At 71.8% G+C, this 57,094-nt stretch carries 45 protein-coding genes, 1 tRNA gene and 2 pseudogenes (1 of these 48 only partly in view); 28 read left to right on the forward strand and 20 right to left on the reverse strand.

Translation table 11 applies throughout. From position 1 onward, the window contains the following. From ACFXPL_RS00250 to ACFXPL_RS00275, 6 genes are all read left to right on the forward strand, one after another. Nucleotides 1–365 carry the final stretch of a hypothetical protein gene (locus ACFXPL_RS00250; RefSeq protein ID WP_384909965.1) on the forward strand. Its footprint begins 655 nt before the window's first position, so 365 of the gene's 1,020 nt are visible here — the last part of the coding sequence; its start codon lies beyond the left edge, outside the window; it ends in the stop codon at nt 363–365. Further along, nucleotides 362–2,800: an MMPL family transporter gene (locus ACFXPL_RS00255; protein ID WP_384909968.1), complete on the forward strand. Its 2,439-nt coding sequence runs from the start codon at nt 362–364 to the stop codon at nt 2,798–2,800. Before ACFXPL_RS00250 ends, ACFXPL_RS00255 begins: the two co-directional genes overlap by 4 nt. Further along, on the forward strand, nt 2,797–3,324 hold the full coding sequence (locus ACFXPL_RS00260) for an SRPBCC family protein (RefSeq protein ID WP_384909971.1): 528 nt from the start codon (nt 2,797–2,799) through the stop codon (nt 3,322–3,324). The genes ACFXPL_RS00255 and ACFXPL_RS00260 overlap by 4 nt, the downstream gene beginning before the upstream one ends. Nucleotides 3,325–3,410: 86 nt before the next feature. Then, nucleotides 3,411–3,968 (forward strand): flavin reductase family protein, encoded by a 558-nt coding sequence (locus ACFXPL_RS00265; RefSeq protein ID WP_384909974.1) that lies wholly within the window; start codon nt 3,411–3,413, stop codon nt 3,966–3,968. Next, entirely contained in the window at nt 3,965–5,365 is a 1,401-nt protein-coding gene (locus ACFXPL_RS00270) for an NAD(P)/FAD-dependent oxidoreductase (protein WP_384909977.1), read from the forward strand. The genes ACFXPL_RS00265 and ACFXPL_RS00270 overlap by 4 nt, the downstream gene beginning before the upstream one ends. 151 nt (nt 5,366–5,516) lie before the next feature. Then, on the forward strand, nt 5,517–5,924 hold the full coding sequence (locus tag ACFXPL_RS00275) for a hypothetical protein (protein WP_384909979.1): 408 nt from the start codon (nt 5,517–5,519) through the stop codon (nt 5,922–5,924). Nucleotides 5,925–6,000: 76 nt separating this feature from the next. Here ACFXPL_RS00275 and ACFXPL_RS00280 read toward each other — a convergent pair. After that, a tRNA-OTHER gene (locus tag ACFXPL_RS00280) sits at nt 6,001–6,087 on the reverse strand. 180 nt (nt 6,088–6,267) lie between these two features. Here ACFXPL_RS00280 and ACFXPL_RS00285 point away from each other — a divergent pair. The 8 genes from ACFXPL_RS00285 to ACFXPL_RS00320 all read left to right on the forward strand — a co-directional run bounded on the left by ACFXPL_RS00285 (nt 6,268) and on the right by ACFXPL_RS00320 (nt 14,957). Continuing rightward, the gene (locus ACFXPL_RS00285) at nt 6,268–6,963 is read left to right on the forward strand and encodes a GDSL-type esterase/lipase family protein (protein ID WP_384909982.1); all 696 of its coding nucleotides are present in this window, start codon (nt 6,268–6,270) and stop codon (nt 6,961–6,963) included. A gap of 150 nt (nt 6,964–7,113) precedes the next feature. Then, complete coding sequence (locus tag ACFXPL_RS00290) at nt 7,114–7,620, forward strand: hypothetical protein (RefSeq protein ID WP_384909985.1); 507 nt, start codon at nt 7,114–7,116, stop codon at nt 7,618–7,620. A gap of 182 nt (nt 7,621–7,802) precedes the next feature. Next, entirely contained in the window at nt 7,803–9,725 is a 1,923-nt protein-coding gene (locus ACFXPL_RS00295) for a WD40 repeat domain-containing protein (RefSeq protein WP_384909988.1), read from the forward strand. A gap of 76 nt (nt 9,726–9,801) precedes the next feature. Next, the gene (locus ACFXPL_RS00300) at nt 9,802–11,739 is read left to right on the forward strand and encodes a WD40 repeat domain-containing protein (protein ID WP_384909991.1); all 1,938 of its coding nucleotides are present in this window, start codon (nt 9,802–9,804) and stop codon (nt 11,737–11,739) included. Next, on the forward strand, nt 11,736–12,074 hold the full coding sequence (locus tag ACFXPL_RS00305) for a hypothetical protein (RefSeq protein ID WP_384909994.1): 339 nt from the start codon (nt 11,736–11,738) through the stop codon (nt 12,072–12,074). The genes ACFXPL_RS00300 and ACFXPL_RS00305 overlap by 4 nt, the downstream gene beginning before the upstream one ends. Further along, the gene (locus ACFXPL_RS00310) at nt 12,071–13,144 is read left to right on the forward strand and encodes a formylglycine-generating enzyme family protein (protein WP_384909997.1); all 1,074 of its coding nucleotides are present in this window, start codon (nt 12,071–12,073) and stop codon (nt 13,142–13,144) included. The genes ACFXPL_RS00305 and ACFXPL_RS00310 overlap by 4 nt, the downstream gene beginning before the upstream one ends. Further along, nucleotides 13,141–14,079 (forward strand): flavin reductase family protein, encoded by a 939-nt coding sequence (locus tag ACFXPL_RS00315; protein ID WP_384910000.1) that lies wholly within the window; start codon nt 13,141–13,143, stop codon nt 14,077–14,079. Before ACFXPL_RS00310 ends, ACFXPL_RS00315 begins: the two co-directional genes overlap by 4 nt. Further along, nucleotides 14,076–14,957, forward strand: a complete 882-nt coding sequence (locus ACFXPL_RS00320) for a carbon-nitrogen hydrolase family protein (RefSeq protein ID WP_384910003.1) — start codon at nt 14,076–14,078, stop codon at nt 14,955–14,957. Before ACFXPL_RS00315 ends, ACFXPL_RS00320 begins: the two co-directional genes overlap by 4 nt. Before the next feature lie 18 nt (nt 14,958–14,975). Here the strand turns inward: ACFXPL_RS00320 and ACFXPL_RS00325 are convergent, their stop codons facing one another. Continuing rightward, a complete protein-coding gene (locus ACFXPL_RS00325; protein ID WP_384910006.1) occupies nt 14,976–15,866 on the reverse strand; it encodes a response regulator transcription factor in 891 nt (296 codons plus the stop codon). Between the two features lie 345 nt (nt 15,867–16,211). Here ACFXPL_RS00325 and ACFXPL_RS00330 point away from each other — a divergent pair, with 345 nt between their 5' ends. From ACFXPL_RS00330 to ACFXPL_RS00350, 5 genes are all read left to right on the forward strand, one after another. After that, nucleotides 16,212–17,714: a M14 family zinc carboxypeptidase gene (locus ACFXPL_RS00330; protein WP_384910009.1), complete on the forward strand. Its 1,503-nt coding sequence runs from the start codon at nt 16,212–16,214 to the stop codon at nt 17,712–17,714. Nucleotides 17,715–17,852: 138 nt separating this feature from the next. Beyond that, nucleotides 17,853–19,358: an amidohydrolase family protein gene (locus tag ACFXPL_RS00335; protein ID WP_384910012.1), complete on the forward strand. Its 1,506-nt coding sequence runs from the start codon at nt 17,853–17,855 to the stop codon at nt 19,356–19,358. Between the two features lie 120 nt (nt 19,359–19,478). Then, nucleotides 19,479–20,228 (forward strand): fasciclin domain-containing protein, encoded by a 750-nt coding sequence (locus tag ACFXPL_RS00340; protein ID WP_384910015.1) that lies wholly within the window; start codon nt 19,479–19,481, stop codon nt 20,226–20,228. 112 nt (nt 20,229–20,340) lie between these two features. Continuing rightward, the gene (locus tag ACFXPL_RS00345) at nt 20,341–20,781 is read left to right on the forward strand and encodes a protein phosphatase (RefSeq protein WP_384910018.1); all 441 of its coding nucleotides are present in this window, start codon (nt 20,341–20,343) and stop codon (nt 20,779–20,781) included. A gap of 210 nt (nt 20,782–20,991) precedes the next feature. Further along, complete coding sequence (locus ACFXPL_RS00350) at nt 20,992–21,717, forward strand: helix-turn-helix transcriptional regulator (RefSeq protein ID WP_384910020.1); 726 nt, start codon at nt 20,992–20,994, stop codon at nt 21,715–21,717. A 45-nt stretch (nt 21,718–21,762) separates the two neighbouring features. On the opposite strand, the gene ACFXPL_RS00355 is transcribed toward ACFXPL_RS00350, so the two are convergent. From ACFXPL_RS00355 to ACFXPL_RS00390, 8 genes and pseudogenes are all read right to left on the reverse strand, one after another. Further along, the gene (locus ACFXPL_RS00355; RefSeq protein ID WP_384910022.1) at nt 21,763–22,620 is read right to left on the reverse strand and encodes an ABC transporter permease; all 858 of its coding nucleotides are present in this window, start codon (nt 22,618–22,620) and stop codon (nt 21,763–21,765) included. Next, entirely contained in the window at nt 22,617–25,247 is a 2,631-nt protein-coding gene (locus ACFXPL_RS00360; protein WP_384910025.1) for an alpha/beta fold hydrolase, read from the reverse strand. Before ACFXPL_RS00360 ends, ACFXPL_RS00355 begins: the two co-directional genes overlap by 4 nt. Before the next feature lie 170 nt (nt 25,248–25,417). Further along, nucleotides 25,418–26,140, reverse strand: a complete 723-nt coding sequence (gene dhaL, locus ACFXPL_RS00365) for a dihydroxyacetone kinase subunit DhaL (protein WP_384910028.1) — start codon at nt 26,138–26,140, stop codon at nt 25,418–25,420. 52 nt (nt 26,141–26,192) lie between these two features. After that, a complete protein-coding gene (locus tag ACFXPL_RS00370) occupies nt 26,193–27,230 on the reverse strand; it encodes a dihydroxyacetone kinase subunit DhaK (protein WP_384910031.1) in 1,038 nt (345 codons plus the stop codon). Between the two features lie 115 nt (nt 27,231–27,345). Continuing rightward, nucleotides 27,346–29,193, reverse strand: coding sequence for an asparagine synthase (glutamine-hydrolyzing) (asnB, locus tag ACFXPL_RS00375; RefSeq protein ID WP_384910034.1), 1,848 nt, complete (start codon nt 29,191–29,193; stop codon nt 27,346–27,348). 209 nt (nt 29,194–29,402) lie between these two features. After that, a complete protein-coding gene (mmsA, locus tag ACFXPL_RS00380) occupies nt 29,403–30,902 on the reverse strand; it encodes a CoA-acylating methylmalonate-semialdehyde dehydrogenase (RefSeq protein ID WP_384910037.1) in 1,500 nt (499 codons plus the stop codon). Between the two features lie 13 nt (nt 30,903–30,915). Next, nucleotides 30,916–32,850: a 3D-(3,5/4)-trihydroxycyclohexane-1,2-dione acylhydrolase (decyclizing) gene (gene iolD / locus ACFXPL_RS00385; protein WP_384910040.1), complete on the reverse strand. Its 1,935-nt coding sequence runs from the start codon at nt 32,848–32,850 to the stop codon at nt 30,916–30,918. Between the two features lie 78 nt (nt 32,851–32,928). Further along, nucleotides 32,929–33,042: pseudogene (locus ACFXPL_RS00390) on the reverse strand (5-deoxy-glucuronate isomerase); the annotation flags it as partial. 109 nt (nt 33,043–33,151) lie between these two features. Between ACFXPL_RS00390 and ACFXPL_RS00395 the strand changes: the two are divergent. Continuing rightward, on the forward strand, nt 33,152–34,063 hold the full coding sequence (locus ACFXPL_RS00395; RefSeq protein ID WP_384910043.1) for a sugar phosphate isomerase/epimerase family protein: 912 nt from the start codon (nt 33,152–33,154) through the stop codon (nt 34,061–34,063). Nucleotides 34,064–34,159: 96 nt separating this feature from the next. On the opposite strand, the gene ACFXPL_RS00400 is transcribed toward ACFXPL_RS00395, so the two are convergent. Next, on the reverse strand, nt 34,160–36,391 hold the full coding sequence (locus ACFXPL_RS00400) for an MMPL family transporter (protein ID WP_384910046.1): 2,232 nt from the start codon (nt 36,389–36,391) through the stop codon (nt 34,160–34,162). A gap of 144 nt (nt 36,392–36,535) precedes the next feature. Between ACFXPL_RS00400 and ACFXPL_RS00405 the strand changes: the two genes are divergently transcribed. Beyond that, nucleotides 36,536–37,216, forward strand: coding sequence for a TetR/AcrR family transcriptional regulator (locus ACFXPL_RS00405; protein ID WP_384910048.1), 681 nt, complete (start codon nt 36,536–36,538; stop codon nt 37,214–37,216). Between the two features lie 138 nt (nt 37,217–37,354). Next, complete coding sequence (locus ACFXPL_RS00410) at nt 37,355–37,588, forward strand: heavy-metal-associated domain-containing protein (protein WP_384910622.1); 234 nt, start codon at nt 37,355–37,357, stop codon at nt 37,586–37,588. A 566-nt stretch (nt 37,589–38,154) separates the two neighbouring features. Here ACFXPL_RS00410 and ACFXPL_RS00415 read toward each other — a convergent pair. The 5 genes from ACFXPL_RS00415 to ACFXPL_RS00435 form a co-directional block, all read right to left on the reverse strand. Beyond that, the gene (locus ACFXPL_RS00415; RefSeq protein ID WP_384910051.1) at nt 38,155–39,453 is read right to left on the reverse strand and encodes a citrate synthase; all 1,299 of its coding nucleotides are present in this window, start codon (nt 39,451–39,453) and stop codon (nt 38,155–38,157) included. 204 nt (nt 39,454–39,657) lie between these two features. Next, nucleotides 39,658–41,868: an ATP-dependent RecD-like DNA helicase gene (locus tag ACFXPL_RS00420; RefSeq protein ID WP_384910054.1), complete on the reverse strand. Its 2,211-nt coding sequence runs from the start codon at nt 41,866–41,868 to the stop codon at nt 39,658–39,660. Nucleotides 41,869–42,131: 263 nt separating this feature from the next. After that, a complete protein-coding gene (locus tag ACFXPL_RS00425; protein ID WP_384910625.1) occupies nt 42,132–42,923 on the reverse strand; it encodes a sugar phosphate isomerase/epimerase family protein in 792 nt (263 codons plus the stop codon). A gap of 89 nt (nt 42,924–43,012) precedes the next feature. Next, on the reverse strand, nt 43,013–44,188 hold the full coding sequence (locus ACFXPL_RS00430; protein WP_384910057.1) for a dihydrodipicolinate synthase family protein: 1,176 nt from the start codon (nt 44,186–44,188) through the stop codon (nt 43,013–43,015). Continuing rightward, a complete protein-coding gene (locus ACFXPL_RS00435) occupies nt 44,185–45,336 on the reverse strand; it encodes a Gfo/Idh/MocA family protein (RefSeq protein WP_384910060.1) in 1,152 nt (383 codons plus the stop codon). The genes ACFXPL_RS00430 and ACFXPL_RS00435 overlap by 4 nt, the downstream gene beginning before the upstream one ends. A gap of 161 nt (nt 45,337–45,497) precedes the next feature. Here ACFXPL_RS00435 and ACFXPL_RS00440 point away from each other — a divergent pair, with 161 nt between their 5' ends. The 3 genes from ACFXPL_RS00440 to ACFXPL_RS00450 all read left to right on the forward strand — a co-directional run bounded on the left by ACFXPL_RS00440 (nt 45,498) and on the right by ACFXPL_RS00450 (nt 48,574). Continuing rightward, entirely contained in the window at nt 45,498–46,574 is a 1,077-nt protein-coding gene (locus tag ACFXPL_RS00440; RefSeq protein WP_384910063.1) for a LacI family DNA-binding transcriptional regulator, read from the forward strand. Nucleotides 46,575–46,793: 219 nt separating this feature from the next. Next, complete coding sequence (locus tag ACFXPL_RS00445) at nt 46,794–47,786, forward strand: GNAT family N-acetyltransferase (RefSeq protein WP_384910066.1); 993 nt, start codon at nt 46,794–46,796, stop codon at nt 47,784–47,786. Further along, nucleotides 47,783–48,574: a sugar phosphate isomerase/epimerase family protein gene (locus ACFXPL_RS00450; RefSeq protein ID WP_384910069.1), complete on the forward strand. Its 792-nt coding sequence runs from the start codon at nt 47,783–47,785 to the stop codon at nt 48,572–48,574. Before ACFXPL_RS00445 ends, ACFXPL_RS00450 begins: the two co-directional genes overlap by 4 nt. Before the next feature lie 185 nt (nt 48,575–48,759). On the opposite strand, the gene ACFXPL_RS00455 is transcribed toward ACFXPL_RS00450, so the two are convergent. Both ACFXPL_RS00455 and ACFXPL_RS00460 read right to left on the reverse strand, forming a co-directional pair. Further along, on the reverse strand, nt 48,760–49,299 hold the full coding sequence (locus ACFXPL_RS00455; protein WP_384910072.1) for a hypothetical protein: 540 nt from the start codon (nt 49,297–49,299) through the stop codon (nt 48,760–48,762). 12 nt (nt 49,300–49,311) lie between these two features. Beyond that, the gene (locus ACFXPL_RS00460; protein ID WP_384910075.1) at nt 49,312–50,103 is read right to left on the reverse strand and encodes a DJ-1/PfpI family protein; all 792 of its coding nucleotides are present in this window, start codon (nt 50,101–50,103) and stop codon (nt 49,312–49,314) included. 187 nt (nt 50,104–50,290) lie between these two features. On the opposite strand from ACFXPL_RS00460, the pseudogene ACFXPL_RS00465 reads away from it, so the two are divergent. Continuing rightward, nucleotides 50,291–51,224, forward strand: a pseudogene (locus ACFXPL_RS00465) (GlxA family transcriptional regulator); the annotation flags it as partial. Here the strand turns inward: ACFXPL_RS00465 and ACFXPL_RS00470 are convergent. Further along, a complete protein-coding gene (locus ACFXPL_RS00470) occupies nt 51,178–52,260 on the reverse strand; it encodes an EamA family transporter (RefSeq protein WP_384910078.1) in 1,083 nt (360 codons plus the stop codon). The pseudogene ACFXPL_RS00465 and the gene ACFXPL_RS00470 sit on opposite strands and share 47 nt — an antisense overlap. Nucleotides 52,261–52,484: 224 nt before the next feature. Between ACFXPL_RS00470 and ACFXPL_RS00475 the strand changes: the two genes are divergently transcribed. After that, nucleotides 52,485–53,429, forward strand: coding sequence for a LysR family transcriptional regulator (locus tag ACFXPL_RS00475; RefSeq protein WP_384910081.1), 945 nt, complete (start codon nt 52,485–52,487; stop codon nt 53,427–53,429). Nucleotides 53,430–53,657: 228 nt separating this feature from the next. Next, nucleotides 53,658–55,481, forward strand: coding sequence for a glycoside hydrolase family 3 protein (locus tag ACFXPL_RS00480; protein ID WP_384910084.1), 1,824 nt, complete (start codon nt 53,658–53,660; stop codon nt 55,479–55,481). A gap of 103 nt (nt 55,482–55,584) precedes the next feature. On the opposite strand, the gene ACFXPL_RS00485 is transcribed toward ACFXPL_RS00480, so the two are convergent. Beyond that, entirely contained in the window at nt 55,585–57,045 is a 1,461-nt protein-coding gene (locus tag ACFXPL_RS00485; protein WP_384910086.1) for a S28 family serine protease, read from the reverse strand. Between the last annotated feature and the right edge of the window lie 49 nt (nt 57,046–57,094).

The raw sequence follows: 57,094 nt of genomic DNA on the forward strand, positions 1-57,094 counted from the left end.
TCAAGACGCCGAAGATCACCTTCCTGGTGCTCCGCCACGACGACCGCGAGTACACCCTGTCGGCGCCCCGCCAGGCCCTCAAGGCCAAGGCCGACTTCGGGTACTTCTACTGGGACTTCTCCAGCTCCGACGAGACCGTCGCCGTCCGGGGCCGCTTCACCGCCGCCCCCGAGGACTTCGTCGGCCTCAACTACTACAACCCGCCGGGCGGCATCAAGCACTGCCTGAACACCAAGATCGGCCGGTGTGAGCTGGAGATCCTCAACAAGGCGACGCGCAAGATCCAGCGGCTCACCACGAGCAACCGCGCGCTGATGGAGATCCTGACCGACGACCGCGAACACGGAATCGCGATCCGCGCATGAGTGAGCGTCGCGCCCCTTCGAGCGGACCGGCGGGCCCGGCGCGGCCCGCGGTCCGCGGCGCGTCCCGGTTACCGACCCGCCTGTCCCGGCTGACCGGCCGTCACCGGTGGCCGCTCGCCGTCCTGTGGCTGCTGCTGCTCGGCGTCGCCGGCTGGCAGGCGGCCCCGCTGCCGGGGCTGCTCAGCGGCGGCGGTTGGTACGTGCCGGGCTCCGGCTCCGCCGTCGCCGCCGACCGGCTCACCGACGGCTTCGAGGGGCGCGGCGCGACCTCGCTGACCCTGGTCATCAAGGACACCCGGCACCGGGCCGGGGATCCCGCCTTCGACACCCGGGTACGGGAAGCGGCCGAGGCCGTGGTCCGGGACGACGAGCTGAAAACCACGGGCGCGTACGGCTACACCACGCTCACCGGTGAGCAGCCGCGCTCCGCCTTCCTCGGCGAGGACGGCCGTACCGCCCTGGTGCGCGTCGGCTCCGAGCTGGACGACGGCACCGCCCGCCGGCTGCTGCCCGACATCCAGGACGGGCTCAGCCGGCAGTACGAGCCACAGGGCCTCCAGGTCTCCCTGGTGAGCCAGGCCGCGCTGTGGGGCGAGGTGAACCATCTCAGCGAACGCGGGCTGATCATCGCCGAACTCATCACCCTGCCGCTGATCCTCCTGGTCCTCCTGCTGCTCTTCCGCAGCGTGGCCGCCGCGCTCGCCGCCCTGCTGGTCGGCGTCACCTCGGTGGTCTTCGCGCTCGCGGTGCTCGCCGTGATCGCCCGGCGGACCGAACTGTCGGTGTTCGTGCAGAACGCCGCCACCATGCTCGGTCTCGGCGTGGGCGTCGACTACTCCCTCTTCATGATCATGCGTTTCAAGAGCGAGCTGGGCGCCGGGGCCGGTCCGGTCTCCCGGGAGGCCACCGAGCGCGCGCTCGCCCGTACGCTGCGCACCTCCGGCGAGACCGTCGTGGCCTCCGGATTCACCATCGTGGCCGCCATGTCCACGCTCTTCCTGGTGGATCTGGGCGTCATCCGGTCGATGGCCCTGGGCGCCGTGGTCGTGGTCGCGTTCTCCGTCCTGACCAGCGTGCTGCTGCTGCCCGTACTCCTGCATCTGCTGGGCCACCGGATCGAGTGGGGCCGCCTCGGCCGACGCGGGGCCACCACCGGGCGGAGCGGCGGCGGCTGGGTCGCCGTGACCCACGCGGTGATGCGCCGCCCCGCGCTGTTCCTGGTGGTCGGCGTGGCGGCGCTGGCCGCCCTCGCCCTGCCCGCCCTGCGGCTGGAGACGTTCACCCCGGACGCCCGGGTCGTGCCCGCGGACGCGGCCGTACGCCAGGGGTACGACACCATCAGGGACGAGTTCGGGGTGGGCGGCGCCGCCCCGCTCCAGGTGGTCGTCGCATCGCGCGTACCGCTCCAGAAGCGCTCCGACGCGGACACCGGACGGCTGCTGCGCCTCCACGACACGATCACCGCCCTGCGCGGGGTGGTACGGGCCGACTCGGCGATCGGCACACTCCGCCAGGCCGGTCGGGAGCGGCCGTTCGCGGCCCTGGCGGCGCGCGACCGGCTGCCCGGGGACGCGCGCGCCACCGTCGACTTCTTCGTCTCCGGAGACGGCAGGACCGCGCTCATCGAGGTGGTGGGCGACGACACCGCCTCCTCCGACGCGGCGCAGGACCTGCTCGTCGCCGTACGCGCCGAGGCCGCCGCCTTCGCGGCCGGCGGCGCGGGGTGGACGGTCGACGTCGGCGGGGAGACCGCGGAGGGCGTCGACGCGAACAAGGTGATCGAGGACGGTCTCGTGCCGGTCATCGCGACCATGCTCGCCGTCATCTACCTGCTGCTGCTCTTCACCTTCCGCTCCGTTTTCCTGCCGCTCAAGGCCATCGCGATGAACCTGCTCTCCGTGGGAGCCACCTACGGCGCACTGGTGCTGATCTTCCAGGACGGCCTGGGGAGCGCGCTGTTCGGCTTCGACGTGGACGGTCATCTCACCAACTTCGTCCCCGTCCTGCTGGTCACCCTGCTCTTCAGCCTCAGCACGGACTACGAGGTCTTCCTGCTCAGCCGGGTCCGCGAGGACTACCTCGCCACCGGGGACGACATCGGCAGCGTGGCGCGGGGCATGTCCGCCACGATGCCGCTGATCTCCGGCGCGGCCGTCCTCATGGTCGCGGTCTTCGCGGCCTTCGCGTTCGCCGGCATCCTGCCCATCCAGCAACTCGGCCTCGGTATGGCCCTGGCCATCGCGCTCGACGCGACCGTCATCCGGCTCCTGATCGTCCCGGCGTCCATGCGTCTGATGAGCCGGGTGAACTGGTGGATGCCGGGCCGCAAGCGGGTGCCCGTCGGCGGCTTCGCCGGTCCCGGCGCCCCGGCCGGCCTCACCGGACCCGTACCCCCCGACCGTACGGACAGCATGAAAAGGACGGCCCCCAAGTGACCGACCGGACCGATCAGACCGCCGCAGCAGCGGGCGAAGAGCCCGACACCCCCTCCCGGATATCCGAGACCATCGTCATCCGGGTCCCCCCGGAGGCCGCCTACGCCGCGGTCAGCGATGTGGCACGGATGGGCGAGTGGAGCCCCGAGTGCCGTGGCGCGTGGATCCTCGGACGGGGCGGCCCGGCCAGGCCGGGCATGCGGTTCATCGGACGCAACCGCGCCCGCTGGCTGCCCTGGCCCACCCTGTGCCGGGTGGTCGAGGCCGATCCCGGACGCGGCTTCGCGTTCCATGTGAGCTTCCTCGGTATCCAGGTGGCCGGCTGGTCGTACCGCTTCTCGCCGCTGCCCGAGGGGTGCGAGGTGCGGGAGGAGTGGCGGGACCGCCGGGCCGGCCCGTTCGGTATGGCCCTCACCGCCGTCACCCCGCTGGTGACCGGCGTCGTACGCCGCAGGGCCCGCAACCGGACGACCATGCGCACGACTCTCGTCGCGTTGCGCGACGCCCTGGAGTCCGGGCGGTAGATCCCGTTCCGACCGTGGATCCGGTTCTGACGGTGGATCCCGCCCTCACGAGAGAAACAGACACCCGGACAGGAAGGAGCCCCACCATGCCCCACGTCATCACCGGTGCGCGTACCGGCGGGCCGGAAGTGGACCAGATGCCGGAAGTGGATCCGGCGTCCGTTCCCGGCGCCGAACTCTGCCTGGACTTCTACGCCAGCCTCGCCTCCGGCATAGCCGTGGTCACGGCGCCCTCGGACGACGGTCCTGTGGGGACGACCGTCTCGACCGTGACCTCGCTCTCGGCCGACCCGCCGCTGCTGCTCGTCTGCCTGTCCCACTCCTCGCGTACGCTCGCCGCGATCACGCCGGGTTCCGCCTTCGCGGTGCACCTGCTGAACGAGGAACAGCGAGGCCGGGCACGGCTGTTCTCCACCGCCACCCCCGCCGAGCGCTTCGCCTCCGAATCGTACGAGGAGGTGCTGGGCGTACCCGTGCTCGCCGACACCTTCGCCTGGTCGATCTGTGTGACGGAGGAGGTACGCGCGTACGGCGACCACTGCCTGGTCGTCGGGCGGGTCGCCGCCCTGCACATGGCCGACGGGCGTCCCCTGATCTGGCACGACCGCGGCTTCCACTCCCTGGCGGACGGGGCGGTGCGATGAAATCCCCTGGGACGGTCGGCCCCGGGACGGCCGCTCGTGGCACGGTCGGTCCCGAGGCGGTCGGTGGGGAGCCGTGCTGGACGTCCGGTGCCGGCGAGGCCACCACGGCCGCCCCCGCCGCGCGGATCTCCGGCGGGCTCAGCGCCGACGTCGTGGTGGTCGGGGCCGGTCTGGCCGGCCTGTCCACCGCCTACCACCTGGTCGAACGCGACCCCTCGCTGGACGTCGTCGTCGTGGACGCCCGTCATCCGGCGGCCGGCGCCAGCGGCCGGGGCACCGGCCTCCTCGGCCCCCGGGTCGGTCCGGCCATCGACCGGGCCGCCCGCCGCTTCGGCCCGTCCACGGCGCGGCGCATGTATCTGGCCTCGCTCGCCGCGGTGGAGCGGGTCGTCGCGCTCACCGAGGAACTGGGCGCGCCGTGCGGGCTGCGCACCGGGGAGCAGATCGTGGCCACCCGCGGCGCGGACGGGCTGGCCTCCCTCGCGCGGCAGGCGGAGACGTACCGGGCGCTGGGCCTCGACGTCCCCGTCCTGTCGGCCGCCGCGATCCGCGAGCGCGTCGACGTTCCGTACCACGCGGGGCTGCTGTACCGCTCCGCCGCCACCCTGAACCCCGCCGCGCTGAGCGGCGCGCTGGCGGCGGCCTGCGCGGCGAAGGGCGTCCGCTTCCACGGCGACTCCCCGCTGCGCGGCCTGCGCCCCGGCAGCGGGGCCGCCCCCACCGAACTGCTCTTCCCCAGCGGCACGTTGCGGGCCCGCAAGACGGTCCTGGCCGTCAACGCGGCGGCCGGGTCGCTCGGGCTGCCCGTCGGCACGGTCCTGCCCCTTGAGGTGCACGCCGTCGCCACCGGCCCGCTCGGCGCCGAGGCCCGCGCGGCGCTGGGCGGAGCCAACGGGGCCGCGGTCGTGGACAGCATGTCCCTGGCCCCGTACTTCCGCCTCACCCCCGACGGTCGCCTGGTGGTGGGCGGCGGCCGGGCCGTCCATCTGCCGGGACTGAGCCAGGACCGGGCCTCCGCGCTGCGCACCGCCACCTGGACGTGGCTGGAGGAGCGGCTGCGGCTGCTGCACCCCACCCTCGCCGACGTGCCGGTCGGTCACCGCTGGTCGGGGCAGATCGGTATGACCCTGGACGACCTTCCGGTGGTCGGGCATGTGGGGGGCCACCCGGACGTCTGGTACATCGGTGGCTGCTGCGGTCACGGCCTGGCCATGTCGGTGGCCCACGGAGCGCATGTCGCGCACTCCCTCGTCGAGGACGCCTCGGGCCACGGCCCCGTCACCTACCCGTGGCACCGCGACCGGGCCCCCCGGGTCCCGCTCACGGCCCGCCCGGCCAGGCCCCTTCTGCGGGCCTATCTGAACAGCCTGGACCGGGCGGCCCGCCGTACCCCGTGAAGCCGGCTGTCCGAAGCCGTATGAAGCCGTCGCGGTGGACCCGCCCGTCCGAGGCCGCGCGTGTGATGCCGCGCGCGTGATGCCGTCAGGACGCGGCGGGCGTACCGCTGCCGCGCACCCGATCACCCTTTCCCGCTCTCCACCTCTCTCCATGAACGGACAAGACATCATGTGGACCGACCGACTCACCACCGCGCTCTTCGTCGTCGTCGGTGCGATCAACCTCGTGCCCGGCTTCGTCGCGGTCGCGCCGTCCCAGATCACCACGGCGTACGGGGTGTCGATCGCCGGTGCCGACTCCGCTGATCTGACGGTGCTGCTGCGGCACCGCGCGGTGCTGCTGGGGCTCGTCGGGATCGGCCTGCTCTGCGCGGCGTTCATCAGGTCGCTCCGGGTGCCCGCGCTCAGCGCCGGCGCGATCAGCATGGGGACGTTCCTGCTGCTCGCCTACACGACGTCGGGGCTCAACGACGCGAACATGCGCGTGGCGCGGATCGACATCGCCGCGTTCGCCCTGCTGGTGCTGGCGGCGGTCCTGGTGCTGCGCAAGAAGGCCTGATCGCGGGCTGGTCGCCACCGGGAGGACCGCGCCCCCGGCGGCTCCACCTCACAGGAGCCGCCGGGGGCGCGTGGTGCGGAGAGGGCAGGATTCGAACCTGCGAAGGCTTTCACCCGATCCGAGTTGCCTCGGAACCCCGTTGGGCCGCTTCGGGTACCTCTCCTCACGGTGGGAGGGGGTCTGGGACCGTCCCGCCGTGCTGATGATTCTGCTCGTCCGGCCTGACATTTCGCTGAGACGGTCCTGAGATGGCGACGCGTTCCGGGGAGGGACGCGTTCCGCCGGCGTCCACGTGTGGATCCGTGAGCCGTGGACCCGTGGACCCGTGAAGAGGAGATACCTGGTGTTGGACCTGTCCGTGACCGCCGACTGCGAGGCGGACGACCCCGGTTGTCTGAGGGACGGCGAGGCGGCCCGGCTGCTGGGCGGGCTGCGCTGGCGCCGGCTCGTGGTGCTCGGCGACGGCCGGGCGCCGCGGCGCGTGGAGCGGGTGGACGGCTACGGCCGAGCGCCCTGGTACGAGCGGGTCGCGGACGCCCTGCGCGTGGTGGAGCCCCGGCTCGCCTGCCTCAGTCTGCCCGGCGTACGGGAGCAGAGCGTCGCGGCGGTCCGTTCCCGGCAGCTTCCCCGCGCGCTCGCGTTCGGCGGCGATCTGGCCGTGGTGCAGCTGGCCGGTCACGACGTGCTGCACCCGGCGTTCGACGCGAACGCGCTCCGGACGGAGGTGGTCCGCGTCGTCGCTCCGCTGCGCGAGCACGGCTACGACGTCATGCTGGTGGTCCCCTTCGACCTGACCCGGTCGCCCGGTGCGCGGCTGCTCGGCGAGAAGGTGCTGCGGACCCGTCAGCGCGCGCAGTCGGACGCGTGCGCGACCCTGGCCCTGCGCCATGGCGCGCTCCACGTGGACCTGGCCGCCCTGCGTCCGGCGGCGGGCGAAGAGGTCTGGGGCGCCGACGGCCTCGTCCAGAACGCCCGCGGCCAGGCCGTCCTGGCCGCCGCGGTGGTCCGTGCGCTCGGGGACCATCTGCGGGCGGCCTGAGCCCCGTTCGGGCGGAACGCCGAACCGAGGCCCGGACGGGAGGCCCTAGGTGAAGGCTCGGGCAGGAATCCGACAGGAGGCGGACAAGACTCGGACAATGCCCTGGTCACGGGATTCTCGCGGCTTCTATACCAGTCGGGAGCACCCGATATGCAGGAGGTACAGGCAATGCGGAAATCCTTGGTTGCTGTGGTCGCCCTCGGTGGTCTGGCGATCGGTGGTACGGGTCTGGCCGTCGCCGGCGAGGAGGTGGCCGGTGGTTCCGGGAGCGCCGCGGGGAGCGGTGAGAGCCAGACCCTGTCGAGCGGGTCGCAGGCTGCCGGACAGGTCGCGTCCCCTCAGGTGAAGAACGCCGCGCAAGCCGCGGACCTGGTGCTGCGGGAGGTGGGGGGCGGGCGTGTGACCGGGGTCGGATTGGAGGAGGAGGCCGGGCGCGCGGTCTGGAAGGTCGTCTTCGTCAACGGGAGCGCTACGCGGGGGGCTCAGGTGGACGCCCTGACCCGGGTGGTCCAGGAGACCGCGGCCGATCCCACCATCGCCGGTGGCAGCACCTTCGACGATGACACGTGCACGGACGACGACGATGACGACGACATCGATGATGACGACGACGATGACGATGACGGCGACCGTCAGGGCGTAGAGCCCAACAAGTAGGCACAAGGGCAGGAAAGCGGCGCACCAACCCCGGCCGGCGGTACTCCCCCACCGTCCGCCGGCCGGGTCCGCCGAGCCGCCAGGTACGCCGCACGGGCAGGCCGCAGGGCCGCCGCGGAGCCGTGAACCCGCGCCCCACTCCCCGCACTCCGACCCACCCCCGACACCAGGGAAGCGTCATCGTGAAGCCGGCAGACCGCATCGTCAGGATCGTGCACGTGGACGGCACGGGCCTCCTCGCCTCCGACACCCACGGACGGGTCCATCTCCTCGACGCGCATCTGCGCGTCGTCAGGTCCTCCCCGTTCGTCCCGCAGGGCAGGCCGCTCTACGGGCTGGCCGTCGCCGACGGCTGGGTGATCGGCAAGGACCGGATGGGCGCGCTGTTCCGCTGGTCGCTCGACACACTGGAGCTGGTGGACCGGCTCGACCCCGCCAGCGTCTGCGACCCCTCCCTTCTCATCCCCAACGAGCGCCCGTCTCCCGTCAGTTCCCGCGGCATCGGCATCTGGAAGGGCAAGATCTTCGTCACCAGCGGCTACCACCGGCAGATGCTCGTGGTGGACCTGCACACGTTCGCGGTGCTGGAGATCCGCCCCAACATCTGCGGCACGAGCCCGATGGAGTGGGCCTGCACCGAGCATCCCACCCGGCACGCCGTGTCCGACAAGAAGGGGAATCTCCGTTTCGGATCGTTCGACGGCGACGCCGGCTTCCCCGACCAGGTGAAGCTGGACGACGGCAACATCCACCGGGTGCGCTACGACGCCCGCCACGACCGGTTCTGGGCCACCCAGGACTTCGGCGCGGGCGAGAACGCCGACATCGCCAACGGGGTCGTGGTGGTCGGCGCGTCGGGCGAGAAGGAGGACGAATGCCTCTTCGCCCGCGACGACGTCGAGTTCGTCACCTTCTCTCCCGACCACCTCCGGGCGTACGCGGGCGGCTTCGACGGTGAGCTCCACATCTTCGACAACACGGAGCGCGCCCTGCGCATCACCCGCACCGTGGCCGGGTTCTCGCACCAGCTCTCCGACCTGACCGTCTCCGCGGACGACGGGCAGGTGTACGTCCTGTGCCAGGACGGCGAGATCGTCCAGCTCGACTCCGACGGCACCTTCGTACGGGCCATGGGTTTCCCCCGGCAGGCCGTGTGGGACATCCAGCCGTCGCCCGAGGACCCCGGCACCCTGTACTGCGCCACGGACACCGGGGTCTCCGTCGTCCGCGTCCAGGACTCGGGGGGCGGGCCGATGACGCGTGTGGTGGCGGAGCACACCACCGGATTCGGCTTCACCCGCCGCGTGGCCCCCGTACGGTCCGCGGGGCGGTCCGGGTGGCTCGGTATCACCCGCGACCACCGTGCTTTCCGTACCGACCATGACGGAGGCGAGGACCCGGGCGCCGCGCTCCGGTGGAGCGTGGAGCTGCCCGCCCTGCCCCACACGGTCGCGGTCGGTCCGGACGGCGGGCGGGCCCTCGTCGCCACCAACGCGGGCGCCGTCGAGCTGGACACCGCCGACGGGCGCCGGCTCGACACCTTCACCGTGGACGGACTGCCGGTCTGGGCCGCGGCCTATCTGCCCGACGGTGACCGCCTCCTCGTCACCAGGAACGGGGTGATCGTCGTACTCGACCGGGCGGACGCGTCCGTACGGTGGCGGTTCGACCAGGGCGAGTACCCCAAGCGCCTGTGGATCCAGGGCGGCCGGGCCTATCTCACCGGCGACGGCGGGGTGAAGGAACTCGTCGTCGGCGAAGGCGTCGTGGCCCGCTGGCTCAAGCTGCTCTCCAACACCGTCGAGAACGCCGTCGTCGGCGACGGTCTGGTGATCGCCAGTTCGTACGGGATGCAGCTCGCCGCCTACGACTACACCACCGGGGCGTTCCTCGGGCTGTTCGAGGACCTGCCCGACTACCCCAAGGCGCTGCACCTGCTGCACGGCGCCGACGGAGCCGCGTACCTCCTCGTCGGCTGCCGTACGGGGCTGCTGTCGCTCTACCGGATCGAGCGGCGCCCCAAGAAGCTCCGGCTCGTCAAGGTGCGCGACCACTGGCTGTCCCGCCGCCCGGCCGTCCTCGACCTGCGGATCCACGACCGGTGACGCACCGCCGGGCGATCACGCGAGTGACCGTACGCCCGATGCCCCCAGCGACCGACCGCCCGGAGAGGGAAGCACCATGCGCACGATAGATCTGAAGCCCGACCCGCTGGGCCACGCCGCCCCGATCACCCATGTCGCCTTCCGGCCTGACGGCAAACGCCTCGCGAGCTGCTCGTACGACGGGACCGTGCTGGTGTGGGACACCAGCGAGCCGGCCCGGCCCGTCCCCCTGACGCGGCTGCGCCACCGCCGTCTCGTCAACGCCGCCGCGTGGAGCCCGACCGCGCCCACCCTGCTGGCCACGGCGTCGGCGGACAAGACGGTCGCGGTGTGGCGGATCCCCGAGCACGGGCAGCACCGTCTCGTCACGGTCCTCGCCCGGCACACCGACGACATCAACTCCGTGGCCTGGATGCCGGACGGCCGCCGCCTCATCTGCGTCTCCGAGGACGGCCGCGCGACCATGTGGGACACGCCGACCGGCGCCCTCCTCGCCGAGATCGGCTCCCACGCGGCCCACTGCATGATGGTCTCGGTGAGCTGCGAGGGGCTGGTGGCCACCGTGGGCGAGGACGGCATGGTCGCGGTCGGTGACCCCGGCCGCCCGGCCACCGCGGAGATGCGGCACTACGCGTCGTCCGTCGAGGGGTGCGCCTGGTCGCACTCCGGGAAGCTGCTGGCCGTCGCGCGGGACGACGGGGTCGTCAACCTGCTGACGCCGGATCTGGAGTGTCTGCGCACGATCACCGTCTCCACCTCCGCGGCCCGTTCGGTCGCGTGGGCGGACGACGACTGCTCGATCGTCGTGGGCGCGTACGACGGTTCCCTGCACTGGTTCGACATCAGCGGCGAGCCGGTCCGGCAGGTGCACGACGCGCGTCTGTGGCCGCGGTCGGTGGCCTCGGCGCAGGGGCTGGTGGCGGCGGGCAGTTTCTGGAACGCGCCGCACCTGCTGGACTTCGCGACCGGCGCGGAACTCTCCGCTCCGCACCGGCCCGGCCACGGCGCGAACGCGCTCGCGGTCCTCGGCGACCGGCTCCACGGCGACCGGCTGCTGGTCGGATGCGACTCGGGGAACGTCCTCGCCCTGGACGTGGAGAGTGACACCCCTTCCGGGGTACGGGTCCTGCCGGTGTCCGCCGGCCCGGTGCTCTCGCTCGTCACCGGCCCCGACGCCACCTTCTACGCCGGTACGTACGCGGGCCATGTCGTACGCCACGACGGCGAGGACATGACCGTCAGCGCCCCGCTCGGCGCGCCGGTGCCCTCGCTCTGCCTGGTCGGGGACCGGCTCGTCGCCGGTACGTACAACGGCGAGCTGATCGCCCTCGACCCGGTGACCCTCGTCGAGGTGGAGCGGGGCGTCCCGCACGCGGGCTCGGTGAAGTCGCTGTCGGCGTTCGACGGCGGTTTCCTGTCGGCCGCCACGGACCGTACGGTCGCGGCCGGGCCACTGCACGAGCGCGCCACGCTCTGGCAGCACGGGAACCTGGTCAACGCCGTGGCCGGGCTGGGCGACCGGGTGGTCGCGTCGGCGTCGCGGGACCACACGGTGAAGGTCGGCCTGCTGGCGCCGCGCGACACGGCCCAGGGTCCGGGGCGGGCGACGGGCGGCCGGCGCGCGGCGACCGTACAGACGCTGCTCGGCCCCGACGAGTCGGTCAAGTGCGTCGGCCTGCTCGGCGATCCGGACGCGCCGGTCGTCCTCGCCGGCTCGTACGACTTCGGCCTCTACGCCTGGGAGGTCGACTGGCAGGACAGCGTGGGCACGCTCGGCTCGGGCCGCCTCGTCAGCGCGTTCCGGCAGGGGCTCTCCTGCATGACCCCGTGGGACGAGCGGCGGATGGTGGTGGCGGGCTGGGACGGACGGCTGTCGCTCGTGGGGCGGGAGCAGCCGGACGCTCCGGTGCGCGAGCTGCGGTCGTGGCAGGTGAAGGAGCTGATCGAGCAGGCCGACGGTGTCGTGAACGCCGAGAGCGCCGGCGCCCTCGACTACGGGCGGGTGGCGAGTTGAGTACGGGGAACGCCGCGCCCCGGGCCGATTCCGGTACGGGTACGGGTACGGGTACCGCTGGTAGCACCGGATCCGGCTTCGATGCCGGTACCGGTACCGGCGAGGCGACCGTGCGGGCGCGTGTCGCGATCGCCCTCGGCCGGGCCCGCGGTCCGCGCGCCGAACTCGTCACCTGCCACGGCATCGACGTCACGGCCGCGGTGCCGACCCGGCTCCATCTCACCGACGACAACGCGGCCTGTCTCACGGCCAAGGCGCGCACCGCCGGGCACACGCAGGCGCTCGGCACACGGAACGACACACGGGACGACACACGGAACGGGACGAGGGCATGACTCCACCGGAAACAACCGCGCCTCCCGCCTCTGCCGCTCCCGCGGCGCCTCCCTCCCCCCACTTCGCCGCGCACGCCGGGCTGGCCGACCCGCACCGGCTCCACCCCGGCCAGGACGCCGCCGCCCGGCTGCGCGCGCTCACCCCCGCCCAACTGTCCGCCGCCGTCGAGGACCCGGCCGAATCCCTGGCCGTACGCCTCGCCGCCGGCGGGCTGCTCGCGCTCCTCGGCGACCCCCGCATCCGTACGGGAGCGGCGCCCGCCACCCGTGCCGTGGCGGGCGGCGCCGTACACATCGGTCTGCCGCCGCGGGGGGTCGGGGCGGTGGTCGACGCGTGGGCCCATGTGGGTGTGGAGAGGGCGTGGATCGAGAAGGAGACACCGGTGGAACAGGTCGCGCTGGCCGACTACTGGATCAGTACCTACCCCGTCACCAACGCGGAGTACCGGCACTTCCTGGCGGACACCCGCCACCCGGCCCGGCCGACCACCTGGTACCTGGGCGCCTATCCGTACGACCGGGCCAACCACCCGGTCGCCGGGGTACGCCCCGAGGACGCCGACGCGTACGCGGTCTGGCTGACGGAGCGCACGGGGCATCCGTGGCGGCTGCCCGGCGAGGCCGAGTGGGAGTACGCGGCGAAGGGGCCGCTGGGGCTTGAGTTCCCGTGGGGCGACACGTTCGACGCGGACGCCGCCAACACGCGGGAGTCGGGCGTGCACACGACGACTCCGGTGGGCGCGTTCCCGGCGGGCCGGTCGCCGTTCGGCGCGTTCGACATGGGCGGGAACGTCGAGGAGTTCGTCGCGGACGACTACCGGCCCTACTGGGGCGGGTCGTTCGTCACGGACGACCTCTCCGCCGGACCGGGCGACTCCTCCGAAACGGGCTGCTCTTCCCGTACGGACGGTCCCTCCACCACGGACGGGCCGCCCCTCGCGTACCGGGTCGCCCGGGGCGGCAGCTTCTCCCGCTTCGGAGATCTCGCGCGCACCCGGCGCCGCCACGGCGCGTTCCCCAGCCCGCTCTACCCCATCGGTTTCCGGCTCGCCACCGGCACCCGCCCATGACCGCCCAGGCCCTGCCCGCCCGCGCCCAACCCGACCGCGCCCTGCCGGGCCGCGACCGTCGACGTGAGGACTCCCGTAACCCCATGACGCCCGCCATCCCCGACCAGCTCTGGAAGAAACTGACGAGCACCGTGGGCCTGGTCTCCGTACGGCACGGCTCGGCCACGAACGTGATGTCGGCCGAGTGGTCCTACTTCGTCAACAAGGCTCCCCTGTACGCGGCCGTCGTCCTCGGCCCCCGCTCGGCCTCCGGGGCGCTGATCGCCGCCACCGGGGAGTTCTCGCTGACGCTCTGCGCGGAGGACCAGGCCGAGTTGGCGGACTTCGCCGGAAGTTTCTCCGTGGCCGACATCGACAAGACCGGCAGCGAACTGATCACGTTCGGCGAGCCGACGGCGACCGGTACGCCGTGGGTCACCGGGGGCGTGGTCGCGGTCGAGTGCGTGCTCCGCGAGACCGTCCGCTTCCCCGTGCACACGATGTACGCGGGCGAGGTCGTGGCCGCGCACCTGCCCGGGAACGCGCCGCTCGGCGCGGTCCGGCCGCTGGTCAAGCACGGGCCGATGCACGGGCTCGGCGACCCCGTACGGCGGACGGCGATCGTCGCCGCCGCGCAGTTGCTGCCCGACGGGCTGCTGCGCATCGCCGCCACCGGACCGGCCGCCACGGGCCCCGGCGCCGCCGACGACGCCCGCTGGCGGGTGACCCTGCTGACCGCCGACGGCGGGACCGTACCGCTCGGCGAGCACCCCCCGGCCGCGTACGGCGACTTCCTCGTCGATCTGCCGGTGCCGGTGTCGCACCGGCTGCCGGCCGAGCGGCTGCACGGCTGTCGCGTGCTGGTCGAACGGGACGGCGCCAAGGCAGGACACACCGACATCACCGGAGTGCCGGCCGCCCCGGGCGCTCCCGGAGCCCCGGGGGCCCCCGTATGAGCGAGCCCCTGCCGCCCCTCGCCCTGTCCCTGCCCACCTCGCCGCTCCGGCTGGCCGCCGTGCAGGCCGGGGCGGCCTCCGGGGACGTGGCCGCGAACGCGCGCCACGCCGCCGTCCTGACGGCGCGCGCGGCCGACGAGGGGGCCGGGGTCGTCGTCCTGCCCGAACTGCACCTGTGCGCGTACGACCTGCCCGCGCTCGCCGCCGCGCCCGACCGCTACGCGGTGCGCGCGGACCCCGGCCGTACCGTCACCGACCCCCGGCTCGACCCGCTCGCCGAGGCCGCCGCCGCGCACGCCGTGACCGTACTGACCGGCGCGGCGGTGCGCGGCGCCGACGGCGCCCTGACCAACTCGGTGGTGGCGTTCGGCCCTTCGGGCGTGCCCACCGTGGCGTACGACAAACAGCACCTCTGGCACGCCGACGAGCGCGCCCTCTTCTCCGCCGGGACGTCCGGACCGTCCGGGCCGTCCGGGCCGCGTGGCGCCGATGTCGTCGTCGACGGCTGGCGGCTGGGGCTCGGGGTCTGTTACGACATGTCCTTCCCCGAGCACGGGCGCGCGGCGGCCCTGGCCGGGGCCCATGTCTACGTCTGCCCCAGCGCGTTCGCGGCCGGCAACGAGCACCGGGCGGACGTCTATCTCGCCGCCCGCGCCCTGGAGAACACGGTGTACGCGGTGTTCAGCAATCCGGTGGGCGGCCCGTCGCACCGCCCGTGCGGCGGCGGTACGGCCGTCCACGGGCCCGCCGGACGTACGGTGGCCCGCGCCGCGACGGCGGGCGAGGAGACCGTCCTGGCCGATCTCGACCCGGACGGGCTGGCGGAGGTGCGGGGCCTGCTCCACATGCTGGAGGAGTGCCGTACCGCGATCGGTTGAGGCCGGGGCGGCGGGCGCTCAGGACACCTTGTCCGCCCGCGCCTCGTACCCGGGCGAGACCGTGAGCCGGAACCCCACGCAGCGCAGCGTCTCGATACGGCGGGGGTCCCCGAGCTTGCGGCGCAGCGCCGCGATGTGCACGTCGAGGGTCTTGGTCGGGCCGAAGAAGTTCGGGTCCCACACGGTGCCGAGGATCTGCTGCCGTGAGCACACCGCGCCCGGGTCCTCGGCGAGGAGCGCGAGCACGTCGAACTCCTTGGGCGCGAGCGTGACGGGCCGGCCCGCCACATGGACCTGGCGGGTCCGCCGGTCGATCCGGATGTCGCCGATGATCTGCGCCGAGGCGTCGGCCGCCCGGCGCGCCCCGGGTCCCTCGGGCATCGCGGTGACGAGCGCGGGCCTGCGGGCCTGAGCGGCACCGACGGGAACGGCGGCGGTGGGGACTGCGCTGTGCGCGGCCCCGTACCCGGCGCCATGCGCGGCCCCGTACCCGGCGCCGTGGGCAGCTCCGTGCCCCGCGCGGTGCCCGGCGGGGATCGCGTGGCGCGCGGGCGCCGTCATCCGAGAGCGCCGGGTCACCGCCCGGATCCGGGCCACCAGTTCCCGCAGGCTGAAGGGCTTCGCCAGATAGTCGTCGGCGCCGAGTTCGAGCCCGACCACCCGGTCCGCCTCCGTTCCGCGTGCCGTCAGCATGATGATCGGCACGTCGGAGTCCTGCCTCAACGCGCGGCACACGTCGATGCCGTCCATGTCGGGCAGCCCCAGATCGAGCAGGACCATGTCACCGCGCGGGGCGTCCAGAGCCGCGTCGCCGGTGCAGACCCACTGCACCGTAAATCCGTACCGCGCCAACCCTTCCACCAGCGGTTCGGCGATCGAGACATCGTCCTCGACGAGCAGCACCTGCATGCGTGACCCCACCTTTCCTTCGTGCCGTCGCGCAACAACCGTCGAACGTCAGATCACACCTTCCCCTTGGATACGTACGCGGGCGGCCGGGCGTTCAGCCGTTCTCCTACGGAGAAAACTCGGGGAAACCCTGTGAAACCCTGGTGCCTAAGGGGGCGGGGACAGCAGGGGCCCTCCACGTCAAAGTTTCATCTCAGTCCAGAACTTTCGTACTTTTGCGTGGAACGTTGTCCCGCTCCCGGCGCGTGTCCCCGGTACGTCCCTGTGCCGCCGGGCGGGTGTCCGGCCCGATCGTCGGCGCGTGCGCCCGACCCGCGCCCTCACACCTGGAGAACCCCCACCCCCATGGCCACCGCGACATCGCAGCCGTCCCCGCCGCCCGCCCCGTCCACGCACGCTCCGGGTTCCGGCTCCGGCTCCGCCGAGGAGTGGATCCGGCGCGCCACGACCGTACCCGCGACGGACACCTACCCGGGCGTGGACGAACTCCTCGCGTCCTTCCGGGCGCTGGCCGCGCTGCACCCGGACCGGATCACGGAGCGCCGGATCGGGACCTCCCGGCTGGGCGAGCCGCTGCCCTGCTTCACGGTCCGGCCCGACGCCCCCGACCACGCCTCCGACGAGTCCCCCGACGACTCCGTACCGCAGTTCGTCGTCGTCGGCGGGGTGCACCCCAACGAACCCGTCGGCGCCGTCACCGCCCTCCACCTCGCGACCACCCTCTGCGAGGACGACGCGCTGCGCGCGCACTTCGGCGGCGCGTGGCACATCGTGCCCTGCGTCGACCCGGACGGCGCCCGGCTCAACGAGGGCTGGTTCGCCGACCCCACCGACAAACGGCTGTACGGGCGCCACTTCTACCGCCCGGCGGGCGACGAGCAGGTCGAGTGGACGTTTCCCTTCGCCTACCGCGACGCCTACTTCGACCGCGTACTGCCCGAAACCCTCGCCCTGATGCGGCTGCTGGACGACACCGAGCCCCGCTTCCTCACCACCCTGCACAACTGCGAGTCGGGCGGCGCCTACTACTACGTCAACCGTCCCGCGCCCGAGCTGTACGGCCTGCTGGAGGCCGTCCCGCCGGCCGTCGGCATCCCGCTCGCCACCGGTGAGCCCGAGGCCGCGCACTCGCCCCGGTACGCCCCCTCCGTCTACGGCGTGATCGACATGCGCGACGCCTACGACTACCTCGACGGTCTGGGTGTCGACGCCGCCGCCGAGATCTCGGGCGCCTCCAGCGCCGCCTACACCGAGCCGTACGGCACCTTCTACTTCGCCGCGGAGGTCCCGCACTGGGCGCACTCCGAGGCGGACGACGACACCCCCGTGTCCGAGAGCTACGCCGATGTCGTACGGGAGCGGGCGGACGGGCTCCGCTCCACCGGCGAGCTGCTGGGCCGCATCCTGGAGACCGCCCGCCCGGAACTGACCATCGCGACGCCCTTCCTGCGGGCGGTGGAGAACTTCGTACCGTCGCTGACGACATTGGCCGACATGGAGAGCACCCGCGCCGACGGGCTGGAGGAGCGGTACGCGACCGTGGCCGAGCGGTACACCTGCCGGCACGCCGTGCACAGCTTCCGCGTCCGCTTCGGCGGGATGCTGCTGCGCGCGCTCGCCGCCGAGGTGACGGCGGGCACCGCCACCCCCGCGGTCCGCCGCTGCCACCAGGAGCTGGAGCGCGCCTACAGCGGCTGGGAGGACGAGGCGGTGCCGGCGATCGGCGACCCGATCCCGATCGCGACGCTCGCCGGGATCCAGTACGGGACGCTGCTGGCCGCCGCCGACCACGCCAACCGGACCGAGCGGACCAGGACCCGGGCCCCGGGAACCGCGGTGGGCCCGTAACCGGTACGGCGGCTCCTTCAGGACGGTGCCGGTGTTCTCCGGCCTCCCCCTGGCCATCCACCGGGCGGTCCACGCATTCTCGGGAGCTCGGGACCACGCGGGACCCGCCCGCGCCCCGCGTGCCGTCAGGAGGCCTTCATGTCCGCACCCGCACCCGTGCCACCCGCCGCTCCGCTCACGCTGCGCCGCGTCCGGCTCGGCGCGGGCGGCCCGTTGGTCGACGTACGGATCGAGGGGGGACGCGTCAGGGAGATCCACCCGTCCCCGGGCGCCACGGGCGGAGTCCCGTCCTTCGACCTCGACGGCCGTACGCTCCTGCCCGGCCTGTGGGACAGCCACGTCCACATGGTGCGCTGGGCCGTCGCCCGCCGCCGCCTCGACCTGGCGGGCCTCGACTCGGCCCACGCCGCCGCGGAGGCCGCCCGCGAGCGCGCCGCCGCCCTGCCGCGCGGCGAGACGCTGGCGGGGTACGGCTTCCGGGACGGCCTCTGGCCGGACGCGCCCCACAAGGACCTGCTGGACGCGCTGGTCCCCGGCCGCCCCGCCCTTCTCGTCAGCGCCGACCTCCACTCGGCCTGGGCCAACTCGCCCGCGCTGGCGCTGCTGGGCCTCGGCGACCACCCGACGGGGCTGCTGCGCGAACGGGAGTGCTTCCACGCCACCGCCCAACTGGCCTCCGTCCCCGCGGAGACCGCCGACGGGTGGGTACGGGACGCGTGCGCGGCGGCGGCCCGGCTCGGGGTCACGGGCATCCTGGACTTCGAGCACGCAGACAACATCACCGACTGGACCCGCCGGACGGCCGGGTCCCCCGACCCCCTGCCGGTCCGGGTGTCCGCCGGCGTCTACCCGGCCCACCTGGACGCGGCGATCGGCCGGGGGCTGCGTACGGGCACGGCGCCCCCGGACGTACCCGGCGGGCTGCTGACGACCGGCCCGCTGAAGCTGATCACGGACGGTTCGCTCAACACGCGTACGGCGCTCTGCCACGACCCGTACCCCGACGCCACCGGTCTGCCGGACACGCACGGGCTCGCCGAGATGACGCCCGAGGAGGTGACGGGCCTGATGCGCCGGGCGGCGGCGCACGGAATCGAGTCGGCGGTGCACGCCATCGGTGACCGCGCCAACGAACTGGCGCTCGACGCGTTCGAATCCGTCCGCTGCCGGGGCCGTATCGAACACGGACAGTTGCTGCGACCGGCGGACCTCCCGCGCTTCGCGGCCCTCGACGTGACCGTGAGTGTGCAGCCCACGCACGCCGTGGACGACCGGGACATCGCCGACCGGCACTGGCACGGCCGTACGCACCGGGCCTTCGCCTACGCTGACCTGCTGGCGGCGGGCGCCCGGCTGGAACTGGGCTCGGACGCGCCCGTCGCGCGGCTCGACCCCTGGCTGTCCCTCGCCAACGCGGTGGCCCGTACGGACGGTCCGCGCCCCGCCTGGCACCCGGAGCAGCGGCTCTCGGTGGCACAGGCGCTGGCGGCCTCGGCGCGCGGGCGGGGCACGGTGCGCGCCGGGGACGTGGCGGACCTGGTGATCGTGGACGCGGACCCGCTGACGGCGGACGACGCGACGCTGCGGCGGATGCCGGTGCACGGGACGCTGCTGGCGGGACGCTGGACGCACCGCGCGGAGTGACCCGGCCAGTCCCTGAACTGGGCCGAACGGCTCAAGATGCCGAACCTGGCGCGTCGTGGCTACGCTTTAGCCCGGTCACCCATGAGCCGAGGACTCCTCCCACAGGAAGAGGAATCGAACATGAAGCGCACCCGCATACGCGCCACGATGGTGGCCGCCGCCCTCGCGGCGGCCCTCCCCGTGGCTCTGGGAACGCAGGCGCCCCAGTCCCTCGCGGTCACCCCGTCGCCGGACACCTCGACGTCGGCGGCCGAGTCACCGTCAGCGCCCACGTCCCCCTCGACGTCGCCGTCGGCATCGGCCTCGCCGAGCACCTCACCCTCGACATCCCCCTCCGCCTCGCCTTCCACCTCCACCTCGCCGTCGCCGAGCAGGCCGAGGACTGCGCCGGGCGTGGCCGTGCCGTTCGGCCCGGACTGCTCCGCGCTGCCGAGGCGGGGCGAGGGCAGCCTCCGCGCCATGGCGCGGGAGCGGCTGGCCATCGCCGCGTCGCACAACCCGGACCTGTCCACGCTGGTCGGCGCGGCGCGCAGGGCCGGTCTGGTGAGAACGCTGAACAACGCCCAGAGTCTCACCCTGTTCGCTCCGACGAACGAGGCGTTCGCCAAGATCCCCAAGCCGCAGCGCGAACGGCTGCTCCACGACCGGGCCCAGCTCGAAAAGGTCCTCAAGTACCACGTGGTGAACCGGAGGATCACCCCCCGTCAGCTCCCGCACGGCACGTTCCGGACGCTGGAGGGCGCGCCGCTCACGACCTCGGGCTCGGGCACGCACTTCAAGGTCAACGGCACGGCGAAGATCGTCTGCGGAAACATCGGGACGGCGAACGCCACGGTGTATCTCATCGACACCGTGCTGATGCCGAAGTAGCCGCCGCCGGCGGACACACCGCGGGCCGCATCACCGGTCGCACCACGGGCCCCGGACGGCACCCCCGTCCGGGGCCCGTTCCGTGCGCCGTTACGGCGCTACCCTGACCCGCGTGACCACGACACCGTACAAACCCTGGGAGTCGACAGCCTCCGGAATCCTGCGTCTTCCCTCGGGACGGCTGGTCCGCGGCCGGGGGCTGCGCCACCCGATGCCGGAGGGCCCGCCCCCGACCTTCGCGCTCTACCTGCTGGGGCGCAGACCCCCCAGTGTGACCTGGGAGAACCGCTGGCTGCGCTGGCCGGACTTCCGGCTGCCGACCGACCGCGAGGCCGCCGCGGAAGCGCTCGGGGAGGCGCTGGAACGGTCCGGCGCCGAGCGCGTGGAGATCGCCTGCGGCGGCGGCCGGGGACGGACGGGTACGGCGCTCGCCTGCCTCGCCGTGCTCGACGGGGTACCGCCGGGCGAGGCGGTCGCGTACGTACGGCAGCACTACTCCCGGCACGCCGTGGAGACGCCCTGGCAGCGTCGTTACGTGGCGAAGTTCGACTGACCGGCACGCCCCGATCACCGACTTGGGGAAAAGTCGACGCCTTTTGAACCTCTGGCATGGATTCGCCACTCTCTGAACTGCACTTGTCACGGTGCGCAATGATGTGCGTACATGGAGTGGCGTACGGCTCCGAGGGGATGGCGGGGGTGGTCAGCCGTGTCGGATGTTTCTGGTTCTGTGCTCAACAGGTCGACGCTGTCGGTGGGTGCGATGCGGAAGGAATCCGACGACACGCCCTATCCGCCGGGCCGGCCGATCCGTGGTGTGCGGGAGGTGACGGCCACCCTCACCGCGCTGGTCAGTTCGGCCCGCCGTGAGCTGCTCATCTTCGACGACCCCGGGAGCTGTCTGGGCCAGTGCGTTCCGGAGCAGTTCCTCGAATTCGCGGGCGCCTGTGTCCGTGCGGCGGGTGAGCGGAGCTGGCCGGAGGCCGGTCCCGGTGCCCGGGGCCGGAGCCGTCGCCCGTCGGTCGGGGTCCGCCGGATCGTTCCCCGGCACGGGCTGGTGGGGCTGCCGTCCCCCCTGCCCCAGCAGCTCCCCGGCGAAGCGAGGCAGACGGACTCCATCCCGTTCACGATGATCCTGGTGGACCGCTCGGTCGCCGCGGTCCCCCTCGATCTCCAACTCCACTACCACGGACTGCTGCTGATCCGGGATCCGGTGGTCGTCCAGGCCCTCGTCCGTACGCACGAGATCTGGTGGGAGACGGGCGAGGAGCTGCCGACGGAGGCGCTGCCCACACCCGGTGGTCTGCCGGGGTCGTTACGTCCGGTGCTGGAGGCCCTGGTCGCCGGGATGACGGACGAGACGGCGGCGACGCGCCTCGGCATGTCGAGCCGGACGTACAGCCGTCGGGTGGGCGACCTGCTCGCCGCCCTCGGCACGACGAGCCGCTTCCGGGCGGGCGCGGAGGCGGCTCGAAGGGGGTGGATCTGAACGGCGGTTGCTACGACACCTCCGGCGCCTCCGGCACCCCGGCCCTTACGACACGATGTCCTTACGGGAGAAGGTCCGGAAGGCCAGCGCGAACAGCACCACGGCATAGGTGAAGGAGACGGCCGCGCCCTTCGCCATGCCGCCCCACTCCAACTGCGGCTGGATCGCGTCCGCCCAGGCGAACTGCCAGTGCGCCGGCAGGAACTCCCGCCAGGAACCGAGCGCGGTCACAGCGTCCAGCACATTGCCGACGATCGTCAGACCGACCGCGCCGCCGACCGCGCCCAGCGGGGCGTCGGTCTTGGTCGACAGCCAGAAGGCGAGCCCCGCCGTGACCAGTTGGGAGATGAAGATGAACGCGATGATCACGGCCAGCCTCGGGAGCGTGTCCGCCACGGAGAGCGAACCGCCCGTCGGCAGTTGGAGCGGGCCCCAGCCGTACGCCGCCGTCCCCGCCGCCAGCGCGACCAGCGGCAGCAGCACCATCGCCGCGGCGCTCATCCCGAGCGCGACGGTCAGCTTGCTCCACAGCAGGCGCGACCGTGGCACGGGCGCCGCGAGCAGATAGCGCAACGACGACCAGCTCGCCTCGGACGCCACCGTGTCCCCGTGGAACAGCGCGACCGGCACGACCAGCAGAAAACCCGCCGAGACGAAGAGACAGGTCGCCGCGAAGTTGGCGCCGGACGCGGTCGCGGTGTCCATCAGGGTCACCCGGCCGTCCCGCCCGCCGTCCGGAGTCCCCCCGATCGCGAAGGCCACGATCAGTACGAAGGGAAGGAGCCCCAGGACGAGACCCATGGCCAGCGTGCGCCGGCGCTTGAGCTGGCGCAGCGCCTCGACCCGCAGGGGCAGGGTGCGCCCGGCCCGGTAGCCGGGGGCCGTTTCGATCAGCGCGCTCATGCGGAGCCTCCGGAGATCAGGGTGAGGAACGCGTCCTCCAGGCGGCGGTGCGGTCCGACGCCCGTCAGAGGGACGTCCAGCCGGACCAACTCGGTGATCAGCGTGGTGGTGGACGCGCCGTCGAGTCGTACGAGCAGCCCCTCGTCCGTACGGACGGCCGAGTCGACGCCCGCCAGGGCGGAGATCTTGTCGACGACCGGTTCCGGGACCTGCTCGGCGGTGGTGACGAGCAGGCTGTCCCCCGCGCCGGTGATCTCGGCGACCGCTCCGGCCTGCACGAGCTGCCCCCGGTGCATGACCACGAGATGTGTGCAGGACTGTTCGACCTCGGAGAGGAGATGGCTGGAGACGATGACGGTCCTGCCGCCGGCCGCGTACCGGATCATCACGTCCCGCATCTCGCGGATCTGGGGCGGGTCGAGTCCGTTGGTCGGCTCGTCCAGGATCAGCAGATCCGGCATACCGAGCATGGCCTGGGCGATGGCGAGGCGCTGCCGCATGCCCTGCGAGTAGGTGCGTACGGCGCGGGCGAGCGCGTCCCCGAGCCCGGCGATCTCCAGGGCCTCCGCCATGTGGGAGTCCTCGGTGGGGCGGCCGGTGGCCCGCCAGTACAGCTCCAGGTTCTCGCGTCCCGACAGGTGCGGCAGGAAGCCCGCGCCCTCGACGAACGCGCCGACCCGGGAGAGCACCGGGGCGCCCGGCCGGATCGCGTGCCCGAAGACCCGGATCTCCCCGGCGTCCGGGGAGATCAGCCCCATCAGCATGCGCAGCGTGGTGGTCTTACCGGCGCCGTTCGGCCCGAGCAGACCGAGGACCTGGCCCTTCTCGACCGTGAAGGAGAGATCACGGACCGCGTACCGCTCGCTGGCATTGGCGTACCGCTTGGACAGATCGGTGATCCGGAGCGGCACCTCGGCGAGCGCGGGGTCCGGCTCCGGCGCGCTGGTGCGGCGGCGGGCCGTGAGCAGCAGCGCGCCCGCGATCAGTACGCCGATGACCGGGAGCCCCCAGGTCCACCACGGCAGGGCGGTGGACCCGGCGGTCAGCCCGGGAACGGTCGGCACGGTCAGCGGGCCGTCGACGGAGACTTTGTACGTGGCCGGGTCGGCCGGTGAGGCATAGCCGAGGTCGGTGGCGGCGACCACGACCCGCAGCCGGTGCCCGGGGACGATCTGGTGGTCCACGGCGGGCAGCTTCAGCTCCACCGTGCGGCCCTTGGCGGCATCCTCGACCCGTACGGGTGCGACGAGTTGCGAGGGCAGCACCTGGCTGGTGCCGTCGGGCCCCACGTCGTACACCTTGGCGAAGAGGACCGCATCGCCGCTGGAGGAGGTGACGGTGGCCTTGACGGTCGGCGCGCCGGTGATCCGCAGCGAGCGGTCGAGCGGCGCCGATTCGAAGCGGGCGTGCTGGCCGGGGAAGTCGAGGGCGAGTCCGACGCCGAACGAGGAGAGCTGGGAGAGCCCGGCCCCCAGTCCTGGCACGGAGGAGATGGCGGGCGGACTGCCGCCGGCCGGGTTGGTGAAGGTCTGCGCGTCACCGGTCAGCGGGACGGACGTGGTGTCGTTGGCCAGGCCCGGGTAGCGGTCGCCGGTCGCGCCGCGCAGGCTGACCTGGCCGTTGGCGGAGTCCACACCGCCGGTCCGGCTGACGCGGAAAGCGGGCCCGGTGTCCGCGCCCTTGTCGTCCTTGAGATAACGGTCGAACCAGGCGGAGACGCGGCCCTGGACCCGCTCGGCCTCCGGGTTGCCGCCGTCGTGTCCGCCGGCCATCCAGTCGACGTCGACGGGGGCGCCGTTCGCGCTGATCCGCTTCGCCATGGCGTCCGCGTGGCCGAGCGGGAAGAGGGAGTCGGTCTGGCCCTGCACGATCAGGGCGGGTACGTCGATCCGGTCACCGACGGCGGAGGGGCTGCGCTCCTCCAGCAGCTTGCGGGCGGCGTCGTCCGGCTTTCCGGCGACGGCGACCCGCTCGTACATCTCGCACAGCTCCTTCTCGAAGCTGGAGCAGCCGCCGCCGTTGGAGATGAAGATCCCGGCCCAGAGCTTCTTGAGGACGCCGTCGGGGAAGAGGGCGTCGGCGAGGTTCCAGTAGGTGATCTGCGGGGCGATCGCGTCGACGCGCCGGTCGTACCCGGCGGCGAGCAGCGAAATGGCCCCGCCGTACGAGGCTCCGGTCACGCCGACCCGGGGGTCCCCCTTCGCGTCGAGTTCGACCTCGGGGCGCTGGGCGAGCCAGTCGATCATCCGGGAGACGTCCTTGACCTCGTGGTCGGGGTCGTTGAGCCCGATCTCACCGGTGGACTTCCCGAAACCGCGGGCCGACCAGGTCAGCACCGCGTAACCGTCGCGTGCCAGCTTCTCGGCCTGGGCGCGTACGTCGTTCTTGCTGCCGCCGAAGCCGTGCCCGATGAGCACGGCTGGTCTGCGCCCGCTGCCCGCGGTGAAGTACGAGGTGTCGATCCGGGCGCCCGGCATGTCCAGCACCTGATCCTCGCGGTGCACGGCCGGGGCGTCGTCCGAGGCGACGGCGGTCCAGGTACCGGTTCCGACGAGCACGGCGGCGGCGGCCAGTCCCGCGAGCCAGCGGGCACGCAGCCGGGACCGGCGGGGGGTTCGGGTCTCCATCCTTGAACCCTAATCGGCGGCCGGGGCCGTCCAGGCTGCCGCCGGTCGGAACCGGAGACCTCCTCGGGTCGTACGCGGCGCCGCCGGCATACAGCGGACGCGGTACCGCACACCGCCGCGAACGCGGGCGGAACGGAACCGGAGGGGGCCGTCGGCGGCGCCGGGGGGGCTCAGGCGTCGGGGAGCTGGTCCAGGGCGGTCGGCTGGGCGGATGCCGAGGCGAAGAGCAGGGCCACGGCCAGGGCGCCCGGGTCCGGGACGCCGCGGGAGTGGTCGCCCGTGTAGCTGGCGCGGCCTCGGCGGGCGCGCAGGCCGCTGGTGGCGCGAGCGCCGCGGTGCGCTGCCACCGCCGCGCTGTGGAGGGCGCGTACGGGATCGCCGCCCGTGGGGTCCGCCAGCAGCGCCCGGGTGAGCGCCTCGGCCGCGGGGACCAGTGCGTCGACCATCGTCTTGTCCCCCACCTCCGCCTCGCCGACGCGCTGGACGGCCGCCGCTCCCGCCGCCGTGCCCGCCGCGAGTTCGGCGGTGCCGGGTGCCCCGTCGGCGGCGGCCACCGCGGCGGCCAGTTCCTGGAAGAGCAGGCCGAAGAGCGGGCCGCTGGTGCCGCCGACGTGGTCGAGGAAGACCCGCGCGGCGGTGGCGAGCGGCGCCGCCGGGGTGCGTGGCCCGCTCGTCGGCGCGGCGAGAGCGTCCCGTACACCGTTCATGCCGGAGACGAGGTTGGCGCCGAAGTCGCCGTCCCCGGCCCGCTGGTCCAGTTCCGTCAGCTCGCCCTCGACGGCCCTGGCGGCGGCGCCGAAGCGGTGGAGCCAGCCGTTGGTGTCCTCGTAGGTGAGGCCCTTGGGGGTGGGGGCGGAGGGGACGGTGGCGGGGGTCAGGTTCTGGGATGACATCGCGGAGAAGGCTCCTGCTTCTGTTCAGCGAAGGAAAGAGGAAGGGATGGGGTCAGCGCGGCCACGAGGCGGTTCTGGCCGGGGCGTCCCAGAGTCGTAGCGTCTCGTCGTCGGTCGCGAGCAGGGAGAGCGAGAAGCCCCGCATGTCCAGCGCGCTGACGAACGTGCCGGTCATCGAGCGGTCCAGGGTGACCCCCCGGCTCTTCAGCGCCCCGCCGAGCGCGTGTCTGATGCCGTACAACTCCAGCAAGGTGACCCCGCCGAGCCCGTTGACCAGGGCCAGTACGCGGCGGCGGCCGGGTGTTCCGTGGGGCAGCGCGGCCAGCAGCCGGTCGGTCATGGTGGCGACGAGTTCGGTGAGCGGCGGGTGCGGGGTACTCCCGCCGGCCCGTTCGCCGTGGATGCCGACGCCGAACTCCAGCACGTCCCGGGGCAGTTCGAAGGCGGGCGCCCCGGAACCGGGCGCGGTGTGCGCCGCGGTGGCGACGGCGAGGCTGCGCGTTCGTCCGGACAGGTCGGCGCCGAGGGCCGCCAGTTCGTCGAGTCCGCGGCTCTCGTCGGCGGCGGCGCCGAGGATCTTCTCGACGATCAGGGTGGCGCCGGTGCCGCGCCGTCCGACGGCGATGTCCGCGGAGTCGGTCGCGAGGTCGTCGTCCACGAGGACGCGGGCGCAGCGGATGTTCTCGTGGGCGAGGCGTTCGGCGGCGATGCCGAAGTTGATCCGGTCCCCCGTGTAGTTCTTGACGATGTGCAGAACGCCGTCGCTGCCCGCGACCGCGCGGCTGGCCTCGAAGATCTGCCGGTTGTGCGGGGAGGCGAAGATCTGCCCCGGGCAGACGGCGTCCAGCAGGCCGGCGCCGAGGAACCCCGCGTGCAGCGGTTCGTGGCCGGAGCCGCCGCCGGAGACCAGGCCGACGCGGCGGCCGATGGCGGCCGAGGCGGCCGTCGTGGGGGTCGGGGTGGCGGTGCGGCGGGTACGGAAGTAGCCGTGCTCGGGGTGGTGCTCGACCAGGTCGGCGTGGGCGGCGGCGAACCCCTTGAGCGCGTCGGGGACGAGGGACTCCGGGGAGTCCGCGAAGTATCGGGGCATGTGAGGTCCTGAGCTCTCTGGATTAGCCTGTATATCACCTTCACTATCGTTATCATCCTTTTTGACCCGCCATCGAGCGCCACAGGGACGGAGCGATAGCCACCCTGACGCCGGATCAGGTGAGCGTGATCTCCGGGTTGTAGAGGTCCAGCCAGAGCGCCAGGTCCAGCGTCCGTTCGAGCCCCCGCCGACTCGCCGTCGTGACCTGCGGCGTCTCCCGCTCCACGGTGCTCCGTACGCGCCCGATGTCCACCAGGTCGAAGACCCGGTGGGACGGATCGGCCAGCAGGTCCTTGGCCTGATCCTGGAGAGCTACGGCGTACTTGGGGTCCTGGGTGGTGGGGTACGGGCTCTTCTCCCGCTCGTACACCGACTTCGGCAGCACATCGGCGGTCGCCTCCCGCAGCAGGCTCTTCTCCCGCCCGTCGAAGGACTTCAGCGACCAGGGTGTGTTGTACACGTACTCGACGAGCCGGTGGTCGCAGAACGGCACCCTGACCTCCAGGCCGACCGCCATGCTCGCGCGGTCCTTGCGGTCCAGCAGGATCTGCACGAAGCGCGTCAGATGCAGATGGCAGATCTTCCGCATCCGGTACTCGAAGTCGCTCTCGCCGCTGCCACGTTCGATGCCGGCCACGGCCGTGGCGTAACTGTCCCGCGTGAACGCGGGCAGCCCGAGCGCCGCGTTGACCTCCGGGCGCAGCACCCCGGCGTCCTCCCCGAAGTGTTCCCCGAAGTGCACCAGCCACGGGAAGATGTCGGCCTTCCTGGCCTCCTCGTCGAAGAACTGGGGGTAGCCGCCGAAGACCTCGTCGGCCGACTCGCCGGAGAGCGCGACCGTCGAGTGCTCGCGGATCGCCTTGAAGAGGAGGTACAGGGAGGAGTCCATGTCGCCCAGGCCCATGGGCAGGTCCCTGGCCCTGATCATCCGGGCCCGTACGGCCGGGTCGGCCAGGGCGAGCGAGTCGAGGACGATGTCCTGGTGTTCCGTGCGCGCCTCGCGTACGACGTCGTGGACGAACGGCGCGTCGGGCGTGGCGCGGAACGCGTCGGCGACGAAGTTCTCCGTACGGCCGAGGAAGTCGACGGAGAAGCTGCGTACGGTCTCCCCGGTCTCACCGAGCTGACGTGCGGCGATGGCCGTCATGGCGGAGGAGTCGAGGCCGCCGGACAGAAGGGTGCAGCGCGGTACGTCGGCGACGAGCTGGCGGCGCACGATGTCGTCGAGGAGGGTCCGTACGCGCGCCACCGCCGTGCCGCGGTCGTCGGTGTGCGGGCGGGTCTCCAGGGACCAGTAGACGTGGCGGCGCAGCCCGCTCCCGTCCACGGTCACCAGGGTGCCGGGCTCGACCTCGTACATCCCGTCCCATACGGCGTGGCCGGGTGTTCTGACGAAGGCGAAGAGTTCGCGCAGTCCGTCGAGACCGACGCGGGCACGGGCGAGCGGGTGGGCGAGGATCGCCTTGGGCTCGGAGCCGAACAGCACGCCGTCGGGGGTGGGTGCGTAGTAGAAGGGCTTGATGCCCATGCGGTCACGGATCATGACCAGCTTCCGCTGCCGGCCGTCCCAGATCGCGAAGGCGTACATGCCGTTGAGGCGTTCGGCCACCGCCTCGCCCCACTCCAGATAGCCGTGCAGCACGACCTCGGTGTCGGAGTCGGTGGTGAACCGGTGGCCGCGGCCGGTCAGTTCCGCGCGCAGCTCGGTGAAGTTGTACGTCTCGCCCGAGTAGACGAGGGCGATCGTGCCCCGCGGTGTCGTCAGCGTCATCGGCTGGCGCCCGCCGGGCAGGTCGATGACGGCGAGCCGGCGGTGGCCGAGGGCGGCGGGCCCTTCGATCCAGGTGCCGCGGTCGTCGGGGCCCCGGCAGGACATCGTCTCCGTCATCGCGTCCAGCGTGTCGGACGCGCCGACGCCGCCGGGATCGCGGTCGAAGGAGACCCAGCCGGTAATGCCACACATGGGTGTGTCCTCCTGCTCCGCGCACCGTGAACAAACGACTGCGGCCCGTACGGCGAGGAACGCCGTACGGGCCGCAGTCATCCAACGAAGCCGTGCGCTGACGAGTTACGGCCAGTCGCTACGGATCCGTGCTGACGGATCCGCGGTCACGGGTCAGCGGTTACGGATCAGCGGTCACGGATCAGTGGTCACGGATCAGTGGTCACGGGTCAGTGGTTACGGGGGAAGCCCAGGTCCACGCCGGTCGGGGCGTCGGCCGGGTCCGGCCAGCGTGTCGTGACCACCTTGCCGCGCGTGTAGAAGTGCACGCCGTCGTTGCCGTAGATGTGGTGGTCACCGAAGAGCGAGTCCTTCCACCCTCCGAAGGAGTGGTATCCGACGGGCACCGGGATCGGCACGTTCACGCCGACCATGCCGGCCTCGATCTCCAACTGGAAGCGGCGGGCGGCGCCGCCGTCGCGGGTGAAGATGGCCGTGCCGTTGCCGAACGGCGAGCTGTTGATCAGCTCGACGCCCTCCTCGTACGTCTCCGTACGGAGCACGACGAGGACCGGGCCGAAGATCTCGTCGCGGTAGGCGTCCGAGTCGGTGGAGACCTTGTCCAGCAGGGACAGGCCGATCCAGTGCCCGTCCTCGTACCCCTCCACCGTGTGTCCCGTGCCGTCCAGGACGACTTCGGCGCCCTGGGCAGCGGCTCCCGTCACATAGCTCGCGACCTTGTCGCGGTGGGCCCTGGTGATGAGGGGGCCCATCTCGGAGGCCGGGTCGGTGCCGGGGCCGATGGTGATCTTCTCGGCGCGCTCGCGGATCTTGGCGACCAGTTCGTCCCCGATCGCGCCGACCGCGACGACCGCCGAGATCGCCATGCACCGTTCACCGGCCGAGCCGTACGCGGCGGAGACGGCCGCGTCCGCGGCGGCGTCGAGGTCGGCGTCGGGCAGGACCAGCATGTGGTTCTTGGCGCCGCCGAGCGCCTGGACGCGCTTGCCGTTGGCGGAGGCCGTGGTGTGGATGTAGCGGGCGATCGGGGTGGAGCCGACGAAGGAGACCGCCGCGACGTCAGGGTGCGCGAGCAGGGCGTCGACGGCGACCTTGTCGCCGTGCACGACGTTCAGCACGCCGTCGGGCAGCCCCGCCTCAGCTGCCAGCTCCGCCAGGAGTACGGCGGCCGACGGATCCTTCTCGCTGGGCTTGAGGACGAAGGTGTTCCCGCACGCGATCGCGAGCGGGAACATCCACATCGGCACCATCGCCGGGAAGTTGAAGGGGGTGATGCCGGCGACGACCCCGAGCGGCTGGCGGATGGAGGCGACATCGACCCGGCTGGAGACCTGGGTGGAGAGCTCGCCCTTGAGCTGAGTGGTGATTCCGCAGGCAAGCTCGACGATCTCCAGTCCGCGCGCCACCTCGCCGAGCGCGTCCGTGTGCACCTTGCCGTGCTCGGCGGTGATCAGTGCGGCGATGTCGTCGCGGTGGGCGTCGAGGAGCGCGCGGTAGCGGAAGAGGATCGACGTGCGCTGGGCGAGGGAGGAGGTTCCCCAGGTGGCGTACGCGGCCTTGGCCGCGGCGACCGCGGTGTCGACCTCCTCCGTGGAGGCGAGCGCGACCTGGGTGGTGACGGCGCCGGTCGCCGGGTCCGTGACGGGGCCCCAGTCGCCGGACGCGCCCTCGACGCTCTTACCACCGATCCAATGGCTGACGGTCTTCATGTGTTCCGCTCCTTCACAGATGGCGGCGGCGGGTCGCTGCGTGACGGTCGTACTCCTCGCGGGCCTCGACCGCGGCGATGCGGGTCGCGGTCTCGGCCACCGGAACATCCCACCATGCCTGGGCCGGGGGTACTCCCGACACTGTGTCTGCCGTTTCGGTCTCCACGTAGACACAGGTGGGGGCGTCGGCCGCGCGTGCCTCGGCCAGGGCTTCGCGCAGGTCACGAACGGTCCCTGCGCGGATCAGCCGCATCCCGAGGGAGGCCGCGTTGGCCGCGAGATCCACGGGGAGCGGTGCGCCGGTGTACGTGGCGTCGGCGGCCCGGAAGCGGTACGCGGTACCGAAGCGCTCGGCGCCGACGGTCTCGGAGAGGCCGCCGATGGAGGCGTAGCCGTGGTTCTGGAGGATCACGACCTTGATGGGCAGCCCTTCCTGGACCGCCGTGACCATTTCGGTGGGGCTCATCAGATAGGTGCCGTCGCCGACCATCGCCCAGACCGGCCGGCCGGGCGCGGCGAGCTGGACGCCGATGGCCGCGGGGATCTCGTATCCCATGCAGGAGTAGCCGTACTCGACGTGGTACTGGTCGCGCGAGCGGGCCCGCCACAGTTTGTGGAGATCGCCGGGGAGCGATCCCGCCGCGTTGATGACGATGTCCTCGTCGGTGACGAGGGCGTCGAGGGCCCCGAGGACCTGGGCCTGGGTGGGACGTCCGCCGTCCTCGCCGGTGGTGAACGTGGCCTCGACGCGCCGCTCCCAGCGCTTCTTGGCCCCGCTGTACTCGGTGGCGTAGGCCGGTTCGACCCGGTGGCCGGCCAGTTCCGCGGTGAGCTGCCGCACGGCGGTACGGGCATCGGCGACCAGCGGGTGGGCGGCGAGCTTGTGTGCGTCGAAGCCGGTGACGTTGAGGTTGAGGAAGCGGACGTCGGGATTCTGGAAGAGCGTGCCGGAGGCGGTGGAGAAGTCGGTCCAGCGGGTGCCGACACCGATCACCAGGTCGGCCGCCGCCGCCAGTTCGTCGGCGGTGGCCGTGCCGGTGTGACCGATTCCGCCGACGTCGCAGGGGTGGTCGTGGTGGAGCGAGCCCTTGCCCGCCTGGGTGGAGGAGACGGGGATGCCCGTCGCGTCGGCGAACTCGGCCAGCGCCTCTTCGGCCGCGCTGTGGTGGACACCGCCGCCCGCGACGAGCAGGGGGCGGCGGGCTTCCCGTACGAGCCGCACCGCGTCGGCGAGTTCGTCCGGGTCGGGCGGCCGGCGGCGCACCCGCCAGACACGCTCGGCGAAGAACTCCTCGGGCCAGTCGTACGCCTCCGCCTGCACGTCCTGGGGCAGCGCGAGGGTGACGGCGCCGGTCCCTGCCGGGTCGCTGAGCACCCGCATCGCGGCGAGCGCGGCGGGGATGAGCGCTTCGGGGCGGGTGATCCGGTCGAAGTAGACGGAGACGGGACGCAGGGCGTCGTTGACGGAGACGTCTCCGGCGGAGGGGACTTCGAGCTGCTGGAGAACGGGGTCGGCGGGGCGGGTGGCGAAGGTGTCACCGGGGAGCAGCAGCACGGGCAGGCGGTTGATGGTGGCGAGTGCCGCGCCGGTGACGAGGTTGGTGGCGCCGGGGCCGATGGAGGTGGTCACGGCGTGGGCGGAGAGGCGGTTGCTCTGGCGCGCGTATCCCACGGCCGCGTGGACCATGGACTGTTCGTTGCGTCCCTGCAAGTACCTCATGTCCGCGGAGGACTCGACAAGGGCCTGGCCGATGCCCGCCACGTTGCCGTGCCCGAAGATGCCCCAGGTGGCGCCGATCAGACGTCGTCTCCGGCCGTCCCGCTCGGTGTACTGCCGGGCCAGGAAAGCGATCAGCGCCTGGGCGACGGTGCGCCTGCGGGTCCGGACGGCGGTGCTCGGGCGCCCACGTGCGCGACCGCTGGTGCGGCCGGTCGTACGGCTGCTCATCGGGCGTCCTCCTGGGCTCCGCGCGGCGGCAGCCGGGCATCGGTCACAGTGAAGTCATACAGCGCGCGGTGGGGCCAGGCGACCGGAACGCGACCGGCCCACGACCGGCACCTCCGGCACGGGGCCGTGACGAGCGGGGAGCTTTCGCTCGCGCCTCGCTCCTGCCAAAGCGAGGCGGGCTCCCGCACCGGAGGGGGTCACAGCAAGGTCTAACGGCCCTCCAGGGCCATGTCAACGTTTTGTCTTTACATTCGGACCAAAGGCTTGACACTCTTTCCGTACGGGCTGAAAGCTGACCGGTATGACCTCCTCCGTACCCACGTTGAGCCGCATCCGAGTCGGGTCCGCCCCCGACTCCTGGGGGGTGTGGTTTCCCGACGACCCGCAGCAGGTGCCCTGGCGGCGATTTCTCGACGAGGTGACCGAAGCCGGCTATGAGTGGATCGAGCTGGGTCCGTACGGATACCTCCCGTCCGATCCCGACCGGCTGAGCGAGGAGACCGCGCGGCGCGGGCTCAAGGTCTCGGCAGGGACCGTCTTCACCGGGCTGCACCACGGCCCGGGGGTCTGGGAGAAGACCTGGGCGCATGTCGCCGACATCGCCGCGCTCACCCAGGCGATGGGCGCGGACCATCTCGTGGTCATCCCGTCGTTCTGGCGGGACGACAAGACCGGTGAGGTACTGGAGGACCGGACCCTCACGCCGCAGCAGTGGCGCGATCTGACGGCCCAGACCGAACGGCTCGGCCGCGAGGTCCGGGACCGCTACGGTCTGAAGATCGTCGTCCACCCGCACGCCGACACGCATGTCGACAGCGAGGAGAACGTGAGCCGATTCCTCGACGCGACCGACCCCGATCTGGTCTCGCTCTGTCTGGACACCGGGCACTACGCGTACTGCGGCGGCGACAGCGTCAAGCTGATCGAGACGTACGGCGAACGGATCGGCTATCTCCATCTCAAGCAGGTGGACCCGGAGATCCTCGCGGATGTCGTCGCGAACGAGGTGCCGTTCGGACCTGCTGTCGGACGCGGCGTGATGTGCGAGCCGCCGGCCGGGGTGCCCGCGCTGGAGCCGGTCCTGGCGGCGGCCCAGCGGCTGGACGTCGAGCTCTTCGCCATCGTCGAGCAGGACATGTACCCGTGCCCGCCCGACAAGCCGCTGCCGATCGCCACGCGTACCCGCCGGTTTCTCAGGAGCTGCGGCGCCTGACACGAGACGCGGCCGCCCGACCCGGCGCCCCCGGCACTCCCGGCACGGCCTGTCGGTCGCGCCGGGACGCCGTGGGTGGCGGGCCGCGTCCGCCCCTCAGACGCCGGCCGTGTCCCGGTCACGGACCGGCGGCTCCGCCGGTCCTTCGACAGCCGGCCGCGAATCGCCCTCGCTCAGCCCGAACCGCTCGTGGAAGCGGCGCAGCGGTCCTGGGGCCCACCAGGTGGCCTTCCCCGTCAGCTTCATCACCGCGGGCACCAGCAGGCTGCGCACCACCATCGCGTCCATCAGTACGGCGAGCGCGAGGCCGAGGCCCAGCATCTTGGTGTTGGCGACCCGCGAGGTGCCTATCGCCACCATGACCACCGCGAGGATCACGGCGGCGGCGGTGATCAGCCCTCCGGTGCGGCGCAGACCGAACGCCACCGCGTGCTCATGGTCTCCGCTGCGGTCGTACTCCTCCTTGATCCGGGAGAGCAGGAAGACTCCGTAGTCCATGGAGAGACCGAAGGCGACGCAGAACATCAGGACGGGCAGGCTGGTCTCGATGTCCCCGGTGGCGGTGAAGCCGAGCAGTCCTGACAGATGGCCGTCCTGGAAGATCCAGACCGTCGCTCCGAACATCGCCGTGAGGCTGAGCGCGTTGAGCACGACCGCCTGAACCGGTATCAGCACACTGCCGGTGAGCAGGAAGACCAGAAGCAGGGTCACCAGCACGATGACGGCCAGGGCCCAGGGCAGCCGGTCGGCGATGGCGGCCTTGGAGTCGACCAGGACGGCGGCGGTGCCGGTCACCGAGGTGTCGAACACGGCCGGCTCGGCGCGGATGTCCTTCACGAGCCGCTGGGCCCCCTCCCCCACCGCTTGCCCCTCGGGCGTCACCGCGAAGTACGCGTGTCCGCCGGAGGAGGGTACCGGCCCGTCGACCCGCACCACGCCGGGCAGGGCCGCTATCCGGGTGCGGTAGTCCGTGTACTCGGCGGGGGTGGCGGCGCCTTCCGCCAGTACTTCCAGGCCACCGCCGGGGCTGCCGGGGAAGCCGTCCTGAATCTCCTCCTGGACGACCCGGGAGTCGGCGCCCGGCGGCAACTGACGGTGGTCGGCGGTGCCGAACTTGATTCCCAGGAAGGGCAGTCCGAGCAGGATCAGCCCCGTGGCCGTGGCGACGGCGAAGAACGGGGCCCGCCGCATCACCAGCGCGGCCGTCCTGGCCCAGCCGGCGCCCGGCTCCACGTCCTTCTTCTCGGACTCCGACCCGGTGCGCCGCCGGCGCAGTGCCTTCCGCAGGTCGAGCGCGTTGACCCGGTGGCCCAGCAGCATCAGAGCCGCGGGCAGCAGGATGAGGGCGGCGGCAGCGGCCAGCAGGACGACCGCGATGCCCGCGTAGGCGAAGGAGCGCAGGAAGTGCTGAGGGAAGACCATCATGGCGGCCAGGGACACGGCCACGGTCAGCGCCGAGAACAGCACCGTGCGCCCGGCGGTCCGCAACGTGGTACCCACGGCGTCCCGCACCTCGGCGCCGACCGCCAGCTCCTCCCGGAATCTGCGGACGATGAACAGGGCGTAGTCGATGGCCAGTCCGAGCCCGAGGGCCGTGGTGAGGTTCTGGGCGAAGACCGAGACTTCGGTGAGTTCGGTGAGTCCGCGCAGTATCGCGTTCGTCCCCAGGATGGCGACGATGCCCAGGCCCAGCGGCAGCAGGGCGGCGACCGCGCTGCCGAAGACCATGACCAGCAGGATGAGCGTCACCGGCAGGGCGATCAGCTCGGCCCGCAGCAGGTCCTCCTGGATGGTGTTCTGCATCTCGCTCCGTACGGCGACGGGCCCGCCGATGGAGACCTTCAGCGCTCCCCGCTCGCCACGGAACTCCGGCGCGATCCGGTCCAGGACCTTGAAGGCGTTCGTCTCGTCGCCCTCGATCCTCGCCGCGATCAGCGCTTCCCGGCTGTCCTCGGAGCGCAGTGCGGGCGATCCGGTCCGCCAGTAGGAGCCGACCCCGACGATCCCCTCCTCCGCCGCGAGTCGGTCGGTGAGCCGCTTGGCCTCCGCGGCCACGGCGGGGTCGTCGACGCTCCGGCTTCCGCTGTCGACCAGGAGCAGGAGATTGGGCTGGGAGGCGGGGAACTCCCGCTCCAGCGCCTTGGTCGCGTATGTGGACTCCGCGTTCGGGTCCTCCCAGCCCCCGTTGCTCAGCCGGTCGGCGACCCCGCTGCCGGCGACCACGGCCAGGGCCGTTATCACCAGCGCGACCAGCAGCGAGAGCCGTGGCCGTGCGGTGACGAACCTGGTCCAGCCCCCCGAATGACGGCCAGTGTTGACTTCGGACATGGTGCGGTGTCCCCTTCACCGTGACCCGTGGCGCGGGTCAGCCGTTGCCATAGAATTGGCAAACACGAGTCATCGCTCGCATTGACCAAGAATGCGAGTCGCCACTCGTGTTTGTCAAACGATCCAGGAAGGCTGTGGATTGCCATGCCGGAGCCGACCCCGGGGCCAACCCCCGGACCGGACAGACCGCGCCGCCGACAGGCCCGCGGGGAACGCCGCGTCGCCCAGCTCCTCGACGCGGCGGCCCGCGTCTTCTGCGCCACCGGCTACACCGCGGCGAGCACCAACTCCATCGCCCGGGAGGCGGGCGTGTCACCGGGCACGCTCTACCAGTTCTTCCCGAACAAGGAGGCCATCGCCGTCGAGCTGGGCGACCAGCTCCTGACGCGCTGGCAGGACACCTACGGCCGGGCGCTGATGCCGGACCACCTCGGCCTGCCGCTCGACCGGCTGATGGACGCCGTCATCGACCCGCTGATCCAGTTCAACCGCGAGAACCCGGCTTTCGCGGTGCTGATGCACGGCTCCGACGTCCCCGGCCAGGTCACACGGGAGCACGACGCGCTGCACTCCTCGATGCTCGCCCGCGTCGAGGACATCCTCGGCGACTACCTCCCCGACACGCCGAAGGCCGAGACCGCCCGGATCGCACACATGCTCTTCACCGTGTTCAAGGCGGGGCTGGCCCTGATCCTGGCCGCCGAGCCCGACGAGCGGGACGCGTACACGACCGAGCTGAAGAGGGTCCTCCTCCGCTACATACAACCGCTCGTCGAGGACTGCGGGCCCCCCTGCCGCGCGGACGCTCCGAGGTCGGCCGGCTGAGCACCCCAGCACCGCCGAGGGTTCGCTTTCATACCCCCTAGGGGTAAAGTTCAGGGACGAGGCCAGGGAGCCGTGATGCCCACGCGCCCCCTACTCGCCATGGACCGCCACACCCGAGCCCTCGAAGAGGAGAACGTCATGACCGCCGAGACGAAGAGCCAGGTCACCACCGTCTACCAGGTCACCGGCATGACCTGCGGGCACTGCGAAGGAGCCGTCACCGACGAGATCTCCGGGATCGAGGGCGTCGTCTCGGTTCAGGCCACCGCAGCCACGGGACAGGTCACCGTGGTGTCGGGGGCCCCACTGAACGAGGCCGCCGTACGCGCCGCCGTCGACGAGGCGGGGTACGAGCTGACCGGTCAGGCCTGATCCGGCCACACACCGAACCCGACCTGGGCGTACCCTCCATTTATGTGGTCGCGAACTCTCTGCACCCAAGGTCCTTCACAGGAACCACAGGACCTTCACAAAGAGATCTAGATCACATAGATTATGGGGTAACCATCGGGCCTGTTCGCGAGTCTAAGAGGACGATGCCAGAAGAACGTCTTGGGGGACGTTCGATGGGATCGCATGGGATGTCTTGGGGGACGTCTCGTGCAAGCGATTGGCCGGGGCACGTGCACCGGGGAGCTTTGAGCGGCCCTCCCGTACGTACCCCGGTCCGACCGCCCGAGTAGCCGCTGATGGTTACGTCAGACGCCCGGCCCGGATCCCGTGGGGGGAATCCGCACCGGGGATATGGAAAGCGCCCCGTTCGCCGACCCGTGGGGGGATCGGCGGCGGGGCGCTTTTCGCTCTGTGCGGCGTTGCGCGCATCGTCCGGCGTTGCACGCAACCGTGCGCCGTGCACATCCGCGCCGTACACATCCTGAGCTGTACGAATCCGCGCTGTACGGCGCCGACGCCGCGCGGCGTGTGCGGGCGATCCGGTGTCAGCGGCCTTCGACCGGGACGAAGTCCCGCAGGACCTCTCCGGTGTAGATCTGCCGCGGACGGCCGATGCGCGAACCGGGCTCCTTGATCATCTCGTGCCACTGGGCGATCCAGCCGGGAAGCCGGCCGAGCGCGAAGAGCACGGTGAACATCTCGGTCGGGAAGCCCATGGCCCGGTAGATCAGACCCGTGTAGAAGTCCACGTTCGGGTAAAGCTTGCGCTCGACGAAGTACTCGTCGGCCAGCGCGTGCTCCTCCAGCTTGAGCGCGATGTCCAGCAGCTCGTCGGACTTGCCGAGCGCCGAGAGGACATCGTGCGCCGCGGCCTTGATGATCTTCGCCCGGGGGTCGAAGTTCTTGTAGACGCGGTGCCCGAAGCCCATGAGCTTCACGCCGTCTTCCTTGTTCTTCACCTTGCGGATGAAGGTGTCGACATCGCCACCGGACGCCTGGATGCCTTCGAGCATCTCCAGCACCGACTGGTTGGCGCCACCGTGCAGCGGGCCCCACAGGGCGCTGATGCCGGCGGAGATCGAGGCGAACATGTTCGCCTGCGAGGAGCCGACCAGCCGCACGGTGGAGGTCGAACAGTTCTGCTCGTGGTCCGCGTGCAGGATGAGCAGCTTGTCGAGCGCGGCGACCACGACGGGGTCGGGCTCGTACTCCTGCGCGGGGACCGAGAAGGTCATCCGCAGGAAGTTCTCGACGTACCCGAGGTCGTTGCGCGGGTAGACGAAGGGGTGCCCGATCGACTTCTTGTACGCGTACGCCGCGATGGTCGGCAGCTTGGCGAGCAGACGGATCGTGGAGAGGTGGCGCTGCTTCTCGTCGAACGGGTTGTGGCTGTCCTGGTAGAACGTCGACAGCGCGCTGACCACGGAGGACAGCATCGCCATCGGGTGGGCGTCACGCGGGAAACCGTCGTAGAACCGCTTGACGTCCTCGTGCAGCAGCGTGTGCTGGGTGATCTCGTTCTTGAAGGAGGCCTGCTCGTCGACCGTCGGCAGCTCGCCGTTGATCAGCAGATACGCCACCTCGACAAAGCTGGAGCGCTCCGCCAACTGCTCGATCGGGTAACCGCGATACCGCAGAATGCCCTGTTCGCCGTCGAGATAGGTGATCGCGGACTTGTAGGCGGCGGTGTTGCCGTAGCCGCTGTCCAGGGTGACCAGACCGGTCTGAGAACGAAGCTTCCCGATGTCGAAGCCCGTATCGCCGACGGTGCTGTCGATCACCGGGTAGGTGTACTCGCCGTCGCCGTACCGCAGTACTACCGCGTTGTCGCGTTTCTCGCTCACGTCATCCCTCACCGACGTAGTGCCTCTTCTTCGAGGTGCCCTGACTGTCTCTACCATCCCCCATTTGGCTCAGGAGAGTGCACTCGGGGTCGACCATTGGGCCTATTGGCGGCACTCAGTGCCGCCAACCTGTTCATCCTGCCCCCTTGGCCCCGGTTTCGAAAGTCCACGACGCCCGCGTCCGCCGCGCGCCCGGCCCCGCGCTCAGCCACGCGCCGCCAGCCGGTGGCCGAGGGCGGTGAAGCGCCTGCCCGCGGAGACCGTGCGTACCGCCTGGCCTATGGCCTTGCGTGAGCCGACCAGGACGACCAGCTTCTTGGCCCGGGTCACCGCCGTGTACAGCAGGTTGCGCTGCAGCATCATCCAGGCACCCGTGGTGACCGGAATGACCACGGCCGGATATTCGCTGCCCTGGGAGCGGTGGATCGTCACCGCGTACGCGTGCGCCAGCTCGTCCAGCTCGTCGAAGTCGTACGGCACCTCCTCGTCCTCGTCGGTCAGCACCGTCAGCCGCTGGTCCTCCTGGTTGAGCGAGGTGACCACGCCGACCGTGCCGTTGAAGACTCCGTTCTGCCCCTTCTCGTAGTTGTTGCGGATCTGGGTGACCTTGTCGCCGACGCGGAAGACCCGGCCGCCCAGCCGCTTCTCCGGCAGGTCGGGCCTGCCGGGGGTGATGGCCTGCTGGAGCAGCCCGTTCAGCGTGCCCGCGCCCGCCGGGCCCCGGTGCATCGGCGCCAGGACCTGGATGTCGCGCCGCGGATCGAGCCCGAACTTCGCGGGAATCCGGCGCGCCGCCACGTCGACCGTCACCCGCCCCGCGTCCTCCGTCTCGTCCTCCACGAAGAGGAAGAAGTCGGACAGCCCGTCCGTGACGGGGTGCTGCCCCGAGTTGATCCGGTGGGCGTTGGTGACCACTCCCGACTGCTGGGCCTGCCGGAAGATCCGTGTGAGTCTGACGCTCGGTACGGGACCGCTCTCGGCGAGCAGATCGCGCAGGACCTCGCCCGCGCCGACCGACGGCAACTGGTCCACATCCCCCACCAGCAGCAGATGCGCCCCCGGTGCCACCGCCTTGACCAGCTTGTTGGCGAGCAGCAGGTCCAGCATCGACGCCTCGTCGACCACCACCAGATCGGCGTCCAGCGGCCGGTCCCTGTCGTACGCCGCGTCCCCGCCCGGCCGCAGCTCCAGCAGCCGGTGGACCGTGGACGCCTCGGCCCCGGTCAGCTCCGCCAGCCGCTTGGCCGCCCGCCCGGTGGGCGCCGCCAGCACCACCTTGGCCTTCTTCGCCCGCGCCAGCTCCACGATCGAGCGGACTGTGAAGGACTTACCGCAGCCGGGGCCACCGGTCAGGACGGCGACCTTCTCCGTGAGGGCGAGCCGCACCGCCTGCTGCTGCTCGGGCGCCAGCTCGGTGCCCGTACGCCCGGCCAGCCAGGTCAGCGCCTTGTCCCAGGTCACGTCCCGGAAGGCCGGCATCCGGTCCTCGCCCGTCCGCAGCAGCCGCAGCAACTGGGCGGACAGGGACAGCTCCGCCCGGTGGAAGGGCACGAGATAGACCGCGCTGATCTCCTCCTCCCCGCCCTCAGGCCCCGGCACCCTCTCCCGTACGACCCCCTCGTCCTCGGCGGCCAGCTCGGCGAGGCATTCGATGACCAGGCCCGTGTCGACCGTGAGGAGCTTCACCGCGTCGGAGATGAGCCGGTCCTCGGGCAGGAAGCAGTGCCCCTGGTCGGTGGATTGCGACAGCGCGTACTGGATGCCCGCCTTGACGCGCTCCGGACTGTCGTGCGGGATACCGACGGCCTGGGCGATCCGGTCGGCGGTGAGGAAGCCGATCCCCCACACGTCGGCCGCCAGGCGGTACGGCTCGTTCCTGACGACCGAGATCGACGCGTCCTCGTACTTCTTGTAGATGCGGACGGCGATGGAGGTCGACACGCCCACCCCTTGCAGGAAGACCATGACCTCCTTGATGGCCTTCTGCTCCTCCCAGGCCGCCGCGATCGACTTCGTCCGCTTGGGGCCGAGGCCCGGGACCTCGACGAGCCGCTTGGGCTCCGTCTCGATGATGTCCAGCGTCTCCAGGCCGAAGTGCTCGACGATCCGGTCGGCGAACACGGGGCCGATGCCCTTGATGAGACCGGATCCGAGGTAGCGGCGGATGCCCTGGATCGTGGCGGGCAGGATCGTCGTGTAGTTCTCACACATGAACTGCTTGCCGTACTGGGGATGCGAGGCCCAGCGGCCCTCCATCCGCAGTGACTCGCCGGGCTGCGCGCCGAGCAGCGAACCGACCACGGTGAGGAGATCGCCGCCGCGACCGGTGTCGACGCGGGCGACCGTGTAGCCGTTCTCCTCGTTCGAGTACGTGATCCGTTCGAGCACGGCTTCGAGCACTGCGGGTTGGGACATGATCCGACGCTACCGCCGACCTCCGACAGCGCGGACACCCTGTGGACAACTGACGCCGCGCCACACCCTCGCGACCGAACGTCCGACGCCTACCCGCCCACGGCTCCCACGCACTACAAGGGGCCCGGTCCCACGGACCGGGCCCCACGCGCTCCCCCTCCAACAGGGCTTTCAATCCCCCCGGATCTACCCCCCGAAAGCCCTGCTGACGTATACGACTCACGTCACCCCGGAAGGGTTGCACGGTTCCGCAGAGTTATTTTTTACAGGGCGTACCGCACGTACCGTTCCGCGGTCTCCGTGAGGAGTTCCACGCCGTCCCGCCGCCAGAGGTCGTCGTTGAAAAGCTCCACCTCGATCGGGCCCGCGTAGCCCGCCGCGTCGACCCGTTCGCGCCAGGCCCGCAGGTCGACCGCCCCGTCGCCGAGCTGGCCACGGCCGTTCAGCACCCCGGCCGGGAGCGGTGTCGTCCAGTCGGCGAGCTGGAAGGTGAAGATGCGCTCCGCCGCCCGGTCGACCGCCGCGGGGGCCCGGTCGTCCCACCAGATGTGGTACGTGTCCACGGCCACCCCGACCTGGTCGGCGGGGAATCGTTCCGCCAGGTCGAGCGCCTGGTCGAGGGTGGAGACCACACAGCGGTCGGACGCGAACATCGGGTGCAGCGGCTCGATGGCCAGCCTGACCCCGCGCTCCGCCCCGTACGGCGCCAGCTCCCCCAGGGCGTCCGCGATGCGTTCACGCGCCGCGTGGAGGTCCTTGCCGCCCTCGGCGAGGCCACCGGAGACCAGCACCAGGGTGTCCGTGCCCAGCGCCGCCGCCTCGTCGATGGCGGCGCGGTTGTCGGCCAGGGCCTCGGCCCGGCGTGCCGGGTCGACCGCGGTGAGGAAGCCGCCGCGGCAGAGCGTGGTGACCGCGAGCCCGGCGTCCCGTACGAGCTTGGCCGCGGCCTCGACCCCGTACGCCTGCACGGGCCCGCGCCAGAGGCCGACGCCGGGTACTCCGAGGCGTACGCAGGCGTCGGTCAGCTCGGGCAGGCCGAGCTGCTTGACCGTCATCTGGTTGATGCTGAAGCGCGTCAGGTCGCCCTGCGGCTCCGTCGTCGATCCGTCCGCCTGTCCGCTCACCGGTTCGCTCACTGATCCACTCACTGGTCCACTCCGCCCACGCTGAGCAGGGATTTCATCCTGGCCTCGGCCACCGCGGGGTCCGGGAAGAGTCCGAGCCCGTCGGCCAGTTCGTACGCCCGCGCGAGGTGCGGAAGCGATCGCGCCGACTGGAGGCCGCCGACCATCGTGAAGTGGTCCTGGTGGCCGGCCAGCCAGGCGAGGAAGACCACGCCTGTCTTGTAGAAGCGGGTCGGTGTCCTGAAGAGGTGGCGAGACAGCTCGACGGTGGGGTCGAGGAGTTCCCGGAAGCCCTTCGTGTCACCGGTGTCCAGAACCCGTACGGCCGCCGCCGCGAGCGGCCCCAGCGGGTCGAAGATGCCGAGCAGCGCGTGGCTGAAACCCTGCTCGTCGCCCGCGATCAGCTCGGGGTAGTTGAAGTCGTCCCCCGTGTAGCAGCGCACGCCCCTGGGCAGCCGTCGGCGCAGCTCGATCTCGCGCTGGGCGTCCAGCAGGGAGATCTTGATGCCGTCGACCTTGTCGGGGTGTTCGGAGATGACCTGGAGGAAGGTCTCGGTGGCCGCGTCGAGATCGGCGCTGCCCCAGTACCCGTCCAGTGCGGGGTCGAACATCGGTCCGAGCCAGTGCAGTACAACCGGTTCGGAAGCCTGACGCAGCAGGTGGGAGTAGAGGCTCAGGTAGTCGTCGGGGCCGGTCGCTGCGGCGGAGAGGGCGCGGGACGCCATCAGGATGGCCTGCGAACCGGTGTCCTCGACGAGCGTCAACTGCTCCTCGTACGCGGCGCGGACCTCGTCCAGGGAACGGGGCCCGGGCGCGATCTGGTCGGTGCCCACGCCGCAGGCGATCCGGCCGCCGACCGCCTTCGCCTCGGCGGCGGAGCGGCGGATCAGCTCGGCCGCGCCCGCCCAGTCCAGGCCCATGCCGCGCTGCGCGGTGTCCATGGCCTCGGCGACCCCGAGACCGTGCGACCAGAGGTGGCGGCGGAAGGCGAGCGTGGCGTCCCAGTCGACGGCGGCGGGCTCGTCGGGGCTGACGTCGGCGTACGGGTCGGCGACCACATGGGCGGCTGAGAAGACCGTACGGGAGGCGAGGGCGGCCCCGCCCGCCGTGTCGGCCACTACGAAGGAGGCCGGTTCCGAGCGTGGCGTATAGGTGCGCGATCTGCCGCCCGGGGAAGGAAGCCGGAGAGTGGTCACAGCGACAGCTCCGGTACGTCGAAGCGGCGGCCCTCGGCCGAGGAACGGAGCCCCAGCTCGGCGAGCTGCACGCCGCGCGCGCCCGCGAGGAGGTCCCACTGGTAGGGCTCGTCGAGGACGACATGGCGCAGGAACAGCTCCCACTGCGCCTTGAACCCGTTGTCGAACTCCTCGTTGTCGGGAACTTCCTGCCACTGGTCGCGGAAGGACTCGGTGGCGGGGAGGTCCGGGTTCCAGACCGGCTTGGGTGTGGTGCTGCGGTGCTGGACCCGGCAGCGGCGCAGCCCGGCGACGGCCGAGCCGTGGGTGCCGTCGACCTGGAACTCGACGAGTTCGTCGCGGTTGACGCGAACGGTCCAGGAGGAGTTGATCTGGGCGACGGCGCCGCCGTCCAGTTCGAAGATCCCGTACGCCGCGTCGTCGGCGGTCGCGGCGTACGGCTTGCCGTGCTCGTCCCAGCGCTGCGCGATGTGCGTGGTGATGTGCGCCTGGACGCTGGTGACGCGCCCGAACAGTTCGTGCAGGACGTACTCCCAGTGGGGGAACATGTCGACGGTGATGCCGCCGCCGTCCTCGGCACGGTAGTTCCAGGAGGGCCGCTGGGCGTCCTGCCAGTCGCCTTCGAAGACCCAGTAGCCGAACTCTCCCCTGACGGAGAGGATCTCGCCGAAGAAGCCGCCGTCGATGAGGCGCTTCAGCTTGAGCAGCCCCGGCAGGAAGATCTTGTCCTGGACGACGCCGTGCTTGATCCCGGCGGTGCGGGCCAGCCTGGCCAGCTCCAGGGCGCCGTCGAGGTGCGTCGCGGTCGGCTTCTCGGTGTAGATGTGCTTGCCCGCGTCGATGGCCTTCTTGATGGCCTCCACGCGGGCGGAGGTGACCTGGGCGTCGAAGTAGATGTCGACGGTCTCGTCCGCCAGGACGGCGTCGAGATCGGTCGACCACTCCGTGAGGCCGTGCTGTTCGGCGATCTCCCTGAGGGCGTGCTCCCGGCGGCCGATGAGGACGGGCTCGGGCCAGAGCGTCTCGCCGCCCCCGAGGTCGAGTCCGCCCTGTTCACGGATGGCGAGGATGGAGCGCAGCAGGTGCTGTCGGTACCCCATCCGCCCGGTGACGCCGTTCATGGCGATCCGCACTGTCCTGCGTGTCACGAAGTTCCTCCATATGGCCGTGGCTGCCGTGGCGAGCGATATGGCCATACGGCCATAGCAAGCGCTTTCTATCCGGTAAGAAGCTAGCCTGCGACAGCGGTCCGGACAAGAGCCCGGCCCGATCACCGCCCCAACTCACCCGTACCCCTCGGAGGAAAGCGATGACAGTCACCCTGGCGGATGTGGCGGCCCGCGCCCGGGTGTCACCCGCCACCGTCTCGCGCGTGCTGAACGGCAACTACCCGGTGGCCACCGCCACCAGGGAACGGGTCCTGCGGGCGGTGGACGACCTGGACTACGTACTGAACGGCCCCGCCAGCTCGCTCGCCGCCGCCACCTCAGACCTGGTGGGCATCCTCGTCAACGACATCGCGGACCCGTTCTTCGGAATCATGGCGGGGGCGGCGCAGACCGAGATCGGCGGACAGGAGGGGACCGGGCGCGCGGGCGGCGAGAAGCTGGCCGTCGTCTGCAACACCGGCGGATCCCCCGAGCGCGAACTGACCTACCTGACCCTGCTCCAGCGCCAGCGCGCCGCGGCCGTCATCCTCACCGGCGGGGCGCTCGAAGACGCCGAGCACATCGCCGCGATGGCCACGAAACTGGCGAAACTCGCGGACGCGGGCACACGGGTGGTGCTGTGCGGACGGCCGCCCCTGCCGGGCAGCGACTCGGCCGTCGCCTCGCTGGCCTTCGACAACCGGGGCGGTGGACGGCGGCTGACGGAGCACCTGCTGGCGCTGGGGCACCGGAGGATCGGCTATGTCGCGGGGCCGGTGGAGCGGACGACGACCCGGCACCGGCTGGAAGGACACCGCGCGGCGCTGGACGCGGCGGGGGCCGGCGGGGGCGGCGGTGGGCAACAGGATCCGCTGACGGTGCACGGTCCGTACACCCGCAGGTCGGGGTACGAGGCGACGCTGGAGCTGCTGCGTCGCGCGCCGGATCTGACGGCGGTGGTCGCGGCGAACGACACGGTGGCGCTGGGCGCGTGCGCGGCGGTGCGTGAGCGGGGGCTGCGGATCCCGGAGGACATCTCGGTGGCGGGCTTCGACGACCTGCCGTTCTCGGTGGACGCGACGCCGGCGCTGACGACCGTACGGCTGCCACTGCACGCGGCGGGGGCGCGGGCGGGCCGGCTGGCGATGGGGACGGAGACGCCACCGCCGGGCGGGATCGCGACGATCACGGCCGAGCTGATGGCGCGGGCGTCGACGGCGCCGCCGCGGCCGGCCTGAGGGGCGGGCCGGGACGGCGACGCGGGGCCGGGCCCTGGATACACCCGGGAAGGCGGGGTCCTGGACTCGCGGGGGCGGGCGGGCGGGGGGCCTGGAACTCGCGGGGGCCGTTTGGCGAGTGGACGCCAAAGCGCCGAGAGGGCCTTGCCAGGCCTCGGCAGCCCGGCCTACCGTTGACTCAGTCAAAGACAGGGCCTGGCGAGCGTCCGGAGGTGGACCGTGGCTGTGCAGGAAATGCGTGCGTTCAACCGTTTTTACACGAATCTGATCGGTGCGCTGGACTACGGCAAACACCTCTATACCCCGTACACGCTCACCGAGTCGCGGGTCCTGTACGAGCTGGCCCACGCGCCGCGGACCGACGCGGCCGACCTGCGCGCCGAACTGTCGCTCGACGCCGGATATCTGAGCCGTCTGCTGACCAAGTTCGAGCGGGACGGCCTGGTCGGCCGCGCGCCGTCCGAGGAGGACGCGCGGCGGCAGCGGATCACCCTCACCTCGCGGGGGCGCGAGGCCGCGGCGCTGCTGGACGAGCGTTCGCGGGAGGCCGTGGTCTCGCTCCTCGACCGGGTCGAGCCGGAGCGCCGTCCGGAACTCGCCGACGCGATGCGGACGGTGCGGGACATCCTCCGTGCGGACGGGGCCGCGGCGCGGAGCGCGCGGGGTACACCCGTCCTGCGCGAGCCGGCGCCGGGCGAGTTGGGCTGGATGGTGCAGCGTCACGCCGCGGTGTACGCGGCGGAGTACGGATTCACCACGGCATTCGAAGGGCTCGTCGCCCGGATCGTCGCGGACTTCGCCCAGGACCACGACCCCCGGCTGGAGCGGGTGTGGATCGCCGAGGTGGACGGGATACCGGTGGGCTCGATCATGTGTGTGAGGGACGACAAGCCGGGCGTACGGGGTGACGACGGCGGGCCGGTGACCGCCAGACTCCGCCTTCTCCTGGTCGAACCCGAGGCCCGGGGCCAGGGCATCGGTGATCGTCTGGTCGGCGCGGTGGTGGATTTCGCCCGTGAGGCGGGGTACGAGGAGGTGACGCTCTGGACCAATGACATCCTCTCCTCCGCCCGCGTCCTCTACGAGCGTGCCGGATTCACTCTCGTGGCCGAGCAAGCGCACCACTCCTACGGGGCTGACCTGATAGGCCAGGACTGGCGGCTCCTCCTCAAGGAAGGAGCCGCCGCACGCCAGAAAGGAACACCACAGTGAAGTTCGCTTTCTCCACGCTCGGAATCCCGGGCCTGCCCATCCCCGAGGTCGTCGCCCTCGCCTCCGCGGCCGGCTATCAGGGCGTCGAGCTGCGCACCCATCCGGAGGAACCGGTGCACCGGGGCATGGGCCGCCGTGACCGCGCCGTGGTGGTCGAAGAGTTCGAACGGGCCGGCGTCGAGATACTGGGGCTGGCCGGGTACGCCCGGGTGGCCAAGGCGGACGTGGACGAGGACCAGTTGCGCCAGGAGCTGGAGGAACTGCTCTCCCTGGCACGGGATCTCGGCGCCCCGTTCGTCCGCGTCTTCCCCGGCGGCGGCGACCAGCCGGCCGACGAGGCGGACACGCTGGCGGCGCGGCGGCTGGCCGCCGCGGCGGAGACGGCCACGGACTACGGCGTACGCATCCTGCTGGAGACCCACGACTCGCACCGCACGGGCAAGGACGCGGCCCGTGTACTGGGCCCGGTCGGGCATCAGCAGGTGGGGGCGCTCTGGGACGTGATGCACACCTGGCTGGGCGGCGAGTCCCCGATCACCACCCACGGGATACTCGCCCCGCACCTGGGCTACGTCCAGGTGAAGGACATCGCCTCGGCCGAGGACACCACGCCGCTGCCCCTGGGGGCGGGGGTGCTGCCGCTGGGCGAGTGCCTGGCCCTGCTCGACGACGACGCCTGGGTCTGCTGGGAGTACGAGAAGCGCTGGTACCCGCAGGCGGCGGACCTCCCCGACCTGCTCGCGCCGGGACGGGCGTATCTGGAGGGGCTGATACGCGAGCACCGCTGAGGGGGCGGGAGCCCAGGCCGAAGGGTCACCCAGGCTGAAGGGGCCGCTCCGGGCGAAGATCCCCCTCCGGCCGGAGGGGGATCCCTACCGGAGACGGGAGCCCCACCGGAGACTGGAACCCGGCCGGAGACGGGAGCCCTACCGGAGCCGGAAGCCCGGCCGGAGGGGTGCGCTCCGACGGAGATTCACGCGCCGGTGGTCGAGCCCGGCCTGATGATCATCAGGATGGTGACCGTGGCCCACAGGAGGTTGAAGACGCCGGTGAACATGGCGAGCTGAACCGTCGCGGATCTCGGCACCACGGCCGTCGAGCCGTCCTCCCGCGCGCCGGGCAGCTCCGGAACACCGGGGTCGCCAGGGGCGGTGCCTTCGATCGGAGCCGCGCTCTCCTGGCCCCCCACCAGGGCGCTCTGATGTGGGAGCACCAGGGCTCCCAGGACGACCGCCGCCACGAGGGTCAGGGCGATGGAGACGATCAGCCAGGTGTCTCCCAGGACACCCATGTTCTTCGCCGTGGCGAAGCCGAAGACAGGGACCGCGACGCCGACCACGGCGTAGACGCGGCAGATGCGGTGCAGCAGGGCGACGTTCGCCCAGGCGTGCCGGTCGTCCGACGAGGCGATCGCGTGGCGGACGGCCGGGGGGAACATGCTGGCCGCCACGGTGACCGGGCCTATGGCGACGATCGCAGCGATGACGTGGAGGGAGAGGAGGAGCTTGTTCATGGTGGTGGCCTGTCAGATGCGGTCGGCGGAAGCCGGGACGGTGGAGGCGTCGCGGGCGGTGGGGGCGCGCCAGACGGTGCCCCGGCGCTCATACTCGAAGAGCTGTTCGACGACGTGGGCGACGCCGGAGCCGACTTCGCGTTCCAGCAGATACAGGGCAAGGTCCAGGCCCGAGGTGACGCCCCCGCCGGACACCAGGTCGCCGTCGTCGACCACACGTGCGTTCACCGCGATCGCCCCGGCTCGGGTCAGCCCGTCACAACCCAGGCTGTGGGTGGTGGCGTGACGCCCCACCAGCAGGCCCGCCATCCCCATGAGCAAGGACCCGCCGCAGACGGTGGCCATCGTCAGTCCCGGCCTGGCATGGGCTTCCCGGAGCAGGGGCGCCAGCTCTGTCTCCACGGCCCCTTGAAGGTGGTCGAAGATGGACAGGTCCTGGCAGCCACCGGCCCCGGCGTCAGCCCCGGCTCCGGTATCCGGCCCGCCGCCGATATCCGCCCCGCCTCCGCCTCCGGCTCCGGCGTCTGCCCCGGCCTCGGCCCTGTCTCCAGCATCGACGGTGTCCGTGAAGCGGCCCGCCGCGCCCGGGACCACGACGAGGTCCGCGCGGGCAGGGTCGAGGCGGGTGGTGGCCTTCAGCGTCAGGGTGCCGGTACCGCTGGGCACCTCGCGCGCCCCCTCGGCCGAGACCAGTTCGACCGTCAGCGCCCCTTCCGCCAGGGCGCCGCCCGCGAACAGCACCTCGTACGGTGCGACAACGTCCAGCGGATCGAAGCCGTCGAACAACACGATCTGGGCGAGCACGCGGGGTCCATCCCTTTCACCGTCCAACGCGCCCGGTGGGACGCCGCTACCGACGGTAGTCATCTCCCGCGACTCCGGACAGTGGCTGGGCTGCCATGCCTCAACGGATTCTCGCCACGTCCGTCCGTCGCACCGCCCCGGCACCCCCGGCCTTGGCGACAATCCGTTGGGCCTCCAAATTTCCGCCATGCACATCCTGGCCGTTCTCGCTCTCGACGGAGTCATCGCCTTCGACCTCGCCACCCCCACCGAGGTCTTCTCCCGCATCCGGCCGCCCGACGGCAGCGCCGCCTATGAGGTGCGGATCTGTGCCGCGAGCGACGAGGTCGACACGGGGGCCTTCCCGCTACGGGCGCCCTGGGGGCTGGAGGCGCTGGCCGAGGCGGACACGATCGTGCTGCCCTGAGTCGCCGATCCGACCGCGCCCCTGCCCGAGGAGGCCCTCGACGCACTGCGGCAGGCGGCGGCCGGTGGCACCCGTATCGTCTCGATCTGCGCCGGGGCGTTCGGCGCTGGCCGCCACCGGGCTGCTGGACGGGCTGCGGGCCACCACGCACCGAGTGGCCGCCCCGCTGCCGGCCAAGCTGTATCCGGCCGTCGAAGTGGACCCCACGGTGCTGTACGTGGACAACGGGCAGTTCCTGACCTCGGCCGGGGCCGCCGCCGGGCTCGATCTCTGCCTGCACCTCATCCGGCGCGACCATGGCTCCGCCCTGGCCGCCGACGCGGCGCGGTTTTCCGTGATACCGCTCGAACGTGACGGCGGACAGGCCCAGTTCATCGTTCACGCCCGGCCCCCCGTGCCCCGGGGATCGGCCCTGGAGCCGCTGCTGCGCCGACTGGAGGAGAACGCGGGACAGGATCTGACGCTCGACGACATCGCCGACCGGGCCGGTATGAGCACCCGTACCCTCAACCGGCGCTTCCGGGAGCAGACCGGGACCACCCCGCTCCAGTGGCTGCACCGGGCCCGGATCCGTCAGGCGCAGTACCTGCTGGAGACGACCCCACACCCCGTCGAACGGATCGCCACGCGGGTCGGCTTCGGCTCCCCGACCGCCTTCCGTGACCGCTTCAAGCGCCGCGTGGGGACGAGTCCGCACACGTACCGGCACGCGTTCCGACGGCCACCGAAGACGGCGAGGACGACGGGGGCTGCGGAAACGATGCGGTCGATGAGGCAGGTGGGGCAGGCGGGGACTGCGGGGGCGACGCCGGTGTGACCGGGGTACTTTCCGGGGTGCCCCGGCCGCCGACCTCCCCGCTACCGTTCCCGCTCCCGCTCCCGCTCCGGTTCCCGGAGCCGCCCCACGACAGCGACGCCAGCGCCACTCCCCCGACCAGCAGGGCCGCCGCGCACCAGCGCAGTGGGCTGACGGACTCGTGGAGCAGCACGGCGGCCGAGGACATCCCGAAGACGGGCACGAGCAGCGAGAAGGGGGCGACGGACGAGGCCGGGTAGCGGCGCAGCAGATAGCCCCAGGCACCGAAGCCGAAGACGGTCGTGACCCAGGCCGCGTAGAGGACGGTGCCGGCGCCGGACCAGTCCAGCGCGCGCAGCGCGGCCAGGTCCGTGTCCGGGCCCTCGAAGAGCAGGGAGAGCCCGAGCAGGGGGAGTACGGGGACGACGGAGACCCACACCATGAAGTTCAGGGCGTCCGGCGGTGACGCCTTGCGGGTGAGTACGTTGGAGACTCCCCAGCAGGCCGCGGCGGCGATGACCAGCGCAAAGGCGAGCACAGGCCCCGAACTCCCCTCGTCGACCGCCGCGACGGCGATCCCGGCGAGCGCGACCCCCATGCCCAGCAGCCGCACCCGCCCGGGTCGCTCGCCGAGGGCCACGGCGGCGAAGAGCAGGGTGAAGACCGCCTGGATCTGCAGGACGAGGGACGAGAGACCGGCCGGCATGCCCCGGTCCATCCCCACGAAGAGCAGCCCGAACTTGGCCACTCCCAACGCCAGACCGACCCCGATCACCCACTTCCAGGCGACCTTCGGCCGGCCCACGAAGAAGACCGCGGGCAGCGCGGCGACCAGGAAGCGCAGGGCGGAGAAGAGCAACGGCGGGAAGTGGCCGAGGCCGACCTCGATCACGACGAAGTTGACCCCCCAGACGGCGGTCACGAGGACGGCGAGAGCTTTGTGTGCGGTACGCATACGGAGAGGATCACCGCTACCCACCATGTAGCACCAGCGAACATTCCTTCATGGTTGAATTGAGCATTGCTTATGATTCACTGCTGATGACCCATCGATGCCGGCTCATCGATGCCGGCTCGTCCAGGCCGGCTCATCGATGCCGGCTCGTCCAGGCCGGCTCATTGCCGCCGACTCGGCGTTGACGACTCAACGCTGACGATTCCGCTTCCCAGGGGGCGACCATGCTCGATCTGGCCCGGCTGCGCGCGCTGCACGCCGTCTCCGTGCACGGCTCCGTGGCGGCGGCCGCCTCCGCCCTCGGCTACACCCCCTCGGCGGTGTCGCAGCAGATCACCAAGTTGGAGCGGGAGACCCGTACGACCCTGCTGGAGCGGCGCGGGCGCGGCGTCGCGCTCACGGACGAGGCCCGGCATCTCGCCGCCACCGCCGAGGAACTGCTCTCCCTCGTCGAGCGCGCCGAGACCACCCTTGAGGAGCGCAGGGGACAGCCGACCGGGCAGCTCGTCGTCGGCGCGTTCGCGTCCTCGGCGCGCGGGCTGCTCCCCGGCGTACTGGCGGAGCTGGCCGCACTCCACCCCACCCTCGATGTCCGGCTGCGCGAGATCGACCCGCACCTGTCCATCGATCTGGTCGCCCGTGGCGCCCTCGACCTCGCCGTCGCCCACGACTGGGACATCGCCCCGCTGCCCGCCCCCGAGGGCGTGGAGCAGGCGGTCATCGGGGACGACCTGTGCGACGTACTCGTCCACGCCTCGCACCCGCTGGCCGCGCGCCGCTCCGTCCGCAGGGAGGACCTGGCGGGCGAGCGCTGGATCTGCCAGCCGCCGGGCACGGTCTGCCACGACTGGCTGGTCCGCACGTTGCGCGCGGCCGGCTGCGAGCCGGATCTCGCGCACCAGGCCGAGGAGAACCACACCCAGGTCGCGCTGGTGGCCGCGGGCCTCGGCATCGCCATGATCCCCCGGCTCGGGCGCGGGCCGCTGCCGGAGGGGGTACGGGCGGTCGCCCTGGAACCGGTGCCGATACGGCGCCTGTACGCCCTGTGGCGCACCGGCGCCGCCCGACGCCCGGCCGTCACGGCGGCGGTGGACACCCTGCGACGCCACTGGCCGAGGGTCGCCACGGTCGCCACCGAGGCCACCCCCGCCACGACGGCCACCGCCTGATCCCCCGCCGCCTGGCCCCCGTCTGATCCCGGACCACCTGAGCCCCGCCGCCTGGCCCCCGCCTGATCCCGGACCGCCTGAGCCCGGTCCACCTGAGCCGTCGCCGCCGATACACGGCCGACCGCCTTGGGTGGCAGATCTCTTGACCGGCAGTTACTTTCCGGATAACCGTGAACCCCTGGAAGTTTCCTTCACTTCCCTCGCAGCACACGGCCGGAAGGAGCACCCGTGCACGACCGGACCATCTCCAGACGCACCCTCCTCACCGCAACCGCCGTAGCGGCGGCTGCCGTTACCACCACAGCCGCCGCCGTATCCCCCGCTCGCGCCCGCACCCCCGTCGCCGTCCGCGACCGGCTCCGCCGCCTCGTCGCCCGGATGAGCCTGGAGGAGAAGGTCGGCCAGCTCTTCGTCATGCGGGTGTACGGGCACTCCGCCACCGATCCCGACCAGGCCGACGTCGACGCCAATCTCGCCGAGATCGGCGTCCGTACCGCCGCCGAGCTGGTCTCCACGTACCACGTCGGCGGGATCATCTACTTCGCCTGGGCGCACAACACCCGCGATCCGCACCAGATCGCCGGGCTCTCCAACGGCATCCAGCGGGCGGGGCTGGCCGGGCGCATCCCTGTGCCCCTCCTGATCGCCACCGACCAGGAGCACGGCATCGTCGCCCGGGTCGGCAAGCCCGCCACGCTGCTGCCGGGCGCGATGGCGCTCGGCGCCTCCGGTTCGCGCTCCGGCGCCCGCGAGGCCGCCCGGATCGCCGGGGCGGAGCTGGCGGCGATGGGGATCAACCAGAACTACGCGCCCGACGCGGACGTCAACGTCAACCCGGCCAACCCGGTCATCGGCGTACGTTCCTTCGGCGCCGACCCGCAGGCCGTGGCCGGAATGGTCGCCGCCCAGGTGACGGGGTACCAGAGCGCGGGAATCGCCACCGCGGCCAAGCACTTCCCGGGTCACGGGGACACGACGGACGACAGCCACTACTCCCTCCCCACGATCCACCACACGCGCGAGCAGTGGACGGAACTGGACGCTCCGCCGTTCCGCGCGGCGATCGCCGCCGGTGTCACCTCGATCATGACCGCGCACATCGTCGTCCCGGCCCTCGACCCGAGCGAGGACCCGGCGACCCTCTCGCACCCCATCGTCACCGGCGTCCTGCGCGAACAGCTCGGCTACCGGGGCGTGGTGGTCACGGACGCGCTCGGCATGGAGGGCGTCCGGCTGAAGTACGGGGACGCCCGCGTCCCGGTCCTCGCGCTCAAGGCGGGCGTGGACCAGTTGCTCAACCCGCCGGACCTCAAGCTCGCCTGGAACGCGGTCCTGACGGCGGTCAAGGACGGCGAGCTGACCGTCCCGCGCATCGAGGAATCGGTTCTGCGGATCCTCGAACTCAAGGAGCGCCTCGGGCTGTTCCGCGACCCGTACGTCACCGGCCGCGACGTGGACCGTACGGTCGGCACCCGCGTCCATCTCGCCACCGCCGACCGGATCGCCGACTCGACGACCACCCTGCTCACCAACGAACGCGGGCTGCTTCCCCTGAGCCGCCGCCGGGAGCGGAACCTGCTGGTCGTCGGGGCCGATCCGGCCTCGCCCTCCGGGACGACCGGGCCGCCGACCACCGTGCTCGCCAGCGCCCTCAACGAACTGGGGTTCAGCGCCACCGCCCTCTCCACGGGTACGGCGCCGGCCGCCGCCCGGATCGACGAGGCCGTGAAAGCGGCGCGGGGCAAGGACGCGGTCGTCGTCGCGACGTACAACGTCTCGGCCACCAGCGCGCAGCGCACCCTGGTCGGCGCGCTGGCCGAGACCGGGGTGCCGGTCGTGACCGTCGCGATCCGCAATCCGTACGACATCGCGCGGCTCTCCGGCGTGGCGGCGTCCCTCGCCACATACTCCTGGACGGATGTCGAACTGCGGGCCGCGGCACGGGTGATCGCGGGCCGGGTACGGCCCCGGGGGCTGCTGCCCGTTCCCGTACAGCGGGCGGACGATCCGGCGCGGGTGCTGTACCCGGTCGGCCACGGCCTGAGCTACTGAGCCACCGAACTGCTGGACTGCTGGACTGCTGGACTGCCGAGCAGAGAACCACCGGGGTGGGGTGGGGGCCGTCGCTCGACGTCCCCCACCCCACCTTCAGGCGTTACGGGCGCAGCGCGTGCTCCCGCTGCACCTTCTGCCGGTCGAGCTTGCTGTCGAACGGCGCCAGCGGCTTCGCCTTCGCCGCGTCCGCCCGGACCGCGGCAGGGGCGACGCCCGCCCACTCCAGGATCCTGGCGGTGGCCTTCGCCTGCTGGTCGGGCACGAGCCCGGCGACGTTGGCGCCGTGGTTGGCGCCCGGCGCGACGTACACGTAGCTGTCACGCGCGCCCTTGCCGAGGCGGAAGGGCTCGGCGCCCCACGGGTCGTTCTGCCCGTACACGAACAGCATCTGGTGCGCGTGGTGGCGGACCCAGCTGTCGACGGCGGGCATCGCCAGCGGGTTGAACCTCATCGGGATGGAGCGCGGCACGAAATTGCGCGGCGCCTGGTATCCGTACCGGCTCAGCTTGCCCAGGTGCGGCAGCTTGATGGTGGGCGAGCCCAGCTCGGTGCCCGCCTGATAGTAGTACGGCGTGTACGGCTCAAGGCCCTGGTCGGTGTAGAAGGAGAACCCGGAGATCGAGTCGATGACGTCGTAGATCTCCTGGTCGGAGGCGGTGGCCTCCGGGATGTACGCGCAGTCGGACTCCGCGCTGTACTGCCAGAAGGCCCAGACGAAGTCGAGGACCACGGCTTCGTACGCCTTGTCGAGCGAGCCGACCGTCGTGAAGGTCGCGCCCTCGGCCCGCGCCCACTCCTGGTACCGCTTCTCCAGCGGCGCGCGCCGGACGAGCGCCTCGCGCTGCACGGCGTTGAGCCTGTCGCGGCACTCCTTGGTGCCGACGCGCTCGAAGAACCGGTCGTACGCCGAGTCCTCTCTGTTCACCACGTCGTTGGGCGCGACGTACGCGACGACGCCGTCCATGTCGCGCGGGTAGAAGCGCTCGTAGTACGTGGCGGTCATGCCGCCCTTGGAACCGCCCGTGGCGAGCCACTTCTTGGCGTAGACCTTCTTCAGCGCGGTGAAGATCCGGTGCTGGTCACTGGCCGCCTGCCAGATCGTCAGCTTCGACCAGTCGGCCGGTTGCGGCCGGGACGGGGTGAAGAAGCGGTACTCCAGCGAAACCTGGTTGCCGTCGACGATCCGGGTCGGCTCGCTGCGGCTCGGGTTGGTGGAGACGTTGTAGCCGCTGGTGTAGAAGACGGTGGGGCGGCTGGTGTCCTTGTGCAGCAGTGTGAGTCGCTGCTGGAAGGTGCCCTTGGACGGATTCCGGTGATCGACCGGCTGGGTGTAGTTGAGAACGAAGTAGCGGTACCCCTCGTACGGCTTCTCCTGGATCAGGCTCATCCCCGGGATCGCGAGGATACGGTCCTTGATGTCGGCGGTATCGGCGACCTCAGCGGTACCTGTGGTGGCGGTGGCCACGCTCGCGGTGGCCGCACTCGCCGTGGCCGCACCGGCCGTGGTCACGGTGCCTATGACCAGTACGAGCGACAACACCCATCTCAGCGCCTTGCGCATTCACGCTCCCTGTGTTCATGACAGACGCCGTGAACTTAGCCGGATCCGC

Origin of the sequence: Streptomyces sp. NPDC059092 (assembly GCF_042756365.1) — a bacterium.
Classification (GTDB): Bacteria; Actinomycetota; Actinomycetes; order Streptomycetales; family Streptomycetaceae; genus Streptomyces.

What these genes read in the sequence shown, in the direction of transcription:
- ACFXPL_RS00255 (WP_384909968.1), top strand. Translation starts at nt 362, where the DNA reads ATGAGTGAGCGTCGCGCCCCTTCGAGCGGACCGGCGGGCCCGGCGCGG.
- ACFXPL_RS00265 (WP_384909974.1), top strand. Translation starts at nt 3,411, where the DNA reads ATGCCCCACGTCATCACCGGTGCGCGTACCGGCGGGCCGGAAGTGGAC.
- ACFXPL_RS00270 (WP_384909977.1), top strand. Translation starts at nt 3,965, where the DNA reads ATGAAATCCCCTGGGACGGTCGGCCCCGGGACGGCCGCTCGTGGCACG.
- ACFXPL_RS00275 (WP_384909979.1), top strand. Translation starts at nt 5,517, where the DNA reads ATGAACGGACAAGACATCATGTGGACCGACCGACTCACCACCGCGCTC.
- ACFXPL_RS00290 (WP_384909985.1), top strand. Translation starts at nt 7,114, where the DNA reads ATGCAGGAGGTACAGGCAATGCGGAAATCCTTGGTTGCTGTGGTCGCC.
- ACFXPL_RS00300 (WP_384909991.1), top strand. Translation starts at nt 9,802, where the DNA reads ATGCGCACGATAGATCTGAAGCCCGACCCGCTGGGCCACGCCGCCCCG.
- ACFXPL_RS00310 (WP_384909997.1), top strand. Translation starts at nt 12,071, where the DNA reads ATGACTCCACCGGAAACAACCGCGCCTCCCGCCTCTGCCGCTCCCGCG.
- ACFXPL_RS00315 (WP_384910000.1), top strand. Translation starts at nt 13,141, where the DNA reads ATGACCGCCCAGGCCCTGCCCGCCCGCGCCCAACCCGACCGCGCCCTG.
- ACFXPL_RS00320 (WP_384910003.1), top strand. Translation starts at nt 14,076, where the DNA reads ATGAGCGAGCCCCTGCCGCCCCTCGCCCTGTCCCTGCCCACCTCGCCG.
- ACFXPL_RS00325 (WP_384910006.1), bottom strand. Translation starts at nt 15,866, where the DNA reads ATGCAGGTGCTGCTCGTCGAGGACGATGTCTCGATCGCCGAACCGCTG.
- ACFXPL_RS00330 (WP_384910009.1), top strand. Translation starts at nt 16,212, where the DNA reads ATGGCCACCGCGACATCGCAGCCGTCCCCGCCGCCCGCCCCGTCCACG.
- ACFXPL_RS00335 (WP_384910012.1), top strand. Translation starts at nt 17,853, where the DNA reads ATGTCCGCACCCGCACCCGTGCCACCCGCCGCTCCGCTCACGCTGCGC.
- ACFXPL_RS00340 (WP_384910015.1), top strand. Translation starts at nt 19,479, where the DNA reads ATGAAGCGCACCCGCATACGCGCCACGATGGTGGCCGCCGCCCTCGCG.
- ACFXPL_RS00350 (WP_384910020.1), top strand. Translation starts at nt 20,992, where the DNA reads ATGCGGAAGGAATCCGACGACACGCCCTATCCGCCGGGCCGGCCGATC.
- ACFXPL_RS00355 (WP_384910022.1), bottom strand. Translation starts at nt 22,620, where the DNA reads ATGAGCGCGCTGATCGAAACGGCCCCCGGCTACCGGGCCGGGCGCACC.
- ACFXPL_RS00360 (WP_384910025.1), bottom strand. Translation starts at nt 25,247, where the DNA reads ATGGAGACCCGAACCCCCCGCCGGTCCCGGCTGCGTGCCCGCTGGCTC.
- dhaL (WP_384910028.1), bottom strand. Translation starts at nt 26,140, where the DNA reads ATGTCATCCCAGAACCTGACCCCCGCCACCGTCCCCTCCGCCCCCACC.
- ACFXPL_RS00370 (WP_384910031.1), bottom strand. Translation starts at nt 27,230, where the DNA reads ATGCCCCGATACTTCGCGGACTCCCCGGAGTCCCTCGTCCCCGACGCG.
- asnB (WP_384910034.1), bottom strand. Translation starts at nt 29,193, where the DNA reads ATGTGTGGCATTACCGGCTGGGTCTCCTTCGACCGCGATCCCGGCGGC.
- mmsA (WP_384910037.1), bottom strand. Translation starts at nt 30,902, where the DNA reads ATGAAGACCGTCAGCCATTGGATCGGTGGTAAGAGCGTCGAGGGCGCG.
- iolD (WP_384910040.1), bottom strand. Translation starts at nt 32,850, where the DNA reads ATGAGCAGCCGTACGACCGGCCGCACCAGCGGTCGCGCACGTGGGCGC.
- ACFXPL_RS00395 (WP_384910043.1), top strand. Translation starts at nt 33,152, where the DNA reads ATGACCTCCTCCGTACCCACGTTGAGCCGCATCCGAGTCGGGTCCGCC.
- ACFXPL_RS00400 (WP_384910046.1), bottom strand. Translation starts at nt 36,391, where the DNA reads ATGTCCGAAGTCAACACTGGCCGTCATTCGGGGGGCTGGACCAGGTTC.
- ACFXPL_RS00405 (WP_384910048.1), top strand. Translation starts at nt 36,536, where the DNA reads ATGCCGGAGCCGACCCCGGGGCCAACCCCCGGACCGGACAGACCGCGC.
- ACFXPL_RS00410 (WP_384910622.1), top strand. Translation starts at nt 37,355, where the DNA reads ATGACCGCCGAGACGAAGAGCCAGGTCACCACCGTCTACCAGGTCACC.
- ACFXPL_RS00420 (WP_384910054.1), bottom strand. Translation starts at nt 41,868, where the DNA reads ATGTCCCAACCCGCAGTGCTCGAAGCCGTGCTCGAACGGATCACGTAC.
- ACFXPL_RS00425 (WP_384910625.1), bottom strand. Translation starts at nt 42,923, where the DNA reads ATGACGGTCAAGCAGCTCGGCCTGCCCGAGCTGACCGACGCCTGCGTA.
- ACFXPL_RS00440 (WP_384910063.1), top strand. Translation starts at nt 45,498, where the DNA reads ATGACAGTCACCCTGGCGGATGTGGCGGCCCGCGCCCGGGTGTCACCC.
- ACFXPL_RS00455 (WP_384910072.1), bottom strand. Translation starts at nt 49,299, where the DNA reads ATGAACAAGCTCCTCCTCTCCCTCCACGTCATCGCTGCGATCGTCGCC.
- ACFXPL_RS00470 (WP_384910078.1), bottom strand. Translation starts at nt 52,260, where the DNA reads ATGCGTACCGCACACAAAGCTCTCGCCGTCCTCGTGACCGCCGTCTGG.
- ACFXPL_RS00475 (WP_384910081.1), top strand. Translation starts at nt 52,485, where the DNA reads ATGCTCGATCTGGCCCGGCTGCGCGCGCTGCACGCCGTCTCCGTGCAC.
- ACFXPL_RS00485 (WP_384910086.1), bottom strand. Translation starts at nt 57,045, where the DNA reads ATGCGCAAGGCGCTGAGATGGGTGTTGTCGCTCGTACTGGTCATAGGC.